At 73.8% G+C, this 42,499-nt stretch carries 39 protein-coding genes and 1 pseudogene (1 of these 40 only partly in view); 18 read left to right on the top strand and 22 right to left on the bottom strand.

What is annotated here, in order from left to right; all coding sequences use genetic code 11:
• Positions 1-198: 198 nt before the first annotated feature.
• On the bottom strand, positions 199-789 hold the full coding sequence (locus M4J07_RS03770; protein ID WP_255967133.1) for a TetR/AcrR family transcriptional regulator: 591 nt from the start codon (positions 787-789) through the stop codon (positions 199-201).
• 204 nt (positions 790-993) lie between these two features.
• On the opposite strand from M4J07_RS03770, the gene M4J07_RS03765 reads away from it, so the two are divergent.
• From M4J07_RS03765 to M4J07_RS03750, 4 genes are read left to right on the top strand one after another with little or no spacing between them, the layout of a single operon-like run.
• Positions 994-1,560: a 2Fe-2S iron-sulfur cluster-binding protein gene (locus M4J07_RS03765; protein ID WP_255967130.1), complete on the top strand. Its 567-nt coding sequence runs from the start codon at positions 994-996 to the stop codon at positions 1,558-1,560.
• Positions 1,557-2,558 (top strand): FAD binding domain-containing protein, encoded by a 1,002-nt coding sequence (locus M4J07_RS03760; RefSeq protein WP_255967128.1) that lies wholly within the window; start codon positions 1,557-1,559, stop codon positions 2,556-2,558. Before M4J07_RS03765 ends, M4J07_RS03760 begins: the two co-directional genes overlap by 4 nt.
• Positions 2,555-4,675, top strand: coding sequence for a xanthine dehydrogenase family protein molybdopterin-binding subunit (locus tag M4J07_RS03755; protein WP_255967126.1), 2,121 nt, complete (start codon positions 2,555-2,557; stop codon positions 4,673-4,675). The genes M4J07_RS03760 and M4J07_RS03755 overlap by 4 nt, the downstream gene beginning before the upstream one ends.
• A complete protein-coding gene (locus M4J07_RS03750; RefSeq protein WP_255967124.1) occupies positions 4,668-5,780 on the top strand; it encodes an XdhC family protein in 1,113 nt (370 codons plus the stop codon). The genes M4J07_RS03755 and M4J07_RS03750 overlap by 8 nt, the downstream gene beginning before the upstream one ends.
• Positions 5,781-5,876: 96 nt before the next feature.
• On the opposite strand, the gene M4J07_RS03745 is transcribed toward M4J07_RS03750, so the two are convergent.
• The 3 genes from M4J07_RS03745 to M4J07_RS03735 all read right to left on the bottom strand — a co-directional run bounded on the left by M4J07_RS03745 (position 5,877) and on the right by M4J07_RS03735 (position 7,627).
• The gene (locus tag M4J07_RS03745) at positions 5,877-6,878 is read right to left on the bottom strand and encodes a YihY/virulence factor BrkB family protein (RefSeq protein WP_255967122.1); all 1,002 of its coding nucleotides are present in this window, start codon (positions 6,876-6,878) and stop codon (positions 5,877-5,879) included.
• A gap of 83 nt (positions 6,879-6,961) precedes the next feature.
• Complete coding sequence (locus M4J07_RS03740; protein ID WP_255967145.1) at positions 6,962-7,150, bottom strand: hypothetical protein; 189 nt, start codon at positions 7,148-7,150, stop codon at positions 6,962-6,964.
• A gap of 36 nt (positions 7,151-7,186) precedes the next feature.
• Positions 7,187-7,627, bottom strand: coding sequence for a CBS domain-containing protein (locus M4J07_RS03735; protein ID WP_255967120.1), 441 nt, complete (start codon positions 7,625-7,627; stop codon positions 7,187-7,189).
• A 227-nt stretch (positions 7,628-7,854) separates the two neighbouring features.
• Between M4J07_RS03735 and M4J07_RS03730 the strand changes: the two genes are divergently transcribed.
• A complete protein-coding gene (locus M4J07_RS03730) occupies positions 7,855-8,436 on the top strand; it encodes a hypothetical protein (protein WP_255967118.1) in 582 nt (193 codons plus the stop codon).
• 6 nt (positions 8,437-8,442) lie between these two features.
• Here M4J07_RS03730 and M4J07_RS03725 read toward each other — a convergent pair whose 3' ends face one another.
• From M4J07_RS03725 to M4J07_RS03710, 4 genes are all read right to left on the bottom strand, one after another.
• A complete protein-coding gene (locus M4J07_RS03725; RefSeq protein WP_374214987.1) occupies positions 8,443-9,801 on the bottom strand; it encodes a nucleobase:cation symporter-2 family protein in 1,359 nt (452 codons plus the stop codon).
• 4 nt (positions 9,802-9,805) lie between these two features.
• Positions 9,806-10,798, bottom strand: a complete 993-nt coding sequence (locus M4J07_RS03720) for an isopenicillin N synthase family dioxygenase (protein WP_255967115.1) — start codon at positions 10,796-10,798, stop codon at positions 9,806-9,808.
• Between the two features lie 214 nt (positions 10,799-11,012).
• Positions 11,013-12,329 (bottom strand): amidohydrolase family protein, encoded by a 1,317-nt coding sequence (locus tag M4J07_RS03715; RefSeq protein ID WP_255967114.1) that lies wholly within the window; start codon positions 12,327-12,329, stop codon positions 11,013-11,015.
• A complete protein-coding gene (locus M4J07_RS03710) occupies positions 12,326-13,651 on the bottom strand; it encodes a uracil-xanthine permease family protein (RefSeq protein WP_255967113.1) in 1,326 nt (441 codons plus the stop codon). The genes M4J07_RS03715 and M4J07_RS03710 overlap by 4 nt, the downstream gene beginning before the upstream one ends.
• Positions 13,652-13,927: 276 nt before the next feature.
• Here M4J07_RS03710 and M4J07_RS03705 point away from each other — a divergent pair, with 276 nt between their 5' ends.
• Entirely contained in the window at positions 13,928-15,013 is a 1,086-nt protein-coding gene (locus M4J07_RS03705) for a chitinase (RefSeq protein WP_255967112.1), read from the top strand.
• Positions 15,014-15,023: 10 nt separating this feature from the next.
• Positions 15,024-16,064 (top strand): phosphotransferase, encoded by a 1,041-nt coding sequence (locus tag M4J07_RS03700; RefSeq protein WP_255967111.1) that lies wholly within the window; start codon positions 15,024-15,026, stop codon positions 16,062-16,064.
• A 20-nt stretch (positions 16,065-16,084) separates the two neighbouring features.
• Here M4J07_RS03700 and M4J07_RS03695 read toward each other — a convergent pair whose 3' ends face one another.
• Entirely contained in the window at positions 16,085-17,449 is a 1,365-nt protein-coding gene (locus M4J07_RS03695) for a vWA domain-containing protein (protein ID WP_255967109.1), read from the bottom strand.
• Positions 17,446-18,303, bottom strand: a complete 858-nt coding sequence (locus tag M4J07_RS03690; RefSeq protein WP_255967102.1) for an AAA family ATPase — start codon at positions 18,301-18,303, stop codon at positions 17,446-17,448. Before M4J07_RS03690 ends, M4J07_RS03695 begins: the two co-directional genes overlap by 4 nt.
• Positions 18,304-18,459: 156 nt before the next feature.
• On the opposite strand from M4J07_RS03690, the gene M4J07_RS03685 reads away from it, so the two are divergent.
• From M4J07_RS03685 to M4J07_RS03675, 3 genes are all read left to right on the top strand, one after another.
• The gene (locus tag M4J07_RS03685; RefSeq protein ID WP_255967100.1) at positions 18,460-18,960 is read left to right on the top strand and encodes a winged helix-turn-helix transcriptional regulator; all 501 of its coding nucleotides are present in this window, start codon (positions 18,460-18,462) and stop codon (positions 18,958-18,960) included.
• A 95-nt stretch (positions 18,961-19,055) separates the two neighbouring features.
• Positions 19,056-19,577 (top strand): SRPBCC family protein, encoded by a 522-nt coding sequence (locus M4J07_RS03680; protein WP_255967098.1) that lies wholly within the window; start codon positions 19,056-19,058, stop codon positions 19,575-19,577.
• A complete protein-coding gene (locus M4J07_RS03675; protein WP_255967096.1) occupies positions 19,577-20,632 on the top strand; it encodes an LLM class flavin-dependent oxidoreductase in 1,056 nt (351 codons plus the stop codon). Before M4J07_RS03680 ends, M4J07_RS03675 begins: the two co-directional genes overlap by 1 nt.
• Before the next feature lie 24 nt (positions 20,633-20,656).
• Here the strand turns inward: M4J07_RS03675 and M4J07_RS03670 are convergent, their stop codons facing one another.
• Both M4J07_RS03670 and M4J07_RS03665 read right to left on the bottom strand, forming a co-directional pair.
• Positions 20,657-21,661 (bottom strand): Ppx/GppA phosphatase family protein, encoded by a 1,005-nt coding sequence (locus M4J07_RS03670; protein WP_255967094.1) that lies wholly within the window; start codon positions 21,659-21,661, stop codon positions 20,657-20,659.
• Positions 21,662-21,690: 29 nt separating this feature from the next.
• Complete coding sequence (locus tag M4J07_RS03665; protein WP_255967092.1) at positions 21,691-24,825, bottom strand: acetyl-CoA carboxylase family protein; 3,135 nt, start codon at positions 24,823-24,825, stop codon at positions 21,691-21,693.
• A 96-nt stretch (positions 24,826-24,921) separates the two neighbouring features.
• Here M4J07_RS03665 and M4J07_RS03660 point away from each other — a divergent pair, with 96 nt between their 5' ends.
• Together M4J07_RS03660 and M4J07_RS03655 are read left to right on the top strand one after the other, a co-directional pair.
• The gene (locus tag M4J07_RS03660) at positions 24,922-25,563 is read left to right on the top strand and encodes a TetR/AcrR family transcriptional regulator (RefSeq protein ID WP_255967090.1); all 642 of its coding nucleotides are present in this window, start codon (positions 24,922-24,924) and stop codon (positions 25,561-25,563) included.
• A gap of 21 nt (positions 25,564-25,584) precedes the next feature.
• Positions 25,585-27,240, top strand: a complete 1,656-nt coding sequence (locus M4J07_RS03655) for an AMP-binding protein (RefSeq protein WP_255967088.1) — start codon at positions 25,585-25,587, stop codon at positions 27,238-27,240.
• Here the strand turns inward: M4J07_RS03655 and M4J07_RS03650 are convergent.
• Both M4J07_RS03650 and M4J07_RS03645 read right to left on the bottom strand, forming a co-directional pair.
• Positions 27,188-27,904 (bottom strand): HAD family hydrolase, encoded by a 717-nt coding sequence (locus M4J07_RS03650; RefSeq protein ID WP_255967087.1) that lies wholly within the window; start codon positions 27,902-27,904, stop codon positions 27,188-27,190. The genes M4J07_RS03655 and M4J07_RS03650 overlap by 53 nt on opposite strands.
• 48 nt (positions 27,905-27,952) lie before the next feature.
• The gene (locus tag M4J07_RS03645; protein WP_374214986.1) at positions 27,953-28,225 is read right to left on the bottom strand and encodes a hypothetical protein; all 273 of its coding nucleotides are present in this window, start codon (positions 28,223-28,225) and stop codon (positions 27,953-27,955) included.
• On the opposite strand from M4J07_RS03645, the pseudogene M4J07_RS03640 reads away from it, so the two are divergent.
• Positions 28,209-28,565 (top strand): annotated as a pseudogene (locus M4J07_RS03640) (helix-turn-helix transcriptional regulator); the annotation flags it as partial. The gene M4J07_RS03645 and the pseudogene M4J07_RS03640 sit on opposite strands and share 17 nt — an antisense overlap.
• On the opposite strand, the gene M4J07_RS03635 reads toward M4J07_RS03640, so the two are convergent.
• The 4 genes from M4J07_RS03635 to M4J07_RS03620 are packed head-to-tail and all read right to left on the bottom strand — an operon-like array spanning position 28,544 to position 31,844.
• Positions 28,544-29,068 carry an Lrp/AsnC family transcriptional regulator gene (locus tag M4J07_RS03635; protein ID WP_255967086.1) on the bottom strand — a complete coding sequence of 175 codons (525 nt, stop codon included), beginning with the start codon at positions 29,066-29,068 and terminating at the stop codon, positions 28,544-28,546. The pseudogene M4J07_RS03640 and the gene M4J07_RS03635 overlap by 22 nt on opposite strands.
• Before the next feature lie 54 nt (positions 29,069-29,122).
• Positions 29,123-29,806, bottom strand: coding sequence for a hypothetical protein (locus tag M4J07_RS03630; protein WP_255967085.1), 684 nt, complete (start codon positions 29,804-29,806; stop codon positions 29,123-29,125).
• A gap of 11 nt (positions 29,807-29,817) precedes the next feature.
• Positions 29,818-30,786, bottom strand: coding sequence for a 4-hydroxythreonine-4-phosphate dehydrogenase PdxA (pdxA, locus tag M4J07_RS03625; protein WP_255967084.1), 969 nt, complete (start codon positions 30,784-30,786; stop codon positions 29,818-29,820).
• Positions 30,783-31,844 carry a four-carbon acid sugar kinase family protein gene (locus M4J07_RS03620; RefSeq protein ID WP_255967082.1) on the bottom strand — a complete coding sequence of 354 codons (1,062 nt, stop codon included), beginning with the start codon at positions 31,842-31,844 and terminating at the stop codon, positions 30,783-30,785. Before M4J07_RS03620 ends, pdxA begins: the two co-directional genes overlap by 4 nt.
• A gap of 158 nt (positions 31,845-32,002) precedes the next feature.
• Here M4J07_RS03620 and M4J07_RS03615 point away from each other — a divergent pair, with 158 nt between their 5' ends.
• Together M4J07_RS03615 and M4J07_RS03610 are read left to right on the top strand one after the other, a co-directional pair.
• Positions 32,003-32,866 (top strand): LysR substrate-binding domain-containing protein, encoded by an 864-nt coding sequence (locus M4J07_RS03615; RefSeq protein ID WP_255967080.1) that lies wholly within the window; start codon positions 32,003-32,005, stop codon positions 32,864-32,866.
• A gap of 106 nt (positions 32,867-32,972) precedes the next feature.
• Complete coding sequence (locus M4J07_RS03610) at positions 32,973-33,398, top strand: MarR family winged helix-turn-helix transcriptional regulator (RefSeq protein WP_255967143.1); 426 nt, start codon at positions 32,973-32,975, stop codon at positions 33,396-33,398.
• A gap of 41 nt (positions 33,399-33,439) precedes the next feature.
• On the opposite strand, the gene M4J07_RS03605 is transcribed toward M4J07_RS03610, so the two are convergent.
• From M4J07_RS03605 to M4J07_RS03595, 3 genes are read right to left on the bottom strand one after another with little or no spacing between them, the layout of a single operon-like run.
• Positions 33,440-33,967 carry a flavin reductase family protein gene (locus M4J07_RS03605; protein ID WP_255967078.1) on the bottom strand — a complete coding sequence of 176 codons (528 nt, stop codon included), beginning with the start codon at positions 33,965-33,967 and terminating at the stop codon, positions 33,440-33,442.
• A complete protein-coding gene (locus M4J07_RS03600) occupies positions 33,964-36,156 on the bottom strand; it encodes a tetratricopeptide repeat protein (protein ID WP_255967076.1) in 2,193 nt (730 codons plus the stop codon). The genes M4J07_RS03605 and M4J07_RS03600 overlap by 4 nt, the downstream gene beginning before the upstream one ends.
• Positions 36,153-37,346, bottom strand: a complete 1,194-nt coding sequence (locus M4J07_RS03595) for a hypothetical protein (protein WP_255967074.1) — start codon at positions 37,344-37,346, stop codon at positions 36,153-36,155. The genes M4J07_RS03600 and M4J07_RS03595 overlap by 4 nt, the downstream gene beginning before the upstream one ends.
• Before the next feature lie 611 nt (positions 37,347-37,957).
• On the opposite strand from M4J07_RS03595, the gene M4J07_RS03590 reads away from it, so the two are divergent.
• The gene (locus tag M4J07_RS03590) at positions 37,958-39,622 is read left to right on the top strand and encodes a glycoside hydrolase family 13 protein (RefSeq protein ID WP_255967072.1); all 1,665 of its coding nucleotides are present in this window, start codon (positions 37,958-37,960) and stop codon (positions 39,620-39,622) included.
• A gap of 90 nt (positions 39,623-39,712) precedes the next feature.
• Here M4J07_RS03590 and M4J07_RS03585 read toward each other — a convergent pair whose 3' ends face one another.
• Positions 39,713-41,086: an SGNH/GDSL hydrolase family protein gene (locus M4J07_RS03585; protein WP_255967070.1), complete on the bottom strand. Its 1,374-nt coding sequence runs from the start codon at positions 41,084-41,086 to the stop codon at positions 39,713-39,715.
• 142 nt (positions 41,087-41,228) lie between these two features.
• Between M4J07_RS03585 and M4J07_RS03580 the strand changes: the two genes are divergently transcribed.
• Positions 41,229-42,047, top strand: a complete 819-nt coding sequence (locus tag M4J07_RS03580; RefSeq protein WP_255967068.1) for a MerR family transcriptional regulator — start codon at positions 41,229-41,231, stop codon at positions 42,045-42,047.
• Between the two features lie 73 nt (positions 42,048-42,120).
• Positions 42,121-42,499, top strand: partial view of a MarR family winged helix-turn-helix transcriptional regulator gene (locus M4J07_RS03575; protein WP_255967066.1) — the 5' portion only. 80 nt of this gene lie beyond the right edge of the window; the window shows 379 of its 459 coding nt (coding positions 1-379); its start codon is at positions 42,121-42,123; its stop codon lies off the right edge, out of view.

Genomic DNA, 42,499 nt, shown 5'->3' with positions numbered 1-42,499 from the left:
CGGCAAGCCCGCCCCGAAGCGCGGGAAGCCGCGCAAGCGGTCGTAGCGGGCAGGCGGGCACCCGCCCGCGCCTGACCCGGGCACCGCCCGCCGCTGACCCCTGGCGCCGCCCGCCGCTGAATCCGGGCGCCGCCACATAGCCGTACGCCGGACCCGGCCCGCTCCCACGCAGCGGTCGCCGGACGTCGAAGCCGGCCCCTACTCGTCCGCCGGGGGCCCCGGCGCTCCCGCTCGCAGGCCGTCCATCACCAGGTCCAGGAGGCGGCCCGCTCGGGACTGCCAGTCGCCGTGCGGGTCGATCAGCCAGAGGCCGCCGATCGCCAGCATGAAGTCGTCGGGGGTGACGCCGGGGCGAAGGGCGCCCGCCTTCTCGTTCGCGGTCAGCAGCAGCGTCACGGCCTCCGTGAGCGGGCCGTGGGCCAGGCTCTTCATCGTGCCGCGGGCGGCCGTCGCCTCGCGCAGCGCGTCCGCGAGGCCGGCCTTCGCCATCGCGTACTGCGCGAGCCGGTCCATCCACTCGCGCAGCGCCACCTCCGGCGGCCGGGTGCACAGCAACTGGGCCGCCGTGTCGGCGACTTGCTGTACCTCGTACCGGTACACCTCGAGGACGAGCGCCTCCCGGCTGGGGAAGTTGCGATAGAACGTGCCCTGTCCGACGCCCGCCTTCTTCGCGATCGCGCTCAACGGCGCGTCCGCCGAGTGCGTCAGTTCGGCCAGGGCCACTTCGAGGATGCGCTCGCGGTTGCGCTGCGCGTCGGAGCGGAGCGCCGGCTTCTTCGGGTGCCCCACGCGTCCTCCTTCGGCCGTGGCCAGGAAACGTCCTTGCTAGGCGGACAGTTGTCCACTACGTTCGTGAACCGTAAAAGCGGACAGATGTCCGTTCAGGTTCGTCCACCATAGCGGCGTACGCGGCCGAGGCCCATGCCGAGGCCGCCCCGCCCCGTCGCACAGCGCCGATTCTCCTCGCACGAGACACGCGAAAGAAGGCTGCTCATGTCCCCGGCCGAGACGTCCACGTCCAGCGCCGTCACCCTGAACATCAACGGGGAGAAGCACACCCTGCCCGTCGATCACCGCACCACGCTGCTCGACGCCCTGCGCGAGCGGCTCGACCTGACCGGCACGAAGAAGGGCTGCGACCAGGGGCAGTGCGGTGCCTGCACCGTCCTCGTCGATGGGCGCAGGGCCGTGTCCTGTCTGCAGCTCGCGGTCGCCGCCGAAGGCCGTGAGATCACCACCATCGAGGGCGTCGCCCAGGGCGACCGACTGCACCCGGTGCAGCAGGCGTTCGTCGAACTCGACGGATTCCAGTGCGGCTACTGCACACCGGGCCAGATCTGCTCGGCCCTCGCCGTCCTGGAGGAGCACGCGGCGGGCTGGCCGTCCGCCGCGACCGAGGACGTGCGGCCCGAGGCCGGGCCGCCACCCCTCACCCCGGAGGAGATCAGGGAGCGGATGAGCGGGAACCTGTGCCGCTGCGGCGCGTACGTGTCGATCGTGCAGGCCGTCGCCCGGGCCGCGGCGCAGACCACCGACGGTGCGAAGGAGCAGGTGGCGTGAGGGAGTTCGGATACGAGCGGGCACTCGACGTGCCGGGCGCCGTGGCGGTCCTCGGCGGCGACCCCGAGGCGCGGTACCTCGGCGGCGGCACCAATCTCGTCGACCTGATGAAGGCGGGCGTCGAGCGTCCCGCCCGCCTCGTCGACGTACGCGAACTGCCGCTGGACCGCGTCGAGCCGACAGCGGACGGCGGGCTGCGGATCGGTGCCACCGTCACCAACAGCGACCTCGCCGCGCACCCCGAAGTGCGGCGCCGCTACCCGGCGCTGGCGCAGGCCGTGCTCGCCGGCGCTTCCGGGCAGCTGCGCAACATGGCGACTGTCGGCGGCAATCTGCTCCAGCGCACCCGCTGCGCCTACTTCACCGACATCGGCAAGCCGTGCAACAAGCGGGTTCCCGGCAGTGGCTGCCCGGCCGTGGCCGGCGAACACCGCAACGGCGCCATCCTCGGCGCGAGCGAGCACTGCGTGGCCGTGCACCCCTCCGACATGGGCGTCGCACTCGCCGCGTTCGACGCCGTCGTGACGTACGAAACCGCCGCCGGGCCGGGGATGCTGGCGCTCGCCGACTTCTACCGTCCCGTCGGCGACACCCCGCACCTGGAGACCGCGCTGCCCGCCGGCGCGCTCATCACCGGGGTCACGCTGCCCGCAGCGCCGGTCGCCGCGCACTCCCGCTACCGCAAGGTCCGCGAGCGCGCCTCGTACGCCTTCGCGGTCGGCTCCGTGGCCGCCGCCCTCGACGTACAGGACGGCGTCGTGCGCGACGCGCGGCTCGCGTTCGGCGCGGTCGCGTCCCGGCCCTGGCGGGCCACGGCCGCCGAGCGGGCGCTGATCGGCGGCCCCGCCGACGCCGACGCCTACGCCGCCGCGGCCGACGCCGAGCTCGCCGCGGCCCAACCGCTGTCCCAGAACACGTACAAGGTGCCGCTGATCCGCAATCTCGTCGTGGCACTCCTCACCGAACTCGAACAGCACGGACCGGAGGGCGCCCGATGACCACCACGGCGAAACCGGACGCGGTCGGCGTCGCACGCACCCGGATCGAGGGCCGCGACAAGGTGACCGGCGCGGCCCGCTACGCGAGCGAGATCCCGTTCACCGAACTCGCCCACGGCTGGCTGGTGCTGTCCACGATCGCGCGCGGCCGGATCCGGGCGATCGACGACGCCGCCGTGCGCGCGCTGCCCGGCGTGCTGACCGTGCTGCACCACGGCAACGCGCCACGGATCAAGGACGACGTCATCGGCGCGCTCGGCCGCCCCGACCCGATCGTCGAGGTCTTCCAGCACGACCGGGTGCCGCACGCCGGCTGGCCCGTCGCGCTCGTCGTCGCCGGGACCTCCGAACAGGCCAGGGAGGCCGCGGAGGCGCTCGTCGTGACGTACGACGAGGAGCCGCACGACGTCTCCTTCGACGCCGACAAGGAGGGCGCGTACGTCCCGCAGGACGCCGAGACCGTCAAGGGCGACGTCGAGGCCGAACTCGCCGCGTCCACCGTCGTGCTGGACGCCGCGTACACCACGCCCGAGCAGCACCACAGCGCCATGGAGCCGCACGCGGTCACCGTGCGCTGGGACGGCGGGCGCCTGGAGGTCTTCGACTCCAACCAGGGCAGCAAGTGGGTCGCCGACGACCTGGCGAACCTGTTCTCCCTCGACCTGTCCGCCGTCCGGGTCCGCTCCGAGCACGTCGGCGGCGCCTTCGGCTCCAAGGGACTCAGGTCGCACCACGTGGCCGCCGTGATGGCCGCGACCGAACTGCAGCGCCCGGTGCGGATCGCGCTGACCCGCCGTCAGGTGTTCGCGATCACCGGCTACCGCAGCCCCACCGCCCAGCGGGTGCGGCTCGGCGCCGACGCGGACGGACGGCTGCGTGCCTTCGCGCACGAGAACCGGTCGATGACCTCTACGCTGCGCGAGTTCGTCGAGGGCAGCGCGGGGTTCGGCCGCACCATGTACGACTCCGTCGCCCACCACAGCGTCGACCGGGTCGTGCCCGCCGACGTCGGCACGCCCACCTGGATGCGCGCGCCCGGCGAGGCGCCCGGCTCGTTCGCCGTCGAGTCGGCGATGGACGAGCTCGCCGAGAAGCTCGGCATGGACCCGATCGCGCTGCGCGTGCGCAACGAACCGACGGCGGGCCCGATCTCCGGACTGCCGTTCAGCAGCCGCAACCTGCTCGCCTGCTTCGAGGAGGGCGCCCGCCGGTTCGGCTGGGCGGATCGCGACCCCCGGCCGCGGGTGCGCCGCGAGGGCAACCGGCTGATCGGCACCGGCGTCGCCGCCTGCACCTTCCCGTCCGGCGCGGCACCCTCCACGGCGTCCGTGACCGCCGAACCCGACGGCACCTTCACCGTCCGGATCACCGCGGCCGACGTCGGCACCGGCGCGCGCACCGCCCTCACCGTGCTCGCCGCCGACGCGCTCGACACGGCGCCCGAGCGGGTCCACGTCCGCATCGCCGACAGCGACTTCGGCGCCGCCTGGGTCGCGGGCGGCTCCATGGGCACCCGCTCCTGGGGCTGGGCCGTGATGGCCGCGGCCCGGGACCTGCGCGAGCAACTCACCCTGCGCGGCACGGAGATCCCGGCGGCCGGCGTCACGGTCACCACCAACACCGCCGAACTCATCGCGCAGCTCGCCCAGAAGGAGCGGTACGCGTTCGGCGCGCAGTTCGCCGAGGTCGCCGTCGACGTCACCACCGGCGAGGTGCGGGTCACCCGGCTGCTCGGCGTCTTCGCGGCGGGCCGCATCGTCAACCCCCTCACCGCGCGCAGCCAGTTGGTCGGCGGCATGACCTGGGGCCTGTCCATGGCGCTGCACGAGGAAGCGGTCAGGGACGAGACGTTCGGCAGCCACGTCGGCGCGGACTTCGCGGGCTACCACTTCGCCGCGAACGCCGACGTGCCCGTCATCGAGGCCGACTGGGTGCCCGACGAGGACCCCGACGACCCCGTCGGCATCAAGGGCGTCGGTGAGATCGGCATCGTGGGCACCGCCGCCGCCATCGCCAACGCGGTGTGGCACGCCACCGGTTCCCGGCAGCGCCACCTGCCGATCCGGCCCGACCGGGTGCTGCTCGCCGAGGCGGACAGGGCCGGGCACGATGCTTGACCTCGCCGCCGAGCTCGGCGCATGGGCCGCGCAGGGCCGGGGGTTCGCCGTCGCCACCGTCGTGTCGGTGAGCGGCAGCGCACCCCGCCCGCCCGGCGCGGCCCTCGCCGTGGACACGGACGGCCGGGCCGTCGGCTCGGTCTCCGGCGGCTGCGTCGAGGGTGCGGTGTACGACCTGTGCGCCGACGCCCTGCGGGACGGGACGGTGCGCAGGGAACGGTTCGGGTACAGCGACGACGACGCGTTCGCGGTCGGCCTGACCTGCGGCGGGTCCGTGGAGGTCGTCGTCGTGCCCGTCCTGGCCGGCTCCCCGTCCCGTACGGCGGTGGAGTCGGCGCTCGCCGTCGCGGCGCGCGGCGAGGCGGTCGCGGTGGTCCGGATCCTCGACGGGCCCGGTGACCTCGCGGGCGGCGGGGTGCTGGCCGTCCGCCCCGACGGCACGTACGAGGGCAGCCTCGGCTCGGCCGACGACGCGGGGCTCGCCGCCCAGGCCAGGGCGCTGCTCGACCTCGGGCGGACCGGGATCTGCGAGGTGCCGGAGAGCTCGGCGCGGTGCGGTGGCGACATCACGCTGTTCGTGGAGTCGAGCGTGCCGCCCGCGCGGATGATCGTGTTCGGCGCCGTCGACTTCGCCGGGGCGCTGGTGCGGGTCGGCAAACTGCTCGGGTTCCACGTCACCCTGTGCGACGCGCGCGGTGTGTTCGCGACGCCCGAGCGGTTCCCGGACGCGGACGAGGTCGTCGTCGACTGGCCCGACCGGTATCTGCGCTCGACCGCGACGGACGAGCGGACCGTGCTCTGCGTCCTCACGCACGACGCCAAGTTCGACGTGCCGCTGCTGGAGGTCGCGCTGCGGCTGCCCGCCGCGTACGTCGGGGCGATGGGCTCCCGGCGCACGCACGACGACCGGCTGCGGGCCTTGCGCGAGGCGGGCGTGGGGGAGCGGGAGCTGGCCAGGCTGCGGTCGCCGATCGGCCTCGACCTGGGCGGGCGCACACCGGAGGAGACGGCCGTTTCCATCGGGGCGGAGATCGTCGCGGTGCGGCGGGGCGGGACCGGGGTGCCGTTGCGGGGCGGCGACGGGGCGATCCACCGGGCCGGGTAGCGCCGTGGCGCGTGCGGACCGTTCGCGGGGCGCCCCGCACGGGGCGTCCGGCGTGGGCCGCGGCGATCGGACCAGGGGCCGGTACCGCGACCGGGCTCAGCCGTCGGGCCCGGCCCGCCGCCGGCGCAGCCGGGCAGGCCACGTGCGGGTGTCACGGGGTTCCACGTACGGTTCCTCGCCCTCCGGGTGGCCGCCGGAGATGGCGCGCTGGCGGGCCAGCTCGGCGTCGAGTTCGAGGCCGAGGAGGATGGCGAGGTTCGACAGCCACAGCCAGATCAGGAAGACGACGACGCCGCCGAGGGTGCCGTACGTCTTGTTGTACGAGCCGAAGTTCGCGACGTACAGGGCGAACCCGCCGGATGCCACCAGCCACAGCAGCACCGCGAGCAGACTGCCGGGGCTCAGCCAACGGAAGCCCGGGCCTCGGACGTTGGGCGCCCGCCAGAACAGCAGCGCCACCATCAGGACCACCAGGACGAGCAGCACCGGCCACTTCGCGATGTTCCACGTGGTCACCGCCGCGTCACCGACCCCGATGGTGTCACCGGCCCGCCGTGCGAGCGGCCCGGTGAACACGACGATCAGCGCGCTGATCGCGAGCAGCACCATGAGGGTCACCGTCAGGGCGAGGCGCAGCGGCGTCAGCTTCCACACCGGGCGCCCCTCCGGCAGGTCGTACACGTCGTTCGCCGTGCGGATGAACGCGGCGACGTAGCTCGACGCCGACCACACCGCGGCCAGCAGGCTCACCACCGCGACGACCCCGCTGGGGCCCGCGTTGTCCTGCAACTCCCGCACCGCGTCGTCCAGCAGGTCACGGACCGGGCCCGGCGTCAGGTGCCGCAGGTTGTCCAGGACCGCCCGGGTCGCCGACTCGCCGATCACCCCGAGCAGCGACACGAGGACCAGCAGGGCGGGGAACAGCGACAGGACCCCGTAGTAGGTCAGGGCCGCCGCCTTGTCGGGCAGACCGTCGTCGAGGAACTCCTTGCCGGTCCGCCGCAGCACCGCAAGCCAGGAGCGGGCGGGCAGCTCGGTCGGGTCCTTGGGCTCCTCGGTCCGCTCGGGTTGCGCCGGATCACTCGCCACGCGCGTCATGATGCTCCCTCGAGTCCGGTGGTGGCAGGGGTGATTCAGACGTCCCGCCGCACCGCGTCGTGGATCGCGGACGACGCTCCGGCTCAGGCCCGCACCGGCGGCCGGCCCCAGTGCCGGTGCTCGGCCACGGCGCGGGTGAACTGCCGGAGGAACTCGGGCTGGGCCGTGCCCGGCGACGTGTCCGTGACCACGCCCCGGTCGGTGGTGAGCGGTCCGTTCGCCGGATCGTCGGCGCGCACCGTGTCGCGCTGCTCCTGTTTGCGGTCGGTCACCCTCTTGCTCCTCACGTACGGGGGTCGGTGCGGCGCTCAGGACGGGACGGTGCCCTGTCCCGGGCTCGGCTCGGCCCTGCTGATCTCGGCGAGCGCCGACTCCGGGTCGCGGTGCTCGGCCAGGTCGCCGAGGCTGACGACGCCGACCGGCAGTCCCTCGCTCACCACGGGGAGACGGCGCACCGCGTGCCGCCGCATCAGGGAGACCACGCGCGTCGTCTCCTCGTCCGGCGCCACGTACAGCGGGTCCGGCGTACAGACGTCGCCCGCCTCGATGACCCGCGGGTCCGCGCCCTCCGCGACGACCCGCAGCGTGATGTCGCGGTCGGTGAGCAGACCGAGCAGCCGCCCGCCGTCGACGATCAGCACACTGCCGATGCCCTCGTCCCGCATCACCTGCGCGGTCTGCGTCAGGGGCGTGTCCGGGCGGACCGCCGCCACACCCTCCGTCATCACGTCACGCACCAGATGCGTCATGCCCTGGCCCCTCTCCGCGTCGTCCTGCGTCGTCCTGCGTCGGCCCGTGTCGGCCCGTCTCGTCCGGGCGTTCACCCGGCGCGGAGTACCCGTGCGCCGCTCCCTCATGTCCGGCCCCGGCGAACGATCCGGATCAGGGCGCGTACGCGGACGGATTCCGGGACGAACGTGCCCGACCCTTCGTTGCGTACGATCCGGGTGACGGCGGAGTGGAGCGGAGGGGCCGCGTGACGGACCGGCACACGGATCACGGAGCACCCCTGGCCCGGTTCGCCGGCGCGATCCTCGTGGTGTGTCCGCGCTGCGGCGGCCGGGCGACCGTGGCGCAGCGGCCGGGGCTGCCCGAACTGCGGTACGCCATGGAGCTGTTGTTCCGGCCGCGGCGGCTGGTCTGCGCGGGCTGCGGCGCGACGGACGACTGGGAGGCCGAGCGGCGGGGCTCCGCCCTCATCGGCGTCACGCTCGGCGGCACGGAGGACCCCTACTTCGGCCGCCCGCTGTGGCTGCAGGTCCGCTGCGCGGGCCATGTGCTGTGGGCGTACGACGCGGACCATGTGGACGCCCTCGCCGCGTACGTCGGGGCGCGCCTGCGGGAGCGCGGCCCGGCGTCCCCCACGACGGCGATGGTCCCGCGGCTGCCGCGCTGGATGACCGCGGCCGACCGCCGCACCGAGGTGCTCGCGGCGCTGGCCGCGCTGCGTGCCCAGGCCGCCCGCACGTCCCCGGAGGACCGCTCCGACGTGGCCCACGAGCGGGCCGACCGGCCCCGGCCGCGCCGGAGTTCGTACCACCGTGGCGGCCCGTACTGACTGACCTCAGCCGACCGGCTCGCGTGCGGGCTCCGGCACCGTACGCGACCCGCGCGTGCCGCCGCGCCCCGAACTGCCGCCGTTGAACGCCAGGTTGAGCCCGAACGCCAGCAGCGTCGCACTCGTCACCGGCGAACCGAGCACGATCCCCACGCCCTCGGGGAACCGCGCGTACAGGTCCGGTGCCACCTCGGGCGCCATGCCGACGCCGATGGACACCGCCACGATCAGCAGGTTGTGGGTGCCGTCGAAGTCGACCTTGCGCAGCGTCGTGATGCCGACGGCCGCGACCGTCGCGAACATCACGAGACCCGCCGCGCCGACCACCGGCTGCGGCAATCCCGCCACGAGCGCGCCCAGTTTCGGGACGAGCCCGAGCACGACGAGCAGCGCGCCCGCGACCGTGGCGACGTGCCGGCTGCGCACCTTCGTCATGGTCACCAGACCGACGTTCTGCGCGAACACCGTGTCCAGGAAGGCGTTCATCACGCCGCCGAGGACCCCGGAGAGCCCGTCGGCGGCGAGGCCACGCGCCATGTCGGCCGTCGTCAGCCGCTTCCCGGTGAGTTCGGCGACCGCGATCAGATCCGCGGTGGACTCGGCGAACAGGACCAGCATCACCACGCACATCGACAGCACGGCGACGGCCGGGAACTGCGGGGCGCCGAAGTGGAACGGCGCGCTGACCCCGACCCAGTCCGCCGTCCGTGCCGCCGAGAAGTCGACGAGGCCGAGCGGCACGGCGACCGCCGTCCCCGCCAGCAGGCCCAGGAGCACGCCGGTCTGCGCGAGGAAGCCGCGGCCGAAGCGGGCCACGAGCAGGATCACGATCACCACGAACGCGGCGAGCGCGAGCCGCGAGGGCGCCGCGTGATCGGCGGCCTTCGGATCGTTCCCGACGACCAGGTTCACCCCCACCCCGATCAGCGCGAGCCCGACCACCGTGATGACCACGCCGCTCACCAGCGGCGGGAAGAACCGCACCGCCCGCGCGAAGGGATGGGCGACCAGCAGCCCGAACACGCCGGCCGCGAGCATCGATCCGTACACCGCCTGGATGCCGTACTCGCCGGCGATCAGGATCATCGGCGTCACGGCGGTGAACGCGGCGCCCGCCATGACCGGCATCCGCACCCCGAGGATCCGGCCGATCCCCGCGCCCTGGATCATCGTGACGACGCCCGCGACGAGCAGATCGGCGTTGATGAGCACGGCGACCGTCGCGGCATCGAGCCCGGCCGCCGCGCCGAACACCAGCGGTACCGTCACACACCCGGTGTACATCACCAGCACGTGCTGGAGGCCGAGCACCGCGAGCCGGCCGAACCCGGTGCGGTTCTTCTGGGGCGTCGTCACGTCGGCCACCTTTCTAGCGCGCGAAGTTGGCGGCGATCCGCTGCTGGATGTAGTCGGCGGCGGTGATCGGCGGATAGCGGCCCGCGGGCCCCTCGATCACCACGTCACGGTCGGCCTGCGCGAAGAACGCGATGCTGTGGCGCGCCGACCGGTCGTCGTCCGGACCCGGGGACCTGACCCGGTGGAAGTTCGACGGCAGCCGGTCGTCGCTCCACCGCATGAGCATGTCCCCGATGTTGCACGTGATGACGTCGTCGGCGGGTTCGACCGGCGTCCACTCCTGCGCCTCGGCCTCCTTGCCGGGGCACACCTGCAGGCCGCCCTGCCCGTCCCGCTGGAACAGCAGCGTCAGACAGTCGAAGTCGGTGTGCGCCCCGGCCCGCCACACGTCCGCGGGGATCTCGGCGTCCTCGGGCACGGCGAAGTAGTGCAGCATCCGCAGTGTCGACTGGTACTGGTCGCTCGCCGGGTCGTGGGCCCGCGCGAAGAACCCGTCGGGCAGCCCCAGCCGGTCGGCGAAGCAGCCGAGCACGCGCATGGCCAGCTCCCGGCACCGCGCCTCGAACGCGAGCGTGCGTTCCCGGAAGCCGGGGAGCGCGTCGTCGGGCCACAGCCCGTCCATGTGCGGCCGCGTCAGCTGGTACGACTCCTTCTGGTCGGGAGTTCCGATCGACGGACGGACCTGGGTCATCGACTCCCACCCGGAGTTGAGGCCCTTCTTCAGTCCGTGCCGCGCCTTGATCTCCTCGGGCAGCGCGAAGAACCGCTGCGCGTCGGTGAACGCCCCGTCCACGACGGGGCGTTCGATGCCGTGGTTGACGAGCTGGAAGAAGCCGATGTCCGTGGCGGCTGCCCACAGCTCCTCGGTGATCTCGGCCCTGCGGGCCGCGAAGTCGGTGAGGTCGATCCGGCGGATCTCCCGGGCGGAGGTCTCCGTCCCGGCCCCGCCCATGCGGGTCTCCTTGTCGAGCTCGGCAAGCCCGTACGTGATGTCGGTGTCGGTCATCGCGGCTGTCGCTCCTCGAAGCGATCGTGGTGGACAGGACGCAGTCACCGCCCCTGCGATCCCCACCGCGGACGCTCAGAGGTCCGCGGGCACGGTCACGGCGGGCCCCTTGACGGGCCCGGCGCCGTGGGCTGGCGCGGACCCCGCTTCCTGCGGGGCCCGCACGCGATGCGCTCAGCCTGCCCGCCGTGTGTTTCCGCCGGGGCCCATGGTGTTACGCGGCCGTAAAGCCCAGGCCGGCCGCCAGTTCCCGGGACGGCAGCCGGACGTGCTCGCCGTCCCGGACCAGGACCTCGCCGCCGACCAGCACCGCGGCCACGGTACGGCCGCTCCCGACGGTCAGCAGCGTCGCGCCGGGATCACGTACGGGGAGGCACGCGTAGTCCCGGTCGAAGCGGTGCAGCACCAGATCCGCCTGCATACCGGCCCGTACACCGTCCGGCCGCTCCTCCAGACCGAGGACCCGGTTCGCGCCGTTCGCCGCCATCGCGAACATCTCCGGGAATCCGAACAGATCGGCCTTGCGGCGCGCCGCCCGCTGCAGGTACGCGCCGATGCGCAGCGCCTCCAGCATGTCCTGGGTGTCGTTGCTGGCGGCGCCGTCGACCCCGAGCCCGACCCGCAGCCCGGCGTCCAGCAGGTCAGGCACCGGGGCGATCCCGCTGCCGAGCCGCATGTTGCTCAGCGGGTTGTACGAGACCCCGACCCCGTGCCCGGCGAGCGTCGCCCGCCCCGCCGCGTCCAGCTCCACACAGTGCACCGCCAGCAGCCGCTCCCACAGGAATCCGGCCCGCTCCAGATAGTCCACGGCGCCCACGCCCGCGTGCTCGCGGCACATCACGTCGTCGGTCGTGGTCTCCAACAGGTGCAGGGAGACGGGGAGCCCACGCTCCTCGGCGTACGCGCGCACGGTCGCCATCCCGTCCGGCGTGAGGCACCGGGGATTGGGCACCGCGACACCGACCTCCACCCGGCTGCCGCGCGTGGCGGCGATCAGCTCGTCCGTGTGCGCCAGCGCTTCCTCCAGCGGCTGCATCAGACGCGGGTCGAAGCCCCACCTGCGGCTGCGGTCGGCACGGTCGGCGACACCCCGGCAGAGCACCGCCCGCACACCGCTGTCGCGCAGCGCCCGCAGCACGGCGTCGTGCACCTCCGGCGACGGGTGCGGCCACATGTGCTCGACGAGCGTCGTCGTCCCGCTGCGCAACGCCTCGGCCGCCGCGGCGGCCGCTGTCGCGTAGGCCCGCTCCGGGGTGAGCGCGACCGCCTCCTCGCCGACGGCACTCAGCCACGCCAGCAACGGCAGTCCCTCGCCGATGCCGCGCAGACCCGCCTGGAAGAGATGGGTGTGCGTGTTCACGAGACCGGGTGTGAGATGCCCGCCCGCGCCGTCCAAGACCCGGTTGCCGTGGGGGAGTTCACCCTTCGGTACGAGCGCGTGGACGCGGCCGTCGACGAGATGGACGTCGGTCCCGGCATGCCACGCGCCTTCGCTGTACACGGTGACGTCGGTGATCGTGTCGGGCGTCATCGGACCGGTTCCTTCCGGAGGCGGGGCGTGTGGTGGAACAGCAGGTTCAGAGCGAAGGCGACGATCCCGGTGACGGCGATGCCGCTGTCCAGGACGGTGCGGGCGGCGGCGGGGAGCGGCGCGTAGAACTCCGGGGCGCCGACGGGGATCAGGCCGAGCCCGAAGGCGAGCGCGACGGTCAGCAGGTTCCGCGCGTCGGTGAGGTCGGCGCGGGCCAGGATGCGCAGGCCCACCGCGCCGACCGTGCCGAACATGACGAGCGACACCCCGCCGAGCACCGGTCCCGGCACGGCGGCGACGGCCGCGCCGAGCACGGGAACGAAGGCCAGCAGGACCATCAACGCCCCCGACAGGGCGACGACGTGACGGCTCCTCACCCGGGTCACACTGACCAGCCCGACGGACTGCCCGAAGGTCACGATGGGGAACGAGGCGAGAGCGCCCGACACCACGGTGGCCGCACCGTCCGCGCGCAGCGCCCGTACGACGGTGGGTGCGTCGTCGCCCCGCTCCACGATCTGGCCGACCGCGAGGGTGTCGCCGACGGACTCGACCATGTTCACGAGCTGCACGACGAGCATCGCGGCGATCGCCGGGACCAGGAAGACGGGCGCCCCGAAGGCGGTCGGGTGCGGCAGCGACACGGGGGCCGCGTCCGCCACCCCCGAGCCGTCGAACAGGCCGAGGGGCACGGCGAGCACCGTCCCCGCTGCCATGGCGACGAGTACCGAGAACCGGCCGATGGCGGGCGGCGCGAGCCGCTCCACGATCACCACGAGCAGCACGGTCACGGCGGCCAGGGCGAGCCCGCGCCCACCGCCGCCCCCGCCCGTGACGAGCCCCGCCGCGGACGGCACGAGCGAGAACCCGATGACGGCGATGACGGTCCCCGTGACCAGCGGCGGAAACAGATGCAGACACCGTCCGAACCACGGCGCCACGGCCACGGTCACCAGGCCCGACACGATCGTGGCCCCGAACACGGCGGCGAGCCCGTGCTCCTCGCCGATCAGCACGGCGGGGGTGATCGCGGTGAACGTGGACCCCATCACGATCGGCAGCCGGGCCCCGAACCACTTGACGCCCAGCGACTGCAACAGCGTGGCAAGCCCGCTGACCAGCAGATTGGCGCTGATGAGCAGCCGTATCCGGTCCTCGGGAAGGTGCAGCGCGGTGCCCACGAGGAGCGGCATCGTCGCCATCCCCGCGTACGCGACGAGCAGATGCTGCAGACTCAGCGGCACCAGGCGACGCAGCGGCGGCCGGACGTCGACGGGATGCGGGGCCTGTGCGGGCGTGACGGCATGCGCGGCGACAGCCATCGTTCCTCCCTGAAAGCTAGGCGGAAGACGGCTGGTTAGCGCCGGACCCGGTGAACGGACGGCCGCGCACCGGCCGTTGCAGCCATGACCGGTGTGAGGGCGACGGTAGGAAGGCGCTGTTTCACCCGCGTTGCGCCCAGGAAACCGAACGGCTCCCGAGACCGTCCCCCGCCGACTCCCCATTGGTACAGACCCATTGACGAAAGGTCTGGACCTCTCTACCGTGCGACATGCTCACGACACCCCCACTCGTCCGGCACTCATGCGGGAGGCCCCATGCCCGGTCGCCGTCGTACGCCCCGTCTCCTCGGCGCAGCCCTCGCGGCAGCCGCCGCCCTCGCCTCCGTCCTGGTCGCGGCCCCCACCGCCCCGGCCGCGGACACCTGCGCCACCAAGCCGAGACCGTCCGGAAAGGTCCTCCAGGGCTACTGGGAGAACTGGGACGGCGCCACCAACGGGGTCCACCCGCCCTTCGGCTGGACCCCGATCACCAATCCCGAACTCCCGCAGCACGGCTACAACGTGATCAACGCCGCCTTCCCCGTCATCCGCTCCGACGGCACCGCGCTGTGGGAGGACGGCATGGACGCGAACGTGAAGGTGGCCACGCCCGCGGAGATGTGCCAGGCCAAGGCCGCGGGCGCGACGATCCTGATGTCCATCGGCGGTGCCGCGGCCGGCATCGACCTCAACTCCACGGCCGTCGCGGACCACTTCGTCGAGACGATCGTCCCGATCCTGAAGAAGTACAACTTCGACGGCATCGACATCGACATCGAGACCGGTCTCACGGGCAGCGGCTCCATCACCCAGCTCTCCGCGTCGCAGGCCAACCTGATCCGCATCATCGACGGCATCCTCGCGCAGATGCCCGCCGGGTTCGGCCTGACGATGGCGCCCGAGACGGCCTACGTCACCGGCGGCAGCATCACGTACGGCTCCATCTGGGGCGCCTACCTCCCCGTCATCAAGAAGTACGCCGACAACGGCCGCCTGTGGTGGCTCAACATGCAGTACTACAACGGCAGCATGTACGGCTGCTCCGGCGACTCCTACTCCGCCGGCACCGTCGAGGGCTTCACGGCCCAGACGGACTGCCTGAACAAGGGCCTGGTCGTCCAGGGCACCACCATCAAGGTCCCCTACGACAAGCAGGTGCCCGGGCTGCCCGCCCAACCGGGTGCGGGCGGCGGCCACATGACCCCCAGCCAGGTCGCGCAGGCCTGGAACACGTACGGGGGTGCGCTGAAGGGCCTGATGACCTGGTCGATCAACTGGGACGGCTCGAAGGGATGGACGTTCGGGGACAACGTGAAGGGGCTGTTCCAGCGGACGGCAGGCGCTCCGGCGGCATCTCGGTGAACATGACCCCATGACTCAGGGACCACGTTTCGGGGAGAAGTTGCGGGCCGGGCTCGGTGAGCCCCGGCGGGCGCGGCGCATGGCCAGCAGTCCACGGTCACGGGTGTGGCGGGCCGAGGTGTCCGGCACGCCCGTGGTCGTCAAGCAGCTGGTCGAAGGTCCGGAGGCCGACGAACGGTACGCCCGCGAGGAGACCGCCCTGCGGCTCGCCTCGCGGGTCCGGCCCGCCGTGGTGCCCGCCCTGCTCGGCGCCGACCCGGCGGACCGGATCCTCGTCCTGGAACGCCTGGACGAGGGCACGCCCCGCGAGGACTGGGTGATCGACTACGCCACGGCACTGGCCCGCCTGCACGCGTGCACGTCCGACGCCGACGCGGACGTCGTGGCGGGGAAACTGCCCGCCTGGACCGGACCGGGCGAGAGCGACGTCGACGCCTTCCTCCGGTTCGCCGCGACGCTCGGCGTCCCGGCCCCGCCCGGCGTGCGGGCCGAACTGGAGGACCTGGTCGGGAGGTTGAGCGACCTGCCGGGGCACGCGCTGCTGCACGGCGACCCGTGCCCCGGCAACGACCTGCACACCGGCCGTGGCGTCCGGTTCATCGACTTCGAGCAGGCTTCACTCGGCAACGGCCTCGTGGAACTCGCCTATCTGCGCATCGGCTTCCCCACCTGCTGGTGCTCCACCGCCCCGCCGCGGCCCCTGCTCGACGCGGCGGAGGCCGCCTACCGCACGACCTGGCGCGACGCCACGGGCACCGAGGTGCCGCAGGACCTCGGCGACGTGTGCGCGGGCTGGCTGCTGCGCGGTGACGCCCTCGTCGAGCGCGCCCTGCGCGGAACCACCGACCACCTGGCAAGAGCCGTGGACCGGGACTGGACGTGGGGCACGGCCACGGCCCGCCAGCGCCTCGCCCACCGGCTCGGCGTCGTCAGCCGGATGACCGGCGCGGCCGGCGACCTCCAGGGGTTCGGACACCTCGCCGACGCCGTCCGCCGGAACATGCTCACCCGGTGGCCCGACCTGCGACCGCTGCCCCTGGTCCGGCCTTAGGGCCGGTCTCGGGCACGTCCCTACACCGGCAGCAACCGCCCCACCAGAGCGCTCAGTTGCCGCGCGTTGCGGCACTCGTACATGTCGACGACGTCGCCGTACACCCCGGCCGCCGAGTCGCCCGTGTCCCACTGGGAGCGGGGCTCCGGATTGAGCCAGTGGACGCGGCGGGCGGTGCGGGCGACGCGGCGCAGCGCCGGGAGGTTCGGGTCCTGCTGGTTGTTGCGGGCGTCGCCGAGGACGAACACCGAGGTGCGGGGGCCGACCGCCGCCTCGTAGCGCTCGACGAACTCACCGAGGGCCGTGCCGTAGTCGCTGCTGCCGTGCCAGCCGGTCAGCGTCGCCTCGGCGGCGATCCGGGCGCCGAGGCCCTCGGGGTCGGCGGTGCCGTGCGCGATGAGATCGGTGACCTCGTCGATCCGGTTGACGAACGCGAAGACGCGGATCTTGCTGAACTGGTCGTGCAGCGCCTGCACCAGCAGCATCGTGAAGTTGGCGAAGCCCGCCACCGAACCGGACACGTCGCAGAGCAGGACGAGTTCGGGCCGGGCCGGGCGGCGTCTGCGCAGCACCGGACGCATCGGCACCCCGCCCGTGGACAGCGAACCGCGCAGCGTGCGGCGCAGGTCGATGTGGCCGCGGGAGGCGCGGCGTCGGCGTGCCGCGAGGCGCGTGGCGAGCTTGCGGGCCAACGGGTGGACCGTGCGCCGCAGTTCGGCCAGCTGCTCCTTGCCCGCGTACAGGAACAGGGTGCGGTCGGGCGTCTGCACCGGCATCCGGCGGGCGATCTCGTCCGTGCCGCGCCGCTCCGCGACCCGCCGCCGCGCCTCGCCGCGCACCTGCTCGCGGAACTCCTCGATGCGGCGCCGGACCTCGTCGGCCTCGATGCGGTCGGTGAACGCCCCCGACTGCCCGCCGCCCGACCGGATGCCGGCCATGATCCCGGCCAGCAGCGTCTGCGGGCGCAGCCGGTCCAGGGTCTGCTGCGACGACCAGCCGTTCGCGTCGTAGCCGCCGAAGGCGTCGACGGCCTCGGCGGCCAGCCGGGCTAGCGCCGCCCGGTCGTTCGCGGCCAGCGCCTCGGCCAGCCGCTCGCGAAGCCCGTCCCGGTCCGGGGGACCGGACGGCCCCTCCGGCGCGCCGACACTTCGCGGGAAGTACAGCTCGAAGACCGGGTCGAAGACGGCGCGCTGCCCCTGGTCGTGCAGGAGCGCGGCGGCCAGGCCCTCGCGCAGGTGCTCCCGGTTGTCGAGGCCGAGGGCCGCCACGGCCTGCGCGGCGTCCACGCTCTCGCCCGTGCCGATCCGCACCCCGTGCGCACGCAGGGCCCTGACCAGTGACGTCACCCGGTCCGCGACCGAAGGGGCCGTGCCGGTCGTGCTCACACGGCGCCCAGTTCGAGCTTCGCGGCCGCCCTGTCGACGTCCTCCTGGTGCTTGAGGACGACACCGAGCGAGGCCCGTACGACCTCCTCGTCGAGCCGGTCCGCGCCCAGCGCCAGCAGGGTGCGCGCCCAGTCGACCGTCTCCGCGACCGACGGCACCTTGCGCAGGTCCATCGCGCGCAGCGCGCCGACGACCCGGACGAGGGACTCGGCGAGCACCGCGTCGAGCTCCGGCACCTTCAGGGCGACGATCCGGCGCTCCAACTCCTCGTCGGGGAAGCCGATGTGGAGGAACAGGCAGCGGCGGCGCAGCGCCTCGGACAGCTCCCGGCTGGCGTTGGAGGTGAGCACCACGAACGGGCGGCGGGTCGCGCTGATCGTGCCCAGCTCGGGGACCGTCACCTGGAAGTCGGAGAGCACCTCCAGGAGCAGGCCCTCCACCTCCACGTCGGCCTTGTCCATCTCGTCGATGAGCAGGACCTTCGCGTCGTCGCCGCGGATCGCGGCCAGCAGGGGCCGGGTCAGCAGGAACTCCTCGCTGAAGACGTCCGTGCGCGTCTGGTCCCACGTCTCGTCGCGGCCCGCCGTGATCCGCAGCAACTGCTTGGCGTGGTTCCACTCGTACAGGGCACGCGACTCGTCGACGCCCTCGTAGCACTGCAGCCGGATCAGCCGCGCGTCACTGATCGCGGCGACCGCCTTCGCCAGCTCCGTCTTGCCGACGCCCGCCGGCCCCTCGACGAGCAGCGGCTTGCCGAGCCGGGCGGCGAGGAAGACGGTGGTCGCCACCGCGGGCGAGGCCAGGTAACCGGTCTCGGCCAGACGTGCGGTGACATCGTCCACGGAAGTGAACAACGGGGCCTCCAGGGCGGTGCGTCACGGATTCCCAGCTGATCAGGTCCGGCCGCCGTCCACAACAGCTCGCGCGCCTTCATGGCGAACGTCACGTACGCCGCCGTCTGCTGAGTCTCGTCCGAGGACCCACTGGCGTTCCGTCCGTATCCTGACCGCATGAGGCGTACTTCCTTTGCCGACTGGCCCTGCTCCATCGCCCGCACCATGGACCTCCTGGGTGACTGGTGGACACCGCTCGTGCTGCGCGAGGCGTTCTACGGGATCACCCGCTTCGACGGCTTCCAGCAGGAGCTCGGCATCGCCCGGACGACCCTCGCCGAGCGGCTGCGCCGGCTCGTCGACGCGGGGCTGATGGAGAAGCGCGCCTACGAGACGGCGCCGGTCCGCCACGACTACGTCCTCACCGAGAAGGGCCGCGACTTCTTCGGGGTGCTCGCCGCCATGAACGCGTGGGGGAACCGCTGGCTGTCCGGCGACGAGGGGGCGCCGGTCGTCTTCGAGCACGACCGGTGCGGGCACGTCGGCGACGCCGCCGTGGTGTGCGCCGGCTGCGGCGAACCGCTGACCGCCGACGCCGTCCGGCCGCGGACGGGCCCGGGCTATCCGCCCCGGCTCGCCGCCCGCCCCGACGTCCGCGCGCGGTTCGAGCAGAGCTGAGACCGGCTCCGGCCCTGCCCGGTACCTCTTGACGTAGTGAGTCCATCTACGAAACTCTCGTGGTCACAGCCGGTTCAGCAGAGAGGTGGGCCACGATGGAGTGGACAGGCGCGCGCTACGCGGACACCCCGACCGTCGCCGTGCGGCGCGGCATCGAGGCGTCGCCCGAGCGGGTGTGGGAGCTGGTCACGGACATCGCCCTGATGCCGCGGCTCAGCGACGAACTGCAGTCGGTCCAGTGGCTCGGGGGGACGACGGCCCCCGCCGTCGGGGCGCGCTTCGTCGGCCGCAGCCGGCACGACGCGTTCGGCGAGTGGGAGACCACCTCGTACGTCGTCGAGTGCACGGCGCCGCGTGTCTTCGCCTGGGCCGTCTCCGACCCCGAACGGCCCAGCGCCGTCTGGCGGTTCACCCTGGAAGCACGCGACGACGGCACGACGGACCTGACCCAGTGGATGCGGCTCGGCCCGGGCCGCTCCGGACTCTCCTTCGCGATCGACCGGATGCCGGAGAAGGAGCAGAAGATCGTGTTCGTACGGATGCGGGAGTTCGAGCGGAACATCGGCGCGACCCTCGACGCCCTGAAGGCCATCGCCGAAGGGGCGGGGGAGCGCTGATGCGGACGTCGACGACGATCGAGGCGTCCGGCGGCGACTGGCGCGAGACGGTCGACTTCGTGACCGAGGCCGAGAAGCTCGGCATGGACGTCTGCTGGGTCGCCGAGGCCTGGGGCTCCGAAGCGCCCTCGCCCCTCGGCTACTTGGCGGCCCGTACCGACCGGATGCTGCTCGGCTCCGGCATCATCCAGCTCGCCACCCGGACCCCGGCCGCCATCGCCCGGGCCGCGATCACCCTCTCCAACATCTCCGGCGGCCGCTTCCTGCTGGGCCTCGGACCGTCCGGGCCGCAGGTCATCGAGGGGCTGCACGGCGTCCCCTTCGCGCGCCCGCTGGCCCGGATGCGGGAGACGGTCGAGATCGTGCGGATGGCGGCGGCCGGCGAGAAGATCGCCTACGAGGGGCGGGAGTTCACCCTCCCGCTGCCCGGCGGCGACGCCCGCCCGATGCGGCTGTCGATACGGGCCGAGCACGAACTGCCCGTGTACCTGGCCACGTTGTCGCCGAAGATGCTGCGACTGACCGGCGAGGTGGCCGACGGCTGGCTCGGCACCAGCTTCGTGCCCGAGGGGGCGAAGGAGGCCTACTTCGACCACCTCGACGCCGGCCTCGCCGCCGCCGGCCGCACCCGGGCCGACCTCGACGTCTGTCAGGGCGCCGAGGTGAACTTCGCCGAGGACGAGGAGACGCTGCGCGCCGTCGTCGCGAGCCGCAAGAAGGAACTCGCCTTCAGCCTCGGCGGCATGGGCTCCGCCACCACGAACTTCTACAACCGGGCCTACAGCAGGCAGGGCTGGTCGGAGGTCGCCGCCGCCGTGCGCGAACGCTGGCAGGCGGGCGACCGGGACGGAGCCGCGGCCCTGGTCACCGACGACATGGTCCTCGCCACGACCCTGATCGGCACCGAGGACATGGTGCGGGCCCGCCTGGCCGTGTGGCGGGACGCCGGCGTCGACACCGTCCGCCTCTACCCGGCGGGCGACACCCTCGACGCGCGGCTCGCCACCCTCGGGCGGGCCATCGAGCTCGTACGGGAGGTGGACACCGCCGACTGACCTCCTGGGGCCGGGCCCCTGACGTCAGCGCGGGGCGGCGAGCCGCAGCGCTGCCCGCTGTGCGGACGGCCGGCGTTCCGTCGGCTGCGGGTGGCCCGACCACCACGCGGTGTCGCCCTCGATCCGGCGCAGCAGGATGCCCTCCCGGATCGCCCACGGCGAGATGGTGAGTGCGCGGATGCCCATCAGTTTCATCGCCGTGTGGCCGACGAGCGCACCGGCCAGCGACTGGGCCGCGCGCGGCGCCGAGATGCCCGGCAGTTCGGCGCGGCGCGCGGCGGGCAGCGCGGCGAGCTCCGTGACCGCGCAGCCGAGCGCCTTGCGCGTCAACTCCCGGCGCACGAAAGGACCGTGCCGGCCGGGCGGCGCGCCGCACAACCGGGCGAGCTGGGTGAACGTGCGCGAGGTGGCGGCCGCGGTGAGCGGACCCTCCCAGCGGATCCGCGCCGCCACGTCCCTCAGCTGGTGCCGCACGTGGCGGCGCAGCGTCCTGAGCGTCTCGTCCGAGGGCGGCTCGCCGTCGCGCAGGTGCTCCCGCGTGAGACGGCCCGCGCCCAGCGGCAGCGAGATCGCGAAGTCCGGCAACCGCCCCCGCCCGAAAGCGACTTCGAGCGTTCCGCCGCCGATGTCGAGCACACCGAGCGGGCCCGCCCGCCAGCCCATCCAGCGCCGCGCGGCGAGGAACGTCAGCTCGGCCTCCACCTCGCCCGGCAGCACCCGCAGCCGCACGCCGGTGCCCTCCTCCACCGCCCGCAGCACCTCGTCCCGGTTGGGCGCGTCCCTGACGATGGCCGTGGCAAACGCGAACGGCTCGTCGCTGCCCCACCGTTCGGCCTCCGCGCAGGCCGCCCGGACCGCCTCGACGATCGACTCCACGGCGCACGGGCCCAGTCGTCTCTCCCCGTCGACCTGCTCCGAGAGACGGAGTCTTCGCTTGGCCGTGTGCACCGGCAGAGGTGCCCCGTCCCGCGCGTCCGCGATCGCGAGCCGCACCGTGTTCGACCCGACGTCCACCACACTGATTCGCATGATCGACCGAGTACCCGAAAGCATGGACGTCAAAGCGTCGGCGGCGCCGTGTCCAGCGCGGCCCTGATCCAGTCGCGGGACCGCGCCGGGTCGATGACCGCGTCGATCTCCAGGGCGGCCGCCGCGTTCACCGCCTTGCCGTGCTCGTACAGTTCGGCGACCCGCGCCTCGAACGCCCGCTCCCGCTCCGCCGGATCGGCGATCGCCGCCAACTCGCGCCGGTAGCCGAGCCGCACCGCGCCCTCCAGGCCCATCCCGCCGAACTCGCCGCTCGGCCAGGCGGCCGTGGCGAGCGGCGCCCGCGTCGAACCGCCCATCATCGCCATCGCGCCGAGCCCGTACGCCTTGCGCAGCACGAGGCAGACCAGCGGCACCGTCAGCCGGGCGCCCGCCACGAAGAGGTCCGCGAACTGCCGTACCGTGGCGGTGCGTTCGGCGTCCGGGCCGACCATGAAGCCCGGTGTGTCGCACAGCGAGAGCACCGGCAGCCGGAACGCCTCGCACAGCCGCAGGAACCGGGCGGCCTTGTCGGCGGCGTCCCGGTCCACGGCACCGCCCAGATGCCCCGGGTCGTTCGCGATCAACCCCATCGGACGGCCCTCGATCCGGACGAGCGCCGTGACGACGCCGACGCCGAAGCCGCGGCGCAGTTCGAGGACCGAGCCGGTGTCGGCGAGCCCGTCGATCGCGGCGCGGACGTCGTAGGCGCGCCGCCGGTTCTCCGGCACCGCGTGCCGCAGCAGCCGCTGGTCCGGCGCCTCCCAACCGTCCTGCGGGCCCTGGAAGTACGCGAGGTAGGCGCGGGCGACGCGCACCGCCTCCGCCTCGTCGGCGACCGGCAGGTCCACGACGCCGTTCGGGACCTGCACCGACAGCGGGCCGATGTCCTCGGCCCGGTGCACCCCCAGGCCGCCGCCCTCGATCATCGCGGGGCCGCCCATGCCGATGTTCGCCTCGGGCGTCGCGATGATCACGTCGCAGCTGCCGAGCAGCGCCGCGTTGCCCGCGAAGCAGCGGCCCGACGCGATCCCGACGAGCGGCACCCGGCCGCTGAGCCGGGCCATCCGGTGGAACGTCGTCACGTTCAGGCCCGCGACCGACGTGGTGTCCGTGTCGCCGGGGCGGCCCCCGCCCCCCTCCGCGAACAGCACCACGGGCAGCCCGCGCTCCTCGGCCACGTGCAGCATCCGGTCCGTCTTGCGGTGGTTGTTGAGGCCCTGGGTGCCGGCCAGCACCGTGTAGTCGTACGACATCGCGACCACGGGAGCGCCGCCGATCCGCCCGGTGCCGGTGACCATGCCGTCGGCGGGCGTCCTGCGGACCAGCTCCTCCAGGGGCCGCCGCTGCCGCTGCGCCGCCACGGCCAGCGCCCCGAACTCGGTGAACGTGCCCGGGTCGCACAGGTCCTCGATGTTCTCCCGGGCCGTGCGCCGCCCCGCCGCGTGCCGCTTGGCGACGGCCTCCGGACGGTGCTCGTCCAGACCGAACACGTGCCTCGCCACCACATCGGCGAGGTCGGGCCGCACGGCGTCCGGGTCGACGGCGTCGGCCGCGTCCTGCTCGGCGGGGCCGTCGTCCGTCACGTCCAGGAGCACCAGGGCGGCGCCCTCCGCGACCGTCTCGCCGACGGTGGCGCGCACCGCCCGGACGACGCCGGACCGCTCGGCGCGGACCACGTGCTCCATCTTCATCGCTTCCAGGACCAGCAGCGTCGCCCCGGCCGTCACGACCCGGCCCGGTGCGGCGTCGAGCGCGACCACGGTGCCGCTCATCGGCGCGGCGACCGTGCCCGCCTCCTGCGCGGCCCGCTCCGGCAGCGCGGGCACCAACGCGGGGAGCCGGCGCGGCACGAAGCCCGTGTCGACGCCGCCGGCCGTGAAGCCCGGGTCGCCGAGCAGCGCGCGCAGCAGCGGGATCCCGGTGTCCACGCCGTCCACCGCGAACTCGTCGAGGGCCCGCCGCGCCCGTGCGCACGCCGCCGCGAAACCGCCCTGCGGGGCGTGCGCGACGACCTTGGCGAGCAGCGAGTCGTAGCGCGAGCTGATCTCCGTGCCGGTACGGGCGGCCGTGTCGACCCGGACGCCGGGGCCCGTCGGCACGTCGAACCGCGCGATGCGGCCCACCGACGGGCGCACCGCTCCGTCGGGCGCCGTGACCTCCGCGTTCACCCGCACCTGCACCGCGTGGCCGCGCGGCGCGGGCGGCGGCCCGGCCAGCCCCAGCGCGGCCAGGTCCTCGCCCGCCGCGATCCGCAGCTGCGCCGCCACGAGGTCGACGCCCGTCACCTCCTCCGTCACCGTGTGCTCCACCTGGAGCCGCGGATTGGCCTCGATGAACACGAATTCCTCGCCCCTGACCAGGAATTCGACCGTCCCCAGGCCCGTGTGGCGGGCGCTGCGGGCGAGCCGCAGCGCGCTGTCGAGCAGCCGGTCCCTGACCGCGGCGTCGAGGCCGGGGGCCGGGGCGATCTCGACCAGCTTCTGGTGGCGGCGCTGCGCACTGCAGTCCCGCTCCCACAGGTGCTGCACCGCGCCCGCGCCGTCCGCGACGACCTGCACCTCGATGTGGCGCGCGCCCTCCCACAGCCGCTCCACGTACAACTCGGCCCGTCCGAAGCCCTGCCGGGCCTCGGACCTGCACCGCTCCCAGGCGTCCGTCAGCTCCTCGCCGGTGCGCGCGACCCGCATCCCGCGACCGCCGCCCCCGCCCACCGCCTTCACCATCACCGGACCGCCCGCGAGGAACTCCCGCGCCTCGTCGAGCGTGGTGTCACCCGCCGTGCCCGGCAGCACCGGCACCCCCGCCCCGACCGCGAGGGCGCGGGCCCGCGCCTTGTCCCCGAACAGGTCGAGCACCTCGGCCGAGGGGCCGACGAAGGTGATCCCCGCCCCGGCGCACTGCCGCGCCAGCTCGGACGATTCGCTGAGGAACCCGTACCCCGGGTGCAGGTACCCGCAGCCCGCCCGGTGCGCCGCGGCCACCAGGGCCGCCGCGTCGAGATAGCCGCCGGGCTCCAGCGGCACGCACTCGTCCGCGAGAGGGAGGTGCGCGTCGTCGCCCGGCTCGTGCACCGCGACCGTGCGCAGCCCCAGCTCGGCGGCGGCGCGCAGCACCCGGACGGCGATCTCCCCGCGGTTGGCGACGAGTACGGCGGCAGACCCCATGTGCCCCTCCGGCGGATCGTGGTCGCGAGCTGCGCGACGCTCGAAAGACCCCGTCACTCTCATTGACACTGACGTCAACGTCAATACTCTGGCGCTGTGGCACGCAGACAGCAGACACAGCAGGAGTGGGCGACCCGCACCGCCCGGGACCGCACCGACGCACCGGCGCGCGGGCGGCTGCTCGACGCGGCGGAGTCCGTGTTCGGCCGGCTCGGGTACGGGCCGGCGACCGTCGCGGACATCACCGCGGCGGCCGAGGTCTCGCGGGCGAGCTTCTACGTGTACTTCGCGTCCAAGGACGAGGTGTTCCGGGTCCTCGCGGCGCGGGTGCGCGACGCGTTCCTCGCCGCGCAGGACGTGCCCGGCGTGGACACGGACGACGTGGCCGCGGTCGCCGGGGCGTCCACCGCCGCGTTCATCGCCGCGTACGCCCGCCACCTCCCGCTCCTCGTCCTGCTCGAACAGCAGGCCCGCGCCGACGCCGAGGTGCGGGCGCTGTGGGAAGAGATCCGCGAGCGGCCCGTCCGCCGCGCCGCCCGCTACGTACGCCGGGTCACGGACCAGGGGCGGGCCCGCCCGGTCGTCGACCCGCTCACCCTGTCCCGGGCCGTCGGCGGCATGAGCGTGGAGTTCGCCCGGCTCGTCGCCGAGCGCCCGGCCGCCTATGACGCGGCGGTCCGCGACGTCACCGCCATGTACCTGCACCTCCTCGGCATCGGAGCACCACCCCAGCAGTAGCCAGCAGCAGGGAGCCGCACGTTGTCCACCGGCATATCGACCGACGCGTACCTGACCGACCTCCGGGCCCGCCAGAGCAAGGCGAGGCAGGGCCGCCAACCGGCCGAAACGACTCACCCCGCAGGGGAGTCGACGCTGCCCGCGCACGTCGCGCGGTGGGCGTCGCTCCACCCCGACCGGCCCGCGATCGTCACCGACGCAGACACCCTCTCGTACCGCCGACTCGACGACAGCTCGGCCCGGTTGGCGGGCTGGCTGGCGGAGCACGGGGTGCGGGCCGGTGACCGGGTCGGTGTGTTCCTGCCCAACGGGTCCCGGTTCGTCGTCGCACTGCTCGCCGTGCTCCGGCTCGGCGCGGTGCACGTACCGGTCAACCCGATGTTCCGGGCGGCCGAGCTGCGCCACGAACTGAACGACGCCGCACCGGAGTTGGTGATCACCCGGAACGACCTGCTGCCGGTCCTCGACGACGTGCGCGACGACACCCCGGTGCGCACCGTGCTCGCCGACGCCGACTGGCCCGACGCCGTCGCCCACGCCCGCCACGAGGACATCGCCGACGACCTCGACGCGCTCGCCGCCCTCAACTACACCGGCGGCACCACCGGACTGCCCAAGGGCTGCGAACACACCCAGCGCCACATGGTCTACACGGCCACCGCCATCGACAACGGCCGGATGCCCGACCCGGACGAGACGGCCCGCGGCATCGTCTCCCTCTGCTACCTGCCCGTGTTCTGGATCGCCGGCGAGAACCTCGGGATCCTCGCCCCGCTCGTCTCCGGCGGCACCAGCGTCCTGCTCACCCGCTGGAACGCCGCCGAGGTCCTGCGCGCCGTCGAGACCCACCGCGTGAGCACCATGGCCGGCACCGTCGAAAACTACCTGGAGCTCCTCGACCACCCCGAATTCGCCCGGCACGACCTGACGAGCCTCACCGCCCCGCTCACCGTCTCCTTCATCCGCAAGCTCACCCCGTCCCTGCGCGCCAGGTGGAAGGCGGCCGTCGGCGACCGCAGCGTGCTGCGCGAGGCGTCGTACGGCATGACGGAGACCCACACCAGCGACACCAACACGCTCGGCTTCCAGGACGGCGACCACGACCTGCTCAGCGACCCCGTCTTCTGCGGACTCCCGGTCCCCGGCACCGACTTCATGGTCGTCGACTTCCACACCGGCGCACCGCTGCCGCTCGGCGAACGCGGCGAGATCGTCGTCCGCGGACCCTCGGTGCTCACCCGCTACTGGCGGGCGCCCGCCGCCACCGCGAGCGCGCTGCGCGACGGCTGGCTGCACACCGGCGACATCGGCGCCCTCGACGAGGAGGGCTGTCTGCACTACCTCGGCCGCGACAAGGACATGATCAAGGTGAAGGGGATGAGCGTCTTCCCCACCGAGGTCGAGACGCTGCTCGCCCAGCACCCGGACGTGCTCGCCGCCGCGGTCGTCGCCGTCGACGACCCGGTCAGCGGACAGCGGCCGTACGCGTTCGTGCGGGCCGTCCCCGGCTCGGCGCTCACCGGCGACGACCTGCGCGCCTGGGCGGTCGCGTCGATGGCGCCGTACAAGGTGCCCGGCGTCGTCGAGATCCTCGACGCACTCCCGCTCACCCCCACCGGGAAGATCAGGAAGACGGAGCTGACCGCTCGAGCCAGTCGCACGCGGCCCGCGCCGTGAACTCCTCCTGACCGCCCTTGAACAGCAGGTCCGCCGTGGTGAACGCCGGGTCGTCCGCCTGCGCCGCAACGTACGGCAGCGCGATGCAGCGCATGCCCGCCGCGTGCGCCGCGGCGGCGCCCGGCGCCGCGTCCTCCAGGACCACGCAGTGCGCCGGTGCCACCCCCAGCCGGCGGGCCGCCTCCAGGAAGACGTCCGGCGCGGGCTTGCCGTGCTCGACCTCGTCCGCCGACACGTACCGGGTGATGAGGGAGTCGAGGCCGGTGCCGGTCAGGATCGCCTCGATCGCGTCCGACGACGACCCCGACGCAACGATCATCGGCAGGCCCGCCGCGTGCAGCCGCTCCACGAACAGGCGCATCTGCGGGAAGACGTGCGTGTCGGCCCGGGCCAGCTCCAGATAGCGGGTGTTCAGGTCGTCGAGCAGCTCGGTGACCGGGGCGGCGATGCCGTACCTCCCCTTCCAGATCCCGAGGGTCTCCAGGGTGGAGATGCCGACGTACGTCTCGTGGTCGGCCCAGGTGAAGCCGGTGACGCCGTACCGGCCGAGCGTGCCGAGGGACGCCCTGAAGTAGTTGGGCTCGCTGTCGACGAGGGTGCCGTCGAGGTCGAAGACGACCGCGGTGCCGCCGAAGTGGTACGGGGAGTCGATCGGGGCGTTCATGCACACCAGCATGCAGGACATCGGCGCCGGACGATCACCGGAGGCGGATCAGCGGCGCCGGTCCTCCCGGGGCAGGGCGGCCATGAGGGCGGCGCCGCACACGAGGAGGGCGGCGCCGGCGAGCAGCGCGAGGGAGAAACCCCGGGTCGCGGCGTGCCCGCCGTCCCCGTGGCGCGCCGCCAGCGCGACGAGCACCGCCACCCCCACGGCGCCGCCGATCTGCTGGACGGAGCTGAGGACGGCCGACCCGAGCCCCGCGTCGTCGGTGGTGCCGGTGAGCGCGGCGACGGTCAGGGCGGGCAGGCTCAGCCCGCACCCCACGCCCATCGACGTGCCGACCCCGACCGACGACCGGGTGCGCGCCGTGGCCGACGCGCTGCTCGCCGACCCCGGCGACCCGCGGAGCCTCGACGCCCACGCGCGGGCCGTCGGGGCCGGCCGGCGCACGCTGACACGGCTGTTCGTCCAGGACACCGGTATGACCTTCGACCGCTGGCGCACCCATGCGCGGCTGCGCGCCGCCCTGCCCCTGCTCGCCGAGGGACAGTCCGTCTCCCGGGTCGCCCACGCCGTCGGATACGCGACGCCCAGCGCGTTCCTCGCCGCGTTCCGGCGCACCGTCGGCACCTCGCCGGGGCGCTACCTCAACGGCGACGCCTGACCGCCCCTGACCGGGTCGCGGCCGGGGCCGGGCGCCGTGGACCGGCCGATCGCCTCGACCAGCGGCAACAGCCGGTGCGGCACCCGCTCGCGCAGGGCGACCTCGGTCCGGGTGCGGACCACGCCGGGCAGCCGGTTGAGCTGCTGCACGACGTCCTCCAGGTGCGCGGCGTCGCGGGCCACCGCGCGGGCGAGCAGGTCCCCGCCGCCGGTGATCGAGTGCGCCTCGATGATCTCCGGTACCCCGGCGAGTTCGTCCGCGACGTCGGCCAGGTGCCCCTGGGTGACCTCGATGTGCACGAACGCGAGGACCGGGTGGCCGAGCGCCGCGGGGGAGAGCGACGGGGCCGCGCCGGTGATCACCCCGTCGCGTTCGAGACGGTCGAGGCGGGCCTGGAGGGTGCCGCGGGCCACCCCGAGGGTCCGGGCGTACTCGCGCACGCTGGTCCGCGGCTGCTCCAGGAGGAGGCGCAGGATGCGGGTGTCGAGCTGGTCCACGGCCATACGCGTACGGCTCCTTCGGTGGCGCGGTCGATCCGCGCCGACTGTACCAATGGCTCAGTCGCCGCCGCCCGTCGCGGCCACTGCGGCCAGCACGGGGGCGAGCTGCCGGGGCAGCGTCGCGGCCGTCGGGTCGACGCTGCCGTCGAAGAGGGCCGAGCCGATCGTGAAGGCGTCCGCCCCGGCGGCGGCGAGCGCCGCGATCTGTGCGGTGCCCGAGATGCTGCCCGCCACGACGAGCCGCCCCGCCGTCGCGGCCCGCGCCGCCCGGACCAGGTCGAGCGGGTCGGCCTGGGTGGACCGGTAGGCGAGCAGGTCGACACCGGCGCAGCCCGCCGCCCCGGCCCGCCGGCAGTCCTCGGCGATCCGGCCGGGCGTGCCGCCGAGCCGCGTCGGATGCCCGGTCGGCTCCCCGACGAACGGCAGGTATGCGAGGTCCGATCCGTCGAGGACGCCGAGCGTCTCCTCGATCCAGGTGCCGCCCATCAGCGAGTCGACGCCCAGGTCCACGGCGACCCGCGCCGATTCGAGCGCGGCGGCGCGGCTGGTGCTGACGACTTCGAGATAGCTGGTGGCGCCCAAGTCCCTTATGCGTGCGGTGAGTTGACGCAGGGTGCCCGGGTCCGCCCCGACGTCCTTGAAGCCGATGTGGCGCAGGCCGAGACCGGCGACCGCGTCCAGGGTGTGCAGACAGTCGGAGACCGTGCGGTCCGCGCGGGTCAGCATGAGGATGAAGTCCATTGCACGTGCTCCTAGTTGTCGTACCCGGAGTGCGGCGCGGTCAGTTCGTCGGCGTGCCGCAGCGCCGTGAGCAGGCTCCGGTGGTCGGCGACGCCCCGGCCCGCGAGGTCGAACGCGGTGCCGTGGTCGACGCTGGTGCGCACGAACGGCAGCCCGATCGTGATGTTCACGCCGTGCTCGAGACCGAGGTACTTGACCGGGATCAGCCCCTGGTCGTGGTACTGGGCGACGACCGCGTCGAACTCGCCGGAGCGCGCCCGCAGGAACACCGTGTCGGCCGGCCACGGGCCGCTCGCGTCGATGCCCTCGGCGCGTGCGGCCCGGACGGCGGGCGCGATGACGTCGAGGTCCTCGCGGCCGAACAGACCGTTCTCGCCCGCGTGCGGATTGAGCCCGGCCACCGCGATCCGGGGCGCGCGCGGACCGGCCCGGTGCAGCGTGCGGTGGGTGAGCCGGACGACGTCGAGCACGCGCGGCGTGGTGATCGCGTCGAGCGCGGAGCGCAGCGACTGGTGCACCGTCACCAGGACGACGCGCAGCTCGTCGGTGGCCATCATCATCGCGTAGTCGGTGCTGCCGGTCAGCTCGGCGAGGATCTCCGTGTGGCCCGGGTGCGGGATGCCCGCGAGGCGCAGCGCCTCCTTGTTGACGGGCGCGGTGACCAGTCCGCGGACCGCACCCGCGAGGGCCAGCTCGATGCCGCGCCGCACGTACGCGTAGGCGGCCTCGCCCGCCCGTGCGTCCACCTCGCCCCAGGCGGGCGGCCGGCGCAGCTCGGTCTCCGCGATCAGCTCGACGTCCCCGGGCCGCATGGCGAACTCGACGCCGGTGGCGGCCGCCGCGCGGGCGAGGACGTGCGGGTCGCCGATCACGACGACCGGGGCGGTGCGCGCCGGATCGGCGCAGGCGCGGACCACGATCTCCGGGCCGATGCCCGCGGGATCGCCCAGGGTGAGCGCGAGGGGGAGCGGCCGGTTCACGCGGCACCGCCCAGCCGCCGGTAAAGACGCAGCAGGGTCTCGTCGTCACCGAACCCGCCCGCCTTGATCACCACCGGGACGCGGGGCAGGCCCGGCGGCCCGGTCAACAGGCCCTGCGCGACGCCGGGTTCGGGCTCGTCGAGCAGGTCGAAGCCGTCCGCCCCGGCGGCGGTCAGGACCGCGGCGGCCGTCTCGCCCCCGGTGACGACCAGGGCGTCGACGGTGCCGTCGGCCAGCTGCGCCCCGGCCCGTTCCGCGAGGTCCTTGAGGAGGGCGAGGGGGTCCCGGCGGTCGTCGGGCGTGTGCAGGAGGCGGGCGCCGGGGACGTGCCGCAGCAGCGTGGCGAGCTGACGCCGGGAGGCCGGGTTGGCGCTGCCGACGACGACCAGGGGCGCACGGGCAGGCGGCTGCGGCAGGGCGGCCGACGGGCCGGCGGGGGCGAACCGCCGCGCGAGCGCCCCCGCCAGGCCCGGCGAGCCCACCCACAGCACGTCGGCGGGGTCGGGCACGGCCGCCACAAGGCGGGCCAGATCGGCGTCGGTGGCCGCGTCGCCGATGAACAGGCCGCCCGCGCCGAGCAGACGGGGGAGCGTGCCGTCCGGCGTCGCGAGCAGGGCCTCGGGGAGGATCTCGCGCAGGTCCGCACAGCGCACCGGATGCACCGGGTCACGGCCGAACTCGCTGCGGTGCACCGGTACGTCGGCCACGTACTGCACGCCCCGGACGGTGGTCCGCCGCTGTGCGGGGAACGCGGGGGCGACCACCGCGGTGCGCCGCCCCGAGCCCTGCCAGGCGGCCCGGATCTCGGCGGCGAGATGGCCCCGGAGCGTCGAGTCGACCGTCTTCAGGAGCAGACCGGAACCGCCCAGCAGCCGGGCCGCGTCGGCCGTCCGGGCCGCCGCACGCTCGGGGCCGCCCGTCCGGGTGTCGAGGTCGACGGCGAGCACCCCGTCCGGCTGGGGCGCGGCCGGTGCGGCGAGCAGGACGCGGGCCGGACCGAACGGGGCGGCGCCGTCCCCCGCGCTGGTGAGGTCGTCGGCGAGGATCGAGACACGCAAGGTGGGGTCCTTCGTCGGGGGTGGGATGACGGGTTCATCGTGCGGTCGCGGGGCGTCCGCGACAAGCGACCGTTTCTCACCGGAGGTGTGCGCACGGCTCACAGGTGTGGCCGGTCCGCCCCTGCCCACCGCGCGGAACCCGTGACTAGAGTTCACCCATGCCCCGCCCCGACCTGCCCCCGCTCGGCACCCTGGAGCCCTTCGAGGCGACCGTGCGGCACGGCAGCATGACCGCCGCCGCCCGCGAACTCCACGTGACGCACGGCGCGGTCAGCCGGCAGGTCCGCGGGCTCGAACGGGCCCTGGGCGTCGAGCTGTTCGAGCGGGGGCCGCGCGCGCTCGTCCCGACCCCCGCGGCCCGCCGGCTCGCCGCGACGGTCCGCGACGCGCTCGACGGGATCGAGACGGCCGCCCGCGAGATCGCCCGCCGCCCGCCCACCGGCCCGCTCACCCTCTCCTGCGAGCCGACGCTCCTGATGCGCTGGCTCATCCCGCGCCTGCCGGACCTGGCCGAGCGGGCGCCCGACGTCACCCTGCACCTCGTCGCCGCGGGCGGCCCCGTCCACTTCGACCGGGACGGCATCGACCTGGCGATCCGCCGGGACGACTTCCCGTTCCCCGCCGACACCCACGCCACCCGGCTGTTCGCCGAGCACGTCGGACCCGTGCACCGGCCCGACGCCCCGGCCGCCGGAACGCTGCTGCACACCGCCACCCGCCCCGACGCCTGGGACGACTGGCGCCGCCGCACCGGGGAGCCGTACCCGGCCGCGTCCGAACAGACCCTGGAGCACTTCTCGCTCACCCTGCAGGCCGCCGCGTCGGGCGTCGGCACCGCCATCGGCCCGTACGCGCTCGTCCACGACGACCTGGCGCGCGGCGCTCTGACGGCCCCGTACGGCTTCGTGCCCGACGGGACCGCGTACCATCTGCTGGGCCGCCGCCCGGTGGAGAGCGATCCGCGCACGGCCGCGCTGCGCGACTGGCTGCGCTCGCTGGCGGCCGAGCCGGGCCCGTCCTGACCACCGCCCACCACCACGACGCACCGCCGAAACCGCCGTCCAGTGGCCTGCGACCGTGTCGTACGCCGGCCGGATGCGAAAGCCCGAGGGCGCCGACGGCGAGCGGATGGGGTTCGTCACCGCGCTGGTGCGCTCCTCGTCCCTGGTGAACGCCGTGTACGCGGAGTCGAGCCGGCTGCCCGGACTCACCCCGCAGCAGGGCCAGTTGATGTGCGTCCTGATGCCGCAGCCGTACGGGATGCGGGAGCTCGGCACGATGCTCGGCCTCGCCAAGTCCAGCCTGACCGGACTCGTGGACCGCACCGCGCGGCGCGGTCTGGTGCGCCGGGAGCCCGACCCGGAGGACGGGCGGGCCGTGCGGGTCGCCCTGACCGTGCGGGGCGCCGCCCTCGTCGGGGAGTTCTACGACGAGACGTGCCGACGCGTCGCCCGGCTCCCCGACGGCCTCACCGACACCGAGCGGGACACGCTCGCCGACCTGCTCGCCCGCGTCGTCCGCGACAACAAGGTGCCGGTCGTCTTCGGGGACTGAGCGACAGCCCCCGATCCGCCGCTCCTGGGCGGCGGACCGGTTCACCGCGCGGCCTCCACCGGGGCCGGCAGGGCGACGAACCCGCCGTCGTGGTGCACCAGCGGCCCCGCGTCCGAGACCCGCCCGGCCCGCACCACGAGCCCGATGACCAGGGCATGGTCACCGACCGGACGCCAACTGACGGGCGTGAGGACCAGCCGGGCCAGGACCCCGTCGAGCGCGGGCAGACCCAGCGGATCCCGGTACCAGGACGTCCGCGGCCCGAACCGGGCCCCGCCGGGACCGCCGAAGATCCGGGCCACCTCCTCCTGGCCTTCCGCGAGCAGCTGCACCATCACCCAGGTCGCGTCCCGCACCGCCGTCCACGACGCGGACCGCAGCCCGACCGTGAACGACATCAGCGGTGGGTCGAGGGAGAGCGACACCAGCGACGTGACGCAGAATCCGACCGGCCGCTCCCCGCCGACCGTGACGACGGCGACGCCCTTGGCGTGCCGCCGCAGCACGGAGCGCACCAGATCGGCGCGCTCCGGCCGGACGGGCCCCGCGACGTCGCAGTCGCCGCTCACGCCGCCCCCTCCCGCAGGGCGTCCCCGGCCCGCGCCGCGATCTCCTCGGCGTGCGGCGACACGTCGTCGGAGCCGAGCGCGGCGAGATGGGCCCGCCAGTCCGCCACCGCGCCCGCCGCGTCCCCGAGGGCGAAGCGGCTGACGCCCCGCAGGTACAGCGGCTCCGGGTCGGCCCGGCCCGCGGCGGCCAGCACCCGGTCCAGATCGGTCACGGCCCGCCGGTGCTCGCCCAGGGCCTGCAGCGCCACCGCCCGGTTGACCCGCAGCTCCGGGTCGTCCACGAGCGCGAGCGCCGCGTCCAGATCGCCGACCGCGTCCTCGGTCCGGCCCGCCTCGAACGCGAGCACCGCCCGGTTCGCCCACGCCGCGACACAGGTCGGATCGGCGTGCAGCGCCGTCGAGTAACTCTCGTACGCCGCTTCGACGTCCCCGAGCTCCGAGAACAACGCCCCCTGAGCCGCCCGGAGTTGCGCGTGGTCCGAGGCGAGGGCGAGGCCGTGCTCGATGTCGGCGGCGGCCCGGTCCAGCACGCCGCGCGCGAGCAGCAGGTCCGCGCGGTGCACCAGCGACTCGACGTGATCGGGCTCCAGGTCCAGGGCATGGTCCAGATCGCGCAACGCGCCCGCCTCGTCGCCGAGTTCGCGCAGCAGGTCGGCCCGGTTGAAGTGCGCCTCGTAGAACGGCGGCGTGAGCCGGATCGCCGCCGCGTAGTCCGCCAGCGCCTCCCGGTGCCGGCCGAGCGCCCGGTGCTGGGCGGCCCGCTCGAAGTAGTAGTCGCCGTAGTCCGGGTCGCGGCGGATCACCTCGTCGTAGTCGGCCAGCGAGTCGGCGTGGTCGTGCCGGGCGCCGCGCACCTGCGCGCGGTTGTACAACAGCACGCTGCGGTGCAGGAGTTGCTCGTCGGGACCGAAGTCGGCGTCGGTGATGGCCATCGCCTCGTCGACCAGCGCGAGCGAACCGTCGACGTTGCCGCGGTGCAGCTCCACCAGGGCCCGCGCGTTGCGCATGAACGCCCGTACCAGGATCCGCTTGTGCGGGTCGGGGTGCACGTCGGCGATCGAGATCGCCGTGTTCACCCACGCGAGGGCGAGGTCCTCGTCGTGCGCGTCCTTCGGCAGGAACCGGGTGTACAGCATCGCCATGAGGTACGCGGTGCCCATGTGGACGTCCGGCGAGGTCGAGCCGCGCCGCATCTCCTCGAAGTAGGGGAACGCGTCGTGGCCGCGCCCCAGGTAGCACAGGCACGCGCCGATCTTGTGCGTCAGGTTCCAGTAGGTGCGGGTGGGTTCGGCGTCGTCGAGCAGGGCGCGGCCCCGCAGCGCGAGGTCGACCACGGCCTCGTAGAACCCCTTGTCGAAGCAGACGCCGACGGCCTCGACGATCGACCGGACGCCCGCGCCGGCCGGGTCCGTGCCGCGCTCCAGGTGGTACGGGATCGCGCCGAGCCGCAGGGTCGGCTCGTCGCGCTCGGCGAGCAGTGCGGCGCGCGCGGTGTGCCGGCGGGCCCGCTCCTCGGCGGGCAGCGCCTCGTAGGCGCAGCGCAGGCGCGGCTCCTCGGTGGTGCCGTCGGCGTCGACGTAGAGCTGGGCGACGTCCGTGTCGGGCAGCAACTCCGGGTCCACATAGGGGAGTCGGGGTGCCCGGTGGGCGTGGGCGGCCAGTGCCCGGCCGAGCAGGTCGTCGGCGGCCCCCGCGCCGTCCACGACCACGGTCAGCACCGCGGGATCGCAGCGCCGCAGCAGCACCGCGACCAGGTCGCGGTCGGTGGGGTCGGCGTCGTCGAGGCCCCGGAAGGCGATGGTGACGCCCTTCGGGTGGGCCGCCTCGGCCCAGTCCACGAGGAGTTCGGCCACGCCGTGGGCGATGCGCAGCGCCCGGGTCGCCGGATAGAAGCGGGTGCGTTCCTTGGCCGAGGCGAGGTTGGTGAGCGTCTGCGGCGGGGTCGGCACGATCGCCATCAGTTCGGGTGCGATCGACTCCACCTCCAGCGCCCGGGCGGCCGCCACCAACTCGGCGTCCCGTTCGACCAGTTGGGGAACGGCCTGGTGGAGGAGGAAGTGCGCGGCGGTGAACGGGCCGCGTAACCGGCGGTGGCAGCGCACGTGCAGGGAGGCGGCGGGCGGCGGCTCGCCGTCGGTGGCCTGTGCGGTGGCGTCCAGCCACCAGTGACGGGTCGGCAGGGCGGTCATGTCAGGGCTCCTTCGGAGGACGGCGTGGGAGGGCGGGACCGGGCGCGCCGGTCGCGCAGCGTGACGTGGACGAGCAGCCCGATCTGCAGGGCCGACAGGGCGATGAAGCCCGCCGCGTCGACCAGTTCCCAGAACGAGGTGTCGGCGCCGCTCAGCCGGCCGGCGATCGTCGACCAGAAGTGCAGCGCGGTGGGGAGGCCGGCCCAGGCGAGCGAGGCCAGCGAGAACCCGTACCCGGCGATGAGCAGCGGCGCGTACCAGCGGGCCACCGCCCGGTCGCGCTCGGACCACTCGGTGTCCGGGACGGGCGGAGCGAGACGCAGCGCGCGCCGTACGCCGCTGCGGATCCGGAAACGCGTCGCGTTCTGCAGATCCGTGCAGCGGGCCGCGGTCGTCACCACGTAATAGATGTCGGTCTCCAGATAGAACAGGAATTGCCAGATGAGTCGCAGGACGCAGGTGAATGCGACAGCGAGACAGAGTTTGTGAATCCACGACGGAATTCCATGACCGTCGAGCGCGAGCGACGTCAGGGTGAGTCCGCACAACAGGACGACATCGGCCACCATGCCCGCGCAGAACGGAAGATAGCGTTTGCGGCGGTCGACGCTCAGCAGGGAATCGAGCCGGGTCTCCGCGACCAGGTAGTAGAGCCGCCGCCCGATTCCCAGCGTCGACGGCAGGCCGAGCCTGCGGCCGGCGAGCGCGTGGAACCCCTCGTGGATCACGATGCACGGAATGGCGAGCGCGAAGATCGTGATCGGGATCAGCGACAGGTCGTGGGTGAAGAACACCTGGTGGTACGAGGGCCTGAGCCCGGGATCGCGGACCATCACGGTCACCGCGCCCGCCACGACGACGCCGTACGCCAGCCAGGCGGGCACCCCGAAAAGGAGTCGCCCGAGCCCCTGCCAGCGGACCGTGGGGGCGTCGGGCTGCGCCTCGTCCGTCCGGAGGAACCCCAGCTCGGACAGGGTCTCCAGGAAGTCGTCCATATCGAGCGGCGCCCCGCAGACCCGCTCGTACCAGTCGGCCACCTCGGCCACCGGCAGCCCGTCGGCGAACATCCGCAGGGCCTGCGCCCCCTCCTCGGGGAACACCGCGTACGACCCGGTCTCGGGCCGGCCGATCATGACGCCGTCGTCCTCGGCCACCATCGTGAGCCGGTGCAGACGCACGGTCGTGCTCATCGCGCACCTCTCTGTGAGGAACCGGAGCCGGGCCCCGAAGGTGGCCCGGCTCCGAGCCGCGGGCAGGACTTACGCGGCGTCGCCGCAGAGGTAGTAGCAGGCGGTGGTCAGACGGATCGGACCGGCCTTGCGGACGGAAATCTTCTTCATGGCGTTCCCCCTTCCCGGAGAGATTGGACTTGTGCGAATTCCCGGAATCGCTGATGTGCTCCCAGCATCAGCACCCGCATTCGGGCCTGTCAACGAGGAACGGAGACGTCCGGAAAATAATTTCGAGACGTGTTCGGAAGGGATTCGGGACGGGTCGGGACGGGTTCTCCGAGGAATTTCGGGCAGCGGGAAGCCCGACTCCGAGCGGCGGAAAAAGGAATTCAGGAAATACCTGAGAGGAAGAGAAAACGATCAGCGGAGCGCTCTGCGCACCATCCGTACCTCCCGCACGGCCCCCGTCGGTCCCGGCTCGACGCCGGTCTGCAGTCTCCTACGGAGAGGGTCGCAGCAGCGTTCAACTCGGTTGCGGCCGGGGTCGGTTGACCGGGGTTCCGGCAGGTCGGGCAAGTTCGCGGTGTTGATCGCCGTCCCGGGCGCAGCCTTCTTCTACCTTGTCCCCCATGAACCAGCAGCACCCCATGGACGAGCCCGTCGCCCTCGCCACCACGACCCGTGAGCCCACCGACTGGTGGCGGGACGCGGTCATCTACCAGGTCTATCCCCGCAGTTTCGCCGACAGTGACGGGGACGGGACGGGGGACCTGGAAGGGATCCGCCGCCGGCTGCCGTACCTGAAGGGGCTGGGCGTGGACGCGGTGTGGCTGTCCCCGTTCTACGCGTCGCCGCAGGCGGACGGCGGCTACGACGTCGCCGACTACCGGGCCGTCGACCCGATGTACGGCACGCTCCTGGACGCGGACGCGCTGATCAGGGACGCGCACGCGCTGGGTCTGCGGATCATCGTCGACCTCGTGCCCAACCACTCCTCGGACCAGCACGAGTGGTTCCGGCGGGCCGTCGAGGAGGGGCCGGGGTCGCCGTTGCGGGACCGCTACCACTTCCGGCCGGGCAAGGGCGTGGACGGCGAACTGCCGCCCAACGACTGGGAGTCCGTGTTCGGCGGCCCGGCGTGGACGAGGGTCGCGGACGGGGCGTGGTTCCTGCACCTGTTCGCCCCGGAGCAGCCGGACTTCAACTGGGAGCATCCGGCGGTGGCGGACGAGTTCCGCTCGATCCTGCGGTTCTGGCTCGACATGGGCGTCGACGGCTTCCGGGTCGACGTCGCCCACGGCCTGGTGAAGGCCGAGGGCCTGCCCGACCTGGGCGGCCACGACCAGCTCAAGCTGCTGGGCAACGACGTCACGCCGTTCTTCGACCAGGACGGCGTGCACGAGATCTACCGGACCTGGCGCCGGATCCTGGACGAGTACGACGGCGAGCGGATCTTCGTCGCCGAGGCGTGGACCCCGACCGTCGAGCGGACCGCGAACTACGTCCGACCCGACGAACTGCACCAGGCCTTCAACTTCCAGTACCTGAGCACGCCGTGGGACGCGGTCGCACTGCGGCGGATCGTCGACGCCTCCCTGGACGCGATGCGCCCTGTGGGTGCGCCGGCCACCTGGGTGCTGTCCAACCATGATGTGACCCGGCACGCGACCCGGTTCGCGAACCCGCCCGGCGGCACCCAGATCCGCACCGCCGGCGACCGCGAACTGGGTCTGCGCCGCGCCCGCGCGGCGACGCTGCTGATGCTGGCCCTGCCCGGCTCCGCGTACGTGTACCAGGGCGAGGAGCTCGGCCTGCCGGACGTCACCGACCTGCCGGACGAGGCGCGGCAGGATCCCTCCTTCTTCCGCGCCGAAGGGCAGGACGGGTTCCGCGACGGCTGCCGGGTGCCGATCCCGTGGACCCGCACCGGCTCCTCGTACGGCTTCGGCGACGGCGGCAGCTGGCTGCCCCAGCCGGACGGCTGGGGCGAGTTGAGCGTCGAGGCGCAGGCCGGGGTGCCGGGCTCGACCCTGGAGCTGTACCGTTCCGCGCTCGCGGTGCGGCAGGCGCAGCCGGGGCTCGGCGCCGGCGGCGATCCGGTCTGGTGGGACGACGTCCCCGAGGGGGTGCTGGCCTTCGAGCGGCCCGGCTTCGCCTGCACCGTCAACGTCACCGGCGCCCCGGTGCGCATCCCGGCGCCCGGCACGGTCCTGCTCGCCAGCTCGCCGGTCGAGGTGACCGACGGCGATATCGAGCTGCCCGGCGACACGACCGTGTGGTGGGCGACGGCCTAGCAAGAAGAGGCAGCGGAAGAGGAAGCGGAAGGGGCAGCGGAAGAGGAAGAGGTGGCGGGGGCCGGCATCGTCCCCCGCCACCCCGCCCGGTCAGCGCCTGAGCAGCTTCAGTGGGAACGCCTGCGCCATCGCGGCCATGCCCGCGTCGTTGGGATGCAGGCCGTCACCGCTGTCGTAGGCGGCGAGCAGCCGTCCGGGGTGCTGTGGATCGCGCACCGCGGCGTCGAAGTCGACGACTCCGTCGTACGCCCCGCTGGTCCGGATCCACCGGTTGAGGGCCTGCCGGGCCGCCTCCCGCTCGGGCGTGTAGAAGCCCAGCGAGTCGCCCTCGAACGGCAGGATCGTCGCGCCCAGGGCCTGGAGGCCGTGGTCGTGCGCGCGGCGGATCAACTGCCGGTGTCCGGCGATGAGTTCGGCGGCCGTGACCTCCTCGTCGGCGGGCGCGGTGGTGCCCGGGTGGCCGAGGTCGTTGACGCCGAGCAGCACCACCACGGCGCGGGCGCCCGGCTGGCGCAGCACGTCACGGTCGAAGCGCTTGAGCCCGCTCTCCCCGAAGTACGCCGCGTACGACTCGGCGGGGGAGCCCTGCGGCGGGTTCGGGTCGCGCAGCAGCCGGTTGCCGCCGATGCCCGCGTTCAGCACGCCGGTGGCGGCCAGCTCGCGGTCGCCGCGCAGCCGCTCCGCCAGCAGGTCCGGCCAGCGGTGGTTCGCGTCGATCCGGGTGTTGGAGCCGTCCGTGATGGAGTCCCCGAACGTGACCAGCGCCGAAGCCGCCCGGCTGCGCTGCCGGTCGACCGAGACGCCGGACAGGAAGCGGCGGTTCGTGATGGTCTGCGTCGGCGTGATGTCGGGCTTGCCCGCGACGTTGCCCGCCGCGACGTAGCCGTGCTGGAACGCGGAGGAGTGGATCGTGCTGCCGGGAGTGCGCTGCGGCAGATAGAGGCTGACGACGAGGTCGCCGCCCGCCTCGGTGGCCAGGGCGACCGGGTCGCTCCACACCTGTGCGCCCGCCGCGAGCGTCGTCGTGGTCCGGCCGCCGAACCGCAGGGTCCGGTCGGTGGCGGGATCGACGGCGGTGCCGGGGCCGCCGTCGGCCCGGCGCGCGACGTGGGCCGCGCCGATGGTCAGCGGGGTGCTGCCGAACTCGTTCGTGAGCCGGACCCGCACGGCACGGCCGGCGACGCTGAGGTGCACGATCTGCCGCAGCGTCACGTCCTCGAACGTCGTCGTGTCGGTGCCGGGCACCCCGGTGGGCGCGGCCGCCCAGCTGCCGGTCCACCCGCCGCCCGCGCCGTGCGCCGACGGCGGCAGGGCGAGGACGGCCAGCAGACCGGCGAGGGGAAGCGCCAGTAGGGCGAGGGAGCGGCGGAGCAGGGTGCGTCCGAAGGTGTCGCGTCGGAGGGTGCCGCGTCTGGACACGAGGCGTCCGGGCACCGGGCCTCCGGGAATGGGGCGTCTGGGCATGGGCGTCGTTCCTTCCGTGACGGAGGTGTGACGGCGCGACGGAACGTACGGGTGGGGGCCGAGCGCGTCAATGGTGCGAAGGGTGCGGCGGCGATGATGAGGTTGACCCTCACACCGTGTGAGGCCGTGGAGTGGAGACACCATGTTCACCATCGGAGACTTCGCCCGCCACGGCCGCGTCTCGGTCCGGATGCTGCGCCACTACGACGCGACCGGACTGCTGCGCCCCGCCCACGTCGACCCCGCCACCGGCTACCGCCACTACACGGCGGCCCAGCTCGCCCGGCTCAACCGCGTCATCGCCCTCAAGGACCTCGGCTTCACCCTGCAGCAGGTCCGCGAGATCCTCGACGACGAGGTCGACGCCGAGCAGTTGCGCGCCATGCTGCGGTTGCGGCGGGCGGACCTGGAGGCGGACATCGCGGCGGCGGCCGCCCGGCTCGGCCAGGTCGAGGCGCGGCTCCGGTCCATCGAGAGCGAGGGGCACATGCCCGCCGAAGACGTCGTCATCAAGCAGCTGCCCGCGGTCCGCGTCGCCGAACTCACCGCTGTCGCACCGGACTTCGACACCATCGGGCCGGTCATCCAGCCGTTGTACGAGGAGCTGTTCCGGCGCCTCGGCGTGGCCGGCATCCAGCCCACGGGACCGGGCATCGCCCGTTACGAGGACGCGCCGGACGGCGGCATCCTCGTCCACGCGGGTGTCGAGGTGTCGGCCGCGCCGCGCGACGGCGGCGACAGCGGAGACGGGGTGCGGGTGCTCGACCTGCCGCCCGTCGAGCGCGCCGCGACCCTCGTGCACCGGGGGTCGATGGACGCCGTCCTGCCCTCGGTCCAGACGCTCGCCCGCTGGATCGACGCCCACGGGCACCGCTCCGCCGGATACCCCAGAGAGATCAACCTGGAATGCCCCGAGGACCGTGCGGACTGGGTGACCGAACTCCAGGAACCGCTCGCCTGACCCCGTGCGGATGGACATCCCAGACTGTGCAGCCTTGGTTGCACAGCCTGGGCTGTCGATCTACGGTGAAGGCATGACCGAGAACGAAGAACCCGTCTCCGAAGCCGCCGCCCAGGCGGCCGCAGACGTCTGGGTGGTCGTCGGCCGCCTGCTCCGGAGGCTGCGCGCCCTGGAGGAACTGGAGGGGCAGGAGGACATCTCCTCCGCGCAGGCCTCCGTCATCTCCCGGCTCTCCAAGCAGGGCCCGGCGTCCGCCAGCGATCTGGCGGCCATCGAGGGCGTACGGCCGCAGTCCATGGCCAAGACCGTCATCGCCCTGGAGCAGGCCGGGATCGTCCGGCGCAGCCAGGACCCGGACGACGGCCGCCGGCAGCTCGTCGCCCTCACCGAGCTGGGCCACGAGCGCCGGCAGGGCGTCCGGCGCGCCCGGCAGGCGTGGCTCGCCCGCGCCC

The sequence above is a fragment of the Streptomyces longispororuber genome, from assembly GCF_024448165.1.
GTDB lineage: Bacteria > Actinomycetota > Actinomycetes > Streptomycetales > Streptomycetaceae > Streptomyces > Streptomyces longispororuber_A.
This window is presented reverse-complemented; position numbering and strand designations above follow the sequence as displayed.

What these genes read in the sequence shown, in the direction of transcription:
- M4J07_RS03765 (WP_255967130.1), top strand. Translation starts at nt 994, where the DNA reads ATGTCCCCGGCCGAGACGTCCACGTCCAGCGCCGTCACCCTGAACATC.
- M4J07_RS03755 (WP_255967126.1), top strand. Translation starts at nt 2,555, where the DNA reads ATGACCACCACGGCGAAACCGGACGCGGTCGGCGTCGCACGCACCCGG.
- M4J07_RS03750 (WP_255967124.1), top strand. Translation starts at nt 4,668, where the DNA reads ATGCTTGACCTCGCCGCCGAGCTCGGCGCATGGGCCGCGCAGGGCCGG.
- M4J07_RS03745 (WP_255967122.1), bottom strand. Translation starts at nt 6,878, where the DNA reads ATGACGCGCGTGGCGAGTGATCCGGCGCAACCCGAGCGGACCGAGGAG.
- M4J07_RS03735 (WP_255967120.1), bottom strand. Translation starts at nt 7,627, where the DNA reads ATGACGCATCTGGTGCGTGACGTGATGACGGAGGGTGTGGCGGCGGTC.
- M4J07_RS03720 (WP_255967115.1), bottom strand. Translation starts at nt 10,798, where the DNA reads ATGACCGACACCGACATCACGTACGGGCTTGCCGAGCTCGACAAGGAG.
- M4J07_RS03715 (WP_255967114.1), bottom strand. Translation starts at nt 12,329, where the DNA reads ATGACGCCCGACACGATCACCGACGTCACCGTGTACAGCGAAGGCGCG.
- M4J07_RS03710 (WP_255967113.1), bottom strand. Translation starts at nt 13,651, where the DNA reads ATGGCTGTCGCCGCGCATGCCGTCACGCCCGCACAGGCCCCGCATCCC.
- M4J07_RS03705 (WP_255967112.1), top strand. Translation starts at nt 13,928, where the DNA reads ATGCCCGGTCGCCGTCGTACGCCCCGTCTCCTCGGCGCAGCCCTCGCG.
- M4J07_RS03700 (WP_255967111.1), top strand. Translation starts at nt 15,024, where the DNA reads ATGACTCAGGGACCACGTTTCGGGGAGAAGTTGCGGGCCGGGCTCGGT.
- M4J07_RS03685 (WP_255967100.1), top strand. Translation starts at nt 18,460, where the DNA reads ATGAGGCGTACTTCCTTTGCCGACTGGCCCTGCTCCATCGCCCGCACC.
- M4J07_RS03680 (WP_255967098.1), top strand. Translation starts at nt 19,056, where the DNA reads ATGGAGTGGACAGGCGCGCGCTACGCGGACACCCCGACCGTCGCCGTG.
- M4J07_RS03675 (WP_255967096.1), top strand. Translation starts at nt 19,577, where the DNA reads ATGCGGACGTCGACGACGATCGAGGCGTCCGGCGGCGACTGGCGCGAG.
- M4J07_RS03670 (WP_255967094.1), bottom strand. Translation starts at nt 21,661, where the DNA reads ATGCGAATCAGTGTGGTGGACGTCGGGTCGAACACGGTGCGGCTCGCG.
- M4J07_RS03665 (WP_255967092.1), bottom strand. Translation starts at nt 24,825, where the DNA reads ATGGGGTCTGCCGCCGTACTCGTCGCCAACCGCGGGGAGATCGCCGTC.
- M4J07_RS03650 (WP_255967087.1), bottom strand. Translation starts at nt 27,904, where the DNA reads ATGAACGCCCCGATCGACTCCCCGTACCACTTCGGCGGCACCGCGGTC.
- M4J07_RS03635 (WP_255967086.1), bottom strand. Translation starts at nt 29,068, where the DNA reads ATGGCCGTGGACCAGCTCGACACCCGCATCCTGCGCCTCCTCCTGGAG.
- M4J07_RS03630 (WP_255967085.1), bottom strand. Translation starts at nt 29,806, where the DNA reads ATGGACTTCATCCTCATGCTGACCCGCGCGGACCGCACGGTCTCCGAC.
- M4J07_RS03615 (WP_255967080.1), top strand. Translation starts at nt 32,003, where the DNA reads ATGCCCCGCCCCGACCTGCCCCCGCTCGGCACCCTGGAGCCCTTCGAG.
- M4J07_RS03610 (WP_255967143.1), top strand. Translation starts at nt 32,973, where the DNA reads ATGGGGTTCGTCACCGCGCTGGTGCGCTCCTCGTCCCTGGTGAACGCC.
- M4J07_RS03600 (WP_255967076.1), bottom strand. Translation starts at nt 36,156, where the DNA reads ATGACCGCCCTGCCGACCCGTCACTGGTGGCTGGACGCCACCGCACAG.
- M4J07_RS03595 (WP_255967074.1), bottom strand. Translation starts at nt 37,346, where the DNA reads ATGAGCACGACCGTGCGTCTGCACCGGCTCACGATGGTGGCCGAGGAC.
- M4J07_RS03590 (WP_255967072.1), top strand. Translation starts at nt 37,958, where the DNA reads ATGAACCAGCAGCACCCCATGGACGAGCCCGTCGCCCTCGCCACCACG.
- M4J07_RS03585 (WP_255967070.1), bottom strand. Translation starts at nt 41,086, where the DNA reads ATGCCCAGACGCCCCATTCCCGGAGGCCCGGTGCCCGGACGCCTCGTG.
- M4J07_RS03580 (WP_255967068.1), top strand. Translation starts at nt 41,229, where the DNA reads ATGTTCACCATCGGAGACTTCGCCCGCCACGGCCGCGTCTCGGTCCGG.